We start from the raw sequence: 53,471 nt of genomic DNA on the forward strand, positions 1-53,471 counted from the left end.
CTCGTCGACCGCGCCCGTGGCGCTGACCACCAGGCGGTCGGCGGCGTAGAGCTGGGCGCGCCAGTCGGACAGGGCCTCGACCGTGGCGGCCTCGACCGTGGCGTCGCTGCCCAGGATCGGACGACCCAACGGGTGGTCGCCCCAGCTGGCGCTCTGGATCAGGTCGAAGACATAGTCGTCGGGCGCGTCGGCGGCCTCGGCGATCTCCTGGGCGACGACCTGCTTCTCGCGGGTCAGGTCGGCGGGATCGAGCGTCGGGCGGCGGACAAGGTCGGCGATGACGTCCATGCCGAGATCCAGACCGCCCTTCAGCGCCCGGACCTGAAAACTGGTGCGCTCATAGCCGGTCGCGGCGTTGACGGAACCGCCCTGGTTCTCGATGACCTCGACGATGTCGCGAGCCGAGCGTCCGCCCGCGCCCTTGAAGACCATGTGCTCCAGCAAGTGCGACCAGCCCGACCGCGCCGGATCCTCATAAGCGGCCCCGCGCCCCGCCACGACGGAAAGGGCCAGGGTTTCGAGGCCCGGCATCGGGTCACAGACGACGCGGACGCCATTGGGCAGGGTGCGGAGGATCGTGGTCATGAGCGGCGGTATCTAGGCGCTCGCGCGCCTAAACACTAGCCCAGCCTCAAGTATTGGCCGCGAAGGTCCGCACGAAGGCCTTGATGGACGCGCCGTCGGCCGGCAGGCGCTCGAACTTTTCCGGCTTCTTGGAGAGGTCCGGCGTGGCGCGCGGGGTCAGGGGCAGAAGGCCCGTGGCGGCCTGGACCGCTTCGGGGAACTTGGCCGGATGGGCGGTCGACAGCACCACCACCGGGACCGGGGCGGGGACGTCCACGCCCCGCGCGGCGGCCAGGCCGACGGCGGTGTGCGGGTCGATGACCTCGCCGGTCTCGTTCAGGGTCGAGAGCATGGTCTTGGCGGTGTCGGCTTCACTGACCGACGCGCCGCGGAAAAGCTCGCGCATCCAGGCGTGCGCGCCCGGCGGAATGTCCAGCAGACCGGTGTCGGCGAAGGCGCGGAAAGCCCGCCCGGTCTCGGTGCCGTCGCGGCGGACCGCTTCGAAATAGAGCCGCTCGAAGTTGCTGGCGACCTGGATGTCCATGGCCGGGCTCTGGGTCGCGGCCACGGCGCCGCGCGCATAGCGGCCGGTCTCGATGGCGCGCGCCAGGATGTCGTTGGAATTGGTGGCGGCGGTCACCGAGTGGATCGGCAGACCCAGCTTCCTGGCCACGAAGGCGGCGTAGGCGTCGCCGAAATTCCCCGTGGGCACCACGAAGGCGACCTCGCGGTTCGGAGCGCCCAGCGCGACGGCCGAGGTGAAGTAGTAGACGCTCTGGGCCGCGATCCGCGCCCAGTTGATCGAGTTGACGCCTGACAGATCGACCGCGTGGCGGAACTGGTCGTCCTGGAAGGCCTGCTTGACGATGGCCTGGCAGTCGTCGAACGAACCCAGCACCGAGATACAGGCCACGTTGGCGTCAACGGCCGTGGTCATGAACCGGCGCTGCACCTCGCTGATGCGGCCCTCCGGGAAGAGCGCGACGATGCGGGCGTTCTTGCGGCCCCGGAACGCCTCGACGGCCGCGCCGCCGGTGTCGCCCGAGGTGGCGCAGATGATGGTCATCTTCCGCGACTGCCGCTCGAGTACGTAGTCGTACAGCCGGCCCAGCAGCTGCATCGCGACGTCCTTGAACGCCAGGGTCGGGCCGTGGAACAGCTCCAGCAGGTAGCGGTTCGGGGTCAGCTGCTTCAGCGGCGTGACGGCGGTGTGGGCGAAGGTGGCGTAGGCCTCCTCGCACATGTTGAGCAGGTCCTCGGCTGGGATGTCGTCGCCGACGAACTTGCCGACCACGGCGGCGGCCACCTGGGCGTAGGGCTGGCCCGCGAAGCTCGCGATCTCGGCCGCCGAGAAGCTGGGCCACTCGTTGGGCACGTACAGGCCGCCGTCGGGGGCCAGGCCGGCCAGCACCGCATCCAGGAAGCCGATGGGCGCGGACTGGCCGCGGGTCGACACGTAGCGCATCAGGGTCTCACTCTCCGCCAGAGCATGGCGGCATAGATAAACAGCAGGGTTACGGCAAGACCGAACCACGTCAGGGCGTATTCCAGGTGCCGATTGGAAATTTCTGCCGGCAGCGGCGCGGGGGTGATTCCGGCCGGCGCGGGGGCCTCGCTCTCGGCCATCAACACCAGCGGCGCGGGTTGGCGGCCGGGAAAGCGCTTCAGGACCTCGGCCCGGTCACCGCCCAGCTGCTTGATCGGCATCAGCACGCCGACCACCCGACGCGGCGTGTCGAAGGACCGCGGCGGCGGCGCCACCTGCCCGGTCAGGGCGGGGACGACGCCACGGTCCACCAGGATCATGTTGTAGGGACCGGCCAGGACGGCGCAGGGGGCCTGGGCGCGCCAGACCACGTCGCCGTCGCGAACGCCATAGACCAGCGGCAGGGGCTGGCCGGCGACGTCGCCACAGTCGACGCTCACCCGGGTCCAGGCCAGGTCCTTGGCGCGGGCCTCGGCCGTCAGCACCTGGATCAGCGGCAAGGCCGGCGCCGTCTTCAAGACCTCGATCCGCGCCAGTATGCCTTGCTTCCAATGCAGGCGCTGGACCTGCCAGGCGCCCAGGCCGCAGAGGATGGCGAAGGCGATCCCCGTGGCGATCGTCAGGCCGATCGGGAAGCCGGACTTCCTGGCTGCGGACTCAGACATGGTCGCGACCAGCTTCCGAGGCCTTGTGGGCGACCTGGGCGGCGACCATCAGGCCCTTGGCCGGGCGCATGAGGCCCAGGCTGATGATCACGACCGCGGGCAACCAGACGACCAGCAGCGCCCAGATCGGCCAGTTCCAGGCGAACATCGAAAACAGCGCCCCGAAGGCGCAGACGGATCCGGCGATCAGGATGACGAAGGTCGCCGCCCCGTCGCCGGTCTCGAACTTGCTCAGGTCGAAGCCGCAGGCCTCGCAGGATGGCGCCAACTTGAGGAAGCCCTCGAACAGATGGCCCTCGCCGCAATTGGGGCAGAGGCCGCGCGCGCCGGCGGCGTAGGGATTGGTCTTGTGGGTGGAAGAAGCGGTCATGGGTGCGGGCCTCCGAAACGAAAAAGGCCCGGAACGCTGTATGCGCTCCGGGCCCCTCAGGATCTTGCGACCCCCGAGCGCGTCGCTGCGCTCAATCTTTGAGGCTAGAGCCCTCTAATGAGGGCTCTAGTGGGGCGAGGCCCCGAAGATCACGTAGATGAACGCGAACAGGAACAGCCAGACCACGTCCACGAAGTGCCAGTACCAGGCCGCCGCTTCGAAGCCGAAGTGCTGCTTGGGCGTGAAGGCGCCGTTCATCAGGCGGATCAGGCAGACGATCAGGAACAGGGTGCCGACGAACACGTGGAAGCCGTGGAAGCCGGTGGCCAGGAAGAAGGTCGAGCCATAGAGGCCCGAGTTCGCGGCGGCTTCCGAGTAGAACAGGTTCTCGTGGTTGATGTGGCTGTACTCGTAGATCTGGATGGTCGTGAACAGCACGCCCAGCAGGATGGTCAGGATCAGGCCCCACTTGGCGCCCTTGCGGTCGCCGACCTGCAGCGCGTGGTGCGCCCAGGTGACCGTGGTGCCCGAGAGCAGCAGGGTCAGGGTGTTGACCAGCGGCAGGTGCCAGGGCGAGACGGTCTCGACGCCGGCGGGCGGCCAAGTGGCCCAGGCGGTGCGAACTTCCTCGATCGCCGACAGGGTGCGGTGATGATGGAACAGCGCCATCTCGAAGAACATCCAGAACCACGCCACGAAGAACATCACTTCCGAGGCGATGAACAGGATCATGCCGTAGCGCAGGCCGATCGAGACGACCGGGGTGTGATCGCCGGCCTTGGCTTCCTTGGCCACGTCCGACCACCAGCCGAACATGGTGTAGAGTACGCCCGCGATGCCGGCGGCGAAGATGGCCCAGTTGCCCTTCTCGATGCCGAGGACGCCGCCCTTGATCCAGCCGATCAGGCCGATGGCCATGACGGTGGCTGCGGCCGAGCCCACGAAGGGCCACGGGCTGGGCGGAAGGATGTGGTAGTCGTGTTTGACGGCGCCGGCCATGTTGCTGCTAACCCTTATATCCCTCTGATCACGGTCGCTGGTCCCCCGCGCCGTGGTCGTTGTGAAACGCTATAGCCCTCTCGACGGTGCGCCGCCAAGGGGTTCCACGATGCGAGGCGTCGCCGCCGCCGCAACTTTGGTCTTCTTGCCGTCGTCGACGGCGGGGAAGAACGTGTAGCTGAGCGTGATCTCGTTCTTTCCGACGGTCTCGGGATCCTTCACGTATTGCGGATCCACGAAGTAGACGACCGGGAACTCCACCGTCTGGTGGGGCTGGATCGTCTGGCTGGTGAAGCAGAAGCACTCCAGCTTCTGGAAATACGGCCCCGCCGATTCCGGCACGACATTGTAGAGCGCCCGGCCGGTCATCGGCTTGTCGGTGGGGTTGGTGACCTTGAAGAAGGCCAGGCCCGTCTCGCCGATGCGCACGTCCTGGCTGGACTGCAGCGCCTGGAATTTCCAGGGCAGCTCGCGGATGTTGGCGTCGAAGCGGATGGTGACCTTGCGGTCGAGGATCTTGTCCGGCTTGGCCTCGGCCTTGCGGACAGTGCCGTCGAAGCCGGTCGCCTGGCAGAACAGCTTGTAAAGCGGGACGGCCGCATAGGCCGCGCCGACCATGCCGAAGAAGGCGGCGGCGCAGATCATCGCCACCTTGCCGTTGCGGCGCGCGGCCTGCTCTTGCGGGGTCAGGTCCGCCTTGGGGGTGCGTTTCTTAGGGGTGCGGGTGGGCGACATTGGCGCCGAGCCTCACGAGGGTGACAACGAACACCATGATGACGAAGGCCACGAGGCCCAGGCCGAGCGCGATGTTGCGCCCGTCCCGCGCCTTCTTGGCGGCGTCCCTGTTGGCTTGAGTGTCTAGAGGTTGATTCACTTGAGCAGCTCCAGGGCGCGCACGCCCGACACGGCTTCGCCCAGCAGGGCGGCGAACATCGCGAAAAGATAGAGGATCGAGAAGGCGAACAGGTTGCGGGCGGCTTTCGAGCCCTGCTCCCCCTTCGGGGCCTTCTCGTCCTCGGTGACCTCGTAGAGGGCGCGGTCGGTCACGCGCGGGTCGGCGGCGTCGCCGGCCTTGCTGGTGAAAACGCGCCAGGCGAGGATCAGGAACACCGCGCCGCCCAGACCGGCCACGGCCAGGTAGATCGGACCGCCCAGGCCGGTCAGCACCGGCGCCAGGCAGATCGGGATCAGGATCAGGCTGTAGATCAGGATCTGCTTGCGGGTTTCCTTGGCGCCCTTGACCACCGGCAGCATCGGCACCCCGGCCTTGGCGTAGTCCGTGGTGACGTACAGCGACAGCGCCCAGAAGTGCGGCGGGGTCCAGAAGAAGATGATGGCGACCATCAGCCAGGCGTTCAGCGGGGCCGAGCCCGTGGCCGCGGCCCAGCCGATGGCGGGCGGCAGGGCGCCGGCCAGACCGCCGATGACGATGTTCTGCGCCGTCCAGCGCTTGAGCCACATCGTGTAGACGACGGCGTAGAAGACGATGGTGAAGGCCAGCAGGGCGGCCGCGAACCAGTTGATCGCGAAACCCAGGAACATCACCGACAGGAGCGAGAGCACGACGCCCAGCGAGGCGGCCTCCTCGCCCTTGACCTTGCCGGCCGGGACCGGACGGCCGCGCGTGCGGCGCATCTGCTGGTCGATGTCGGCGTCGTACCACATGTTCAGCGCGCCAGAGGCGCCGGCCCCGACGGCGATGCACAGCACCGCGATGGCGCCCAGGACCGGATGGATCGGCGCGCGGGCGGCCAGCAGGCCCGTCAGGCCCGTGAACACCACCAGCGACATGACGCGCGGCTTCATCAGCTGGAAGTAGTCCTGCCAACGCGCGGCCTGAGACAGGTCTGGCTGCGACGTGTCGGGCTGAACGGTCTCCGGGGTCATGGCGAGGGTCTTCGACATCGGGGTGAACATATCGGTCTTGAATGGGCGAAGGGCGCGGCCCGGACCCTTAAGGATCCTGACCGCGCCCCTTTTTGCTTCAGGTCAAACCCGGAAGCCGGCCTTAGTGGTGGCCGTCTTCCTTGATCACCGGCGGTTCGCTGAACTGGTGGAACGGCGGCGGCGAGGACAGGGTCCATTCCAGCGTCGTGGCGCCTTCACCCCACGGGTTGGCTTCCGCCGGGCGGCGACGGATCGCGGCTTCCAGCAGCATGATCATGAAGATGCCGACGGCGACGACGGTGATCATGTAACCAACCGTCGAGACGTAGTTCCACTTCGTGAAGGCATCCGGATAGTCGACGTAGCGACGCGGCATGCCTTGCAGGCCGAGGAAGTGCTGCGGGAAGAAGATCAGGTTCACGCCGACGAACATCACCCAGAAGTGGGCGCAGCCGAGGAACTCGTTGTACTTCACGCCCCACATCTTCTCGAACCAGTAGTAGAAGCCCGCGAAGATGGCGAAGACGGCGCCCAGAGACAGCACGTAGTGGAAGTGGGCGACCACGTAGTAGGTGTCGTGCAGGCTGTAGTCGATGCCGGCGTTCGACAGGACCACGCCGGTCACGCCGCCGACGGTGAACAGGAAGATGAAGCCCATCGCCCACAGCATGGGCGTCTTGAAGTCCAGCGAGCCGCCCCACATCGTGGCGATCCAGCTGAAGATCTTCACGCCCGTCGGGACGGCGATGATCATCGTGGCGGCCACGAAATAGGCGCGCAGGTTGATGCTCATGCCGACCGTGTACATGTGGTGCGCCCACACGACGAAGCCGACGAAGCCGATGGCGACCATGGCGTAGGCCATCGCCAGGTAGCCGAAGACCGGCTTCTTGGAGAAGGTCGAGACGATGTGGCTGATGATGCCGAACCCGGGCAGGATCAGGATGTACACTTCCGGGTGACCGAAGAACCAGAACAGGTGCTGGAACATGACGGGGTCGCCGCCGGCGGCCGGGTCGAAGAAGTGGGTGCCGAAGTTACGGTCGGTCAGCAGCATGGTGATGGCGCCGGCCAGGACGGGCAGCGACAGCAGCAGCAGGAAGGCGGTGATCAGCACCGACCAGGCGAACAGCGGCATGCGGTGCAGGGTCATGCCCGGCGCGCGCATGTTGAAGATCGTGGTGATGAAGTTGATCGCGCCCAGGATCGACGAAGCGCCGGCCAGGTGGAGCGACAGGATCGCCAGGTCCATGGCCGGACCCTTGTGACCGATGGTCGAGAGCGGCGGATAGATCGTCCAGCCGCCGCCGAAGCCGTGGCCCGGACCGCCGTCGACGAACATCGAGGTGACCAGCAGGACCCAGGCGGCGACCAGCAGCCAGAACGAGATGTTGTTCATCCGCGGGAAGGCCATGTCCGGCGCGCCGATCATGATCGGGACGAACCAGTTGCCGAAGCCGCCGATCATGGCGGGCATGACCATGAAGAAGATCATGATCAGGGCGTGGGCGGTGACCACGGCGTTGTAGCCGTGCTTGCCCTTGAAGATGCCCATCTGCGCCAGCATGCCGGTGTCCGAGAACACCTGGATGCCCGGCTCCATCAGCTCCCAGCGGATCAGGCCCGACAGGGCCCCGCCGACGATGCCCGCCATGATGGCGAACAGGATGTACAGGGTGCCGATGTCCTTGTGGTTCGTCGAAAAGAACCAGCGGGCGATGAAGGGCGGCTTGTGGTCGGCGTCGTCATGACCGCCGTGCGCGTCGTGAGTGTCTGCGGCGTGAGCCATCGGACTTCTATCCTACGATCGTATCTTAGGCCGCCGGCGCGGCGGGAGCCGCGGCCGGAGCGGAAGCGGGGGCGGGAGCCGAAGCGGGGGTCACGGCGGCGTCGGCCGGCGCGACGGCCGGAGCCGGCGGAGCGACCTTCTCCTTGACCCAGGCGTCGAACTCGCCTTGCGAGACCACGCGGATCTCGATGGGCATGTTCGAGTGGTCGACGCCGCAGAGTTCCGAGCACTGGCCGTAGTAGACGCCGGTCTTCTCGGCCTTGAACCAGGTTTCGTTCAGGCGGCCCGGGATGGCGTCGATCTTCAGGCCGAAGGCCGGCAGGGCGAAGGCGTGGATCACGTCGGCGCCGGTGACCTGGACGCGGACGACCTGATTGACGGGAACCACCATCGCCTTGTCGGCGGCCAGCAGGTACGGGACCTTCTTGGCGTCGGCCTGTTCCTTGGTCAGCGGCAGCGACACGATCTCGCTGATCTTCTGGTCCGGGTACTCATAGCCCCAGTACCACTGATAGCCCGTGGCCTTCACGGTCATGTAGGGCTTGGGCATGTCGTTGTAGGCGAACAGCAGGCGGAACGAGAAGATGGCGATGACCATCAGGATCAGGACGGGGAACACCGTCCAGATGATCTCGATCGTGGTGTTGTGGCTGAACTTCGCCGGAACCGGGTTCGCCTTCTTATTGTAGCGAACGATGATCCAGATCAGCAGGCCCAGAACCAGCAGGGTGATGGCCGTGATGATCGGCATCAGCACCAGGTTGTGGAAGCGGATAGCGTCGTGCTTCAGGACCGAGGCGGCCGGCTGAAGGTCAATGGCCCCCGGCGTCGGCTGGCCCAGCAGATCCTCGGCGAGGGCGTTCCCCGCGAGCATCCCAGAAAACACCATTGCGGCGGCGAGGGCGGACGCGCCCGTCATGATCCGCCGAATCCCCGAAAATTGCGCCTTCATATCCCTCACGGCCCGTTTCAGCGGCGGTTTTTGAGCCCGATCAAGGCCGCGCCGCGCCGACTTGCATATTACAATCCCGGAGCGCTCCACAATCGACTTCGCGCTCGTAGAATCGCGCGTCGACGTCAGCCCGCCCCGAGGATCGGTCCGGAGGCTGCATACGCGCATCCCTAGCGGTTGCCAAGCGCCAGAGACCACGCGCGCGGCATGGGATTGCCCGTAATCCCGGCCTGGGGCCGCTCCAGTCAAGAACCATTCTCATCAAGCCCAAAAACCTCCGTCCGCATCATTACGTATCGTTCATGAGTAGGTACCTTGCACCACTCAGTACCTGGCGGTAGAAGAGAGCATCAACGGAGGCAAGGACGCCGTGCCGGAAACGATTGAAATCCAACTGAAGAAAGGCGTGCTGGCGCTGTGCGTGCTGGCCCTGCTCTCGCACGCCGACAGCTACGCCTACGAGATCGCCAGCAGGCTGACGAGGGACATCGATATGGGGGAAGGGACGATCTATCCGCTGATGCGCCGCATGCAGTCGGATGGCCTGGTCGAGACCTATCTGGTGGAAAGCCAGAGTGGTCCGCCGCGCAAATACTACCGCTTGACCACCACCGGGCGTCAGAGCCTGGAGCAGCAGAGGGCCGAATGGTCGGCGTTCTCGCGAGCGGTCAACGACATCGTGGGAGCCGCCGCATGAACCGCGCCGAGTTCATCACCCGTCTGCGACGGGGTCTCGCCGGCCTGCCGGTGACCACCATCGCCGACATCGTCGCCGATCACGAGGCGCACTTCGCCGACGCGCAAGCCGCCGGTCGCAGCGAGGCCGAGACGGCGGCGGCCCTCGGCGATCCCGACCGCCTGGCCCGCGAACTGCGCGCCGAGAACGGTCTCAAGCAGTGGGAGGAGAAGAAGAACCCCTCCAACGCCATGGCCGCCGTCCTGGCCCTGCTAGGCCTGGGGGCCCTGGACGTAATGTTCCTGCTGCCCCTGCTGATGGGCGTGCTGGGCGTCCTGTTCGGGATGCTGGTCGCGGTCGTGACCATCTTCATCGCGGGCGGCTTCGTCTTCGCCGCCGGCCCGCTCACCGGGCCGCCCGGGGGCCCGCTCACCGCCTTCCTGGCGGGGCTGGGCATGATGGGCGTGGCCACCTGCCTCGGCGCCCTGCTGACGCTGGCCACCGTCGGGGTCTTCAACGCGGTCGTCTGGTACGCCCGCCTTCACTTCCGGCTGCTGAAGCCGGCCATGGACCAAGCCTGAGCGGCATTAGGAGGGGACAATGTTGATCCGCAATACGCTCATCGTCGCCGGGGCCAGCTTCGTGCTCGCCGTCGGCTGCTTCGCCGGGGTGGCGGCTCTCGCCGGCCCCGACATTCTCAAGAACGGCTGGACCCTGCCGCTGGAGCATGACGAGACCATCGTCATCCGCGAGAACGGCAAGGTGGTCCGCACTGGACGGCACTTCGTCCAGGGCCGGCACGCCGAGCCCAGCGTCGACCGCACCTTCGCCTGGACGGGCAAGGACGAGTTGATCATCGACCTGCCGGTCGACGTGGTCTTCGTCCAGGGCGCCGAGGCCAAGATCGTCGCCTCGGGCCCCAGGAGCTATATCGACCGCCTGCGCGTCGAAGGCGGCCGCATCACCCTGGGCGACAACGACGGCGTCGACCATGACAGCATCACGATCAACGCGTTCGGCGTGCATGTCGAAAGCGACTCCGATCGGGTGAGGATCACGGTCATCGCCCCGGACGTCACCAAGTTCGACGTCCGCGGTTCGGGCGACCTGGAGGTCCGCAAGTACGACCACCCGGCCTTGGCCGTGTCGGTCAGCGGCAGCGGCGACGTCGAGGCCGCTGGTCGGGTCGAGACCATCGCGGTCGACAATTCGGGCTCGGGCTACGTCAACCTGACCGACCTGAAGGCCAAGGACGCGGTGTTCGACGTCTCCGGCAGCGGCGGCGGCGCCCTGTTCGCCACCAACAAGGCCAAGATCGACATCTCCGGCAGCGGCGACGTCGAGCTGCGCACCGAACCCAAGACGGTGACCAGCGAGATCAGCGGTTCGGGCGAGATCCGCCGCGAATACTGATCTTCGAGATATCCGATCTCCCCGGCGAAGGCCGGGGCCCAGATGCAAGAGCGCCCGCGTTCCGGACAGGATCGTGGGCGTTTTTTGCATGCGCCTCGCAGCCACAAGACCCGGATCCCGGCTCTCGCCGGGAAGATCGGAAGCTGGTGTGACGAAGGGGGCGGGGTGACGGACCCGCTCGGAAGTCCTACCTGTAGGGCCATGAACGCTCCGCTCTCCGCCTCTTCCTTGGCCGCCCCTTCCCTTCTGGACGCCGCTGGCGTCGATCGCGACCGCGCCCAGTCGATTCTCGGCGAAGCCCTCGCCGGCGCCGACGATGGCGAACTGTTTCTCGAACGCTCCGAGAGCGAAGCCTTCGTCTTCGACGACGGACGCCTGAAGAGCGCCTCCTATGACAGCGGCGAAGGCTTCGGCCTGCGCGTCGTGGCCGGCGAGACGGCGGGCTACGCCCATGCCGCCGAAATCTCCGAAGCCGCCATTCGCCGCGCCGCCGATTCGGCCAGCCTGGCCAAGCGTGGCTACAGTGGCGTCAGCGCCGAGGGTCCACGCTCGACCAACGAGCGCCTGTACGGCGAGGACGACCCCGTCAGCGCCCCCGATTTCTCAGACAAGGTCAGCCTGCTCCAGGAGATCGACGCCTTCGCCCGCGCCCGCGACCCGCGCGTCGTGCAGGTGATGGCCTCGCTGGCCGGCGAGCGCCGGGTGGTCGAGATCCTGCGCGCCGACGGCAAGCTGCTCCGCGACGTACGCCCCCTGGTGCGGGTCAATGTCCAGGTCACGGTCGAGAAGGACGGCAAGCGCGAGAGCGGCTCGTCCGGCGCCGGCGGCCGCGCCGGCTTCGCCGCCTGGATCTCGCCCGACAAGTGGCGGGACCAGGTCGACGAGGCCCTGCGCATGGCGCTGGTCAATCTGGACGCCGTCGCCTGCCCGGCCGGCGAGATGGACGTGGTGCTCGGCCCGGGCTGGAACGGCGTGCTGCTGCACGAGGCCGTCGGCCACGGCCTGGAAGGCGACTTCAACCGCAAGGGCATCAGCGCCTTCTCGGGCCGCATCGGCGAGCGCGTGGCCGCCAAGGGCGTCACGGTGTTCGACGACGGCTCGCTGCCCGGCCGCCGCGGCTCGCTGACCATCGACGACGAAGGCACGCCCACCGAGCGCACGATCCTCATCGAGGATGGCGTCCTCGTCGGCTACATGCACGACCGGATGAGCGCGCGCCTGATGGGCATGAAGGCCACCGGCAACGGCCGCCGCCAGTCCTACGCCCACATGCCTTTGCCGCGCATGACCAACACCGGCATGCTGGCCGGCAAGGACGATCCCCAGGAGATGATCGCCTCGCTGAAGCGCGGCCTCTACTGCGCCAATTTCGGCGGCGGCCAGGTCGACATCACCAATGGCAAGTTCGTCTTCCAGTGCACCGAGGCCTATCTGGTCGAGGACGGCAAGATCACCGCCCCGGTCAAGGGCGCGACCCTGATCGGCGACGGTCCGTCGGCCCTGACCCGCGTGACGATGATCGGCAACGACTTCGACTTCGACCCCGGCATCGGCGTGTGCGGCAAGTCCGGCCAGGGCGTGCCCGTGGGCGTGGGCCAGCCGAGCCTGAAGATCACGGGGCTGACGGTGGGCGGGACGGCGGTTTAACCCAAACTCCGATTTCCCGGCGAAAGCCGGGGCCCAGATGCAAGAGCGCCCGTGTTCCGGAGAGGATCGCGGGCGCTTCTGCATGCGCCTCACAGCCTTACGATCTGGGTCCCGGCTTTCGCCGGGAAGATCGGATTAAAGGGTGCGCTCCAGATAGGTCACCGTCTTCGTCCCACCGTGGATTTCCGCCGTCCCCACGGTCACGAACCCCAACGCGGCGTGGAACTTGTCCGAAGCCGGATTCGGCGGATCGGAATTGACCTCGCAGACGATCCGCTCGTGCCCCGCCGCCCTGGCCGCGGCGAACAGGTCGTCATAGAGCGCGCGCGCCAGGCCGTGTCCGCGCGCGGTGTCGGCCACCACCACCCGGTCGACATAGACGAAGGCCGGATAGCGCGCGCGGAACCACAGATAGTTGACGCTGTCGTAGTCGGCGGCCTGGTCGAAGGTCAGCAGCAGCGCGTCGGCCACACCCACCCGGCGCGCCACGAACGCCTCGGCGACCAGATGCGCCAGCCGCTCGGGCTCCAGCCAGGACAGCTCGACGGCGTGGTCGTTGTTCAGCGCCAGCAGGGCTTCGCCGTCCGGACCGGTCAGGTCGTCGGTCGTCAGCGGCTTAACAAGGTCGGTCATCGGGGCCCTCCGTCGGGCCACGGACCTATGGGCCAACGTCGGCCCGCGCAACCTTGCAAAGGTTTAATCCACCTGTCGGGCTTGTAACTTCCCTCGCGGCGCGGCGAGCGCCACCGTGGCGCCAGGTTTTACCACAGAGCTTCGGGTAGGAGCGGAAACGGACTTCGTGGTTTGAGCCACCGCGAAGGACGGTCCCACCTGGGGTCGAGGCGCAACCCCTCCGCGCCTCGTGAGAAGGGCCCCAGTCCATGCTGGGGCCCTTCGTTCCTTATTCAGTCTAGGCCCCCGAGGCGTCGGCGACCGTCGGGCCGGTGGTGTCGTCGGCGCCGTGTGACCACTTCTTGAGGACCGGCGAGAGCAGCAGGAAGCCGATCCCGATCACCACCGACACCAGGCCGATGACGTTGAACACCTTCAGCGAGGCGGCGAGCGCCGCGCCGGGGTCCAGCACCTGGCCGCCGACCGTCTCGGTGGCCGCCAGGCCGGCGATCTTGCCGCCGACCCACTGGGCGATGGCCACGGCCATGAACCAGACCGCCATCATGAACGACACCACCGAGGCGGGCGACAGCTTGGTCATCTGCGACAGGCCGACCGGCGACATGCACAGCTCGCCGGTGGTGTGCAGCATGTACATCAGCGCCAGGAAGATCAGCGGCAGCTTGAAGGCGCCGTCGGCGAAGGTGGAGCCCCACTGCAGCAGCAGGAAGCCGGCGCCGACCTGGATCAGGGCCAGGCCAAACTTGACGACCGGATTGGGATCCTTGCCGCGCGCGCCCAGGAAGGTCCAGAGCGCGGCCAGAACGGGCGCGAAGATCAGGATCCAGCCGGCGTTCAGGGCCTGGGTCTGCGGGGCGTTGAAGCTGGTGTTGACCCAGAAGGTCGAGGCCGCGTCGATGCCGGCCTTGGCCAGTTGCTCGGGCGTGGCCAGGACCACCGCGCCGTCGAACAGCCGGACGGGTTCGCGGACGAGATCCAGCTGGACGTTGGTCGCGGCGAACAGGCTCAGCGACGAGCCGGCCTGCTCGAACAGCGTCCAGAACACCACCGCGCCGAAGATCAGGAACACCGCCAAGGCCAGGCGCTCGCGCTCTTCCTTGCCGCATTTGCGGAACATGAACCAGCCGATGTAGCCCAGCGAGGCCAGGATGCCGATGTTCAGGGCGACGCCGACCACGGCGTTGAACTGCACGAGGAAGAAGATCCCGATCAGGCCCAGCAGGGAGACGGCGTAGATGGCCAGCTCGCGGTTGATGGGACCCAGGACCTTTTCCTTCAGGACCTTGGGCTGGGGCGGCTCGGCCTTGCCTTCCAGCCAGGGCTTGCCCAGCACGAAGACCACGAAGCCGGCCAGCATGCCGACGCCGGCCAGGCCGAAGCCCGCCCACCAGCCGACGTTCACGCCCAGCAGGCCGCAGAGGATCGAGGCCCAGAACGAGCCAAGGTTGATGCCGTAGTAGTAGAGGGTGAAACCCGGATCGCGGCGCGGATCGCCTTGCGGGTACAGCTGGCCGACGATGGTCGAGATGTTGGGCTTCAGGAAGCCGACGCCCAGGATGATCAGCGACAGCGAGAACCAGAAGATGTTCAGGTACAGCGGATCGCGCCCCGTCACGTCCAGCTTGTAGTCGGCCTTCGGGAGGACGGCGGGCAGCGGCGCGCCGGCCGGCAGATCCTTGATCTCGAAGTCGCCGGCCTTGGTGGCGGCCACGTCATAGGGCTTGCCCGCGATCACCAGCTTGGCCACGCGGTCCTGTCCCCGGCCCTCGGCCTGGAATTCGTAGGTCGCGCCCTGATAGGTCAGGGTCTGCACGGCGGGCTTGCCCTCGATCGCCATGGCCAAGTGGCCCGCGACCAGCAGGATCGCGCCGAACGCGACCGCCTTGCGCGTGCCCAGCCACTTGTCGGCCAGGAAGCCGCCAATCAGCGGCAGCAGATAGACCAGCGCGGTGTAGGAGCCATAGTGGCCGGACGCGACCTTCGGGGCGAACAGGAAATGCTGAGTCAGATAGAAGATCAGGATGGCGCGCATGCCGTAGTAGGAGAAGCGCTCCCACATCTCGGCCAGGAAGCAGATGATCAGGCCGCGCGGGTGGCCGCGCAGCAGCTGGACCAAGACGGGAATGCCGGTCACGAGCGTGACCAGGATCCCCGCGGCGATAACGATATTCATACGCTAGCCTTGAAACATGACGAGAGACGGGACCTGACCCCCAACGGCCTTCCGCGAGCGGAAGGCCGCCGTTGCGAGGTTTGTAGCGCGTCCGGCGGGCGAAACCGTATACACTTTCCCCCGACGCGCTCCGGTCAAATCATCCCCATCGACCCCAATTTGGCAGGGAGAAGATCACGCCGCTGGCGGTTTCACAAGCAACGGCTTGCCGCTGACGTAAACGGACCCATGTTCGCTTGGGAGCCTGGCGGTCGCCCCGCGCGTTTGGCTAGGCGAACCCTTTGCCACGACGGGAGCCCGCCATGAAGATCCCCGACGAAAGCCACCCCATCACCATCGAGCGCGCCCCGACGACCGTGCGCGTCCTGTTCGAAGGCCATGAGATCGCCGACAGCGACGACGTCCTGGTCCTGAAGGAAGCCAACTATCCGCCGGTCTATTACTTCGCGCGCGAGGACGTGCAGATGCTGTTCCTGCGAAGGACCGACAAGGTGACCCACTGCCCCTACAAGGGCGACGCCAACTACTTCACCATCTATCGCGACGCCAAGGTCATCGAGAACGCCGTCTGGTCCTACGAGGCTCCGTTCGCGGCGGTCAGCCAGATCGCCAATCGCGTGGCCTTCTATCCCGAGCACGTCGAGTTCCAGCTGGGCGAGCTTACGGCCGCCCGGACCGAAGCGGTCGATGTCGACGACGCGATCCGCCACACCGATAGCGGTTCGGGCCGCAGCCAGGCCGAGCACTGGCCGCCGAACGTCGACATGCCCGATCCCGAACAGGGCAAGCGCGACATCGACCAACCCTACAAGGGCGTCGGCGCCCCGTAGCGTGACGCCCGGCTTAAACCGGCCTTAACCCTTGGGAGCGTGACCATGCGGTTCAGCTCCCGTCAGAGGGGCGCGGAGGAAACCATGGCCTACGTCTCATATGATCGGGCTGTTCACGCGACCAATCCCGTTCGCCGCCTCGCCTGGGGTCGGCTCTTCACGCTCGCGGCCGCCATCGGCCTGTGGGTGGCGATCATCGCCGGAGTCCGCGCGATCTTCTAGAGCGCCGGGTCAGTGCGTGTGGCTGGCGGCGGCCGCGCCGCCTAGGCGCATGACCGTGATCCTGGCGACCATCCGCGCTGAACGGGCCGGACGCAGGTCGCCCTCCACGACGAGTTTGAAGGGGCCGTCCTTGGCCGCCAGCGGCGCGCCGTCGGCGCGGTCGGCCAGGATGATGCGGTTCGCGCGCGTCCCCGGATCCGCCTCGGCCAGGCCCAGCGCCACCGCGTAGCCGTCGTTCGCCTCGACCAGCACGACATCGGCCATCTCGGGCCCGCGCAGCGCCTTGCCCGTCGGCGCGCCGGCCTTGGCCAGCACATCGATCAGCAGCGGCCCCTCATAGACATGGCTTTCGCCGTGACCCGCGAAGGCGATGGTCTGGCGCGGCAGGGCGGCCAATTCGGCGGCGGTCAGGGTCACGGCCTGGCCGTCGGGCCCGACCAGGGCCAGGTTCTGGGCCAGCACAGGCGTCGCGAAGACAGTGAGCGCAACGGCGCCGAGCAGCAAGCGAAGCATTCGAAACCCTCGTTATGTAGTTAAGATGCATAACGAGATTTCACGCCACGCTCCACCTCGATCTCAGTACGCGCAGTCCGTGAACACCCGGCTGATGTCGCCCCGCCAAGCGCCGTTGTAGAGCGACAGCAGCCTTTCGGCCGGGGTGACGCCGCTGTCGGCGATCTGTTCCAGCTCGCCCAGATAGATGGTCTCGTCCAGGAAGCCGCCGTTCAGGTGGGCGCGGTTCTTCAGGCCCGACTTGGCGATGGCCACGAAGTCCTTGGCGACGTCCTGGGCCGTGCGGCCGGCGACGGTCGCCTTCAGGCCCAGCTTCGGCACATCGCGGCGCAGGCCCTCGCGGTCCTCCAGCGTCCAGTCCTTGCAAAGGTCCCAGGCGGCGGCCAGGGCCGCATCGTCATAGAACACGCCGGTCCAGAGGGCGGGCAGGGCGCACAGACGGCTCCACGGGCCGGCGTCGGCGCCGCGCATCTCCAGATAGGTCTTCAGGCGCACTTCCGGGAAGGCGGTCGTCGTGTGGTCGGCGAAGTCCTTGATCGTGGCGATCTCGCCCGGCAGCTCGGGCAGCTTGCCCTCGATGAAGTCGCGGAAGGATCGTCCGGCCACGTCGATATACTTGTCGCCGCGCTTGACGAAGTACATCGGCACGTCCAGCGCATAGCGGGCGTAGCGCTCGAAATCGAAGCCGTCCTCGAACACGAAATCCAAGAGCCCCGTGCGGTTAGGATCGGTGTCGGTCCAGACATTCGCCCGCGCGGAAAGGAAGCCGTTCGGCTTGCCTTCCGTGAACGGAGAATTGGCGAACAGCGCCGTGGCGATCGGCTGCAGGGCCAGGCTCATGCGGAACTTGGCGACCATGTCGGCTTCGCTGGAAAAGTCGAGATTGGCCTGCACCGTGCAGGTGCGCAGCATCATGTCGAGGCCCAGATTGCCGACCTTGGGCATGTAGTTTCGCATGATCACGTACCGGCCCTTGGGCATGACCGGCACCTGCTCGCGCGTCCACAGCGGCGAGAAGCCCACGCCCACGAAGCCCAGGCCCAGCTCGTCGGCGACGGTCTTGACCTCGTCCAGGTGCTGGCCGGTCTCGTCGCAGATATCGTGCATGGTCGCCAGGGGCGCGCCGCTGAGCTCGAACTGGCCGCCCGGCTCCAGGCTGACATTGGCCCCATTGCGCTCGAGGCCGATGACGACCTCGCCCTCCATGACCGGGGTCCAGCCGAAACGCCGCAGGCCGGTCAGCAGGGCGTGAATCCCCTTGTCGCCCTCGTATGGAACCGGCGCGTGCGATCCCAGATAGAAGCCGAACTTCTCGTGCTCGGCCCCCACGCGGAAAGCCTCCTTGGGCTTGCTGCCCGCGGCGAAATATTCGGTCAGATCGGCGAGCGTCAGTTGACGCTCTTGGACGTTAGCGGTGTCGGCCATGCAAGCCGTCCCTCCCCAGGGTGCGATGCTGCGGGAGGAGAGGGCCCATTCTCTCCGCCGACGGCGAACTTCAGTCTCGCCCAGTTGGGCGTTTTCTTTGCGAACCTCAAGGGGCGACCTTGAGCATATATTTTTACCGCCAATCCCCCGCGGCCGCCTGCCACAAGGTCATGGCCGAGATCGCGGCGGTGTCGGCCCGCAGGATGCGAGGGCCAAGCGACACCGGCGTGACGAAGGAAAGCCCCCGCAGCCGCTCGCGTTCCTCCGGCGCGAACCCGCCTTCCGGACCGATCAGGACGGCGGCCGGCGCGCCCGTTCCCGCCAGCGCTTCGATCGCCGGTTTCGCATCGCCGCCCTCGTCGCAGAACACCAGCCGCCGGGCCGGATCCCAGTCGTCGAGGATCTTGTCCAGTTTCTCCGGGTCGGCGACCTCGGGCACGTCCAGGCGGCCGGTCTGCTCGGCGGCCTCCATGGCGATGGCGTCCAGGCGCGCCAGCTTGACGAAGTCGACGTTCGTCCGTCGGGTGATGGTCAGCCGCACACGGCGCGCGCCCAGCTCGGCCGCCTTCTCGACGATGGTCTCGACCCGGCCGCGCTTGACCATGGCGATGATCAGGTCGAGGTCAGGCCCGATCTCCATCGGCCGGGCCTGTTCCTCGGCCTTCAGCAGGCAGCCGCGCTTGGTCGACTCGATGATGCTCGCGCGCCACTCGCCGTCGCGGCCGTTGAACAGCAGGACCTCCGCCCCGACACCCAGGCGCATCACCGATGTCAGATAGCGCGACTGGTCGACGGTGGGGACGACGCCGGCCCCGGCGGAGAGATCGTTGGGAACGAAAAGACGGATCATGCGGCTCTTCTAGCGCAACTCCTCTTTCCGGGGGTAGGCTCCGCGCATGAGCAAGCACGACGACTACGAGAACGAACTCGCCCAGCTGCAGCTGGCCCTGATCGCCATGCAGAAGAAGGCCATCAAGGATGGCTGGAAGATCCTGGCCGTCTTCGAGGGCCGCGACGCCGCCGGCAAGGACGGCACCATCGCGCGGATCACCGAGCACCTGTCCAAGCGCGACACCACGATCGCGGCCCTGCCCAAGCCGACCGACCGCGAGCGCAGCGAGTGGTATTTCCAACGCTATGTCGACTACCTGCCGGCCTGTGGCGAAGTGGTGATCTTCAACCGCTCCTGGTACAACCGGGCCGGGGTCGAGCGGGTGATGGACTTCTCCACGCCCGAGCAGCAGGAGCAGTTCCTGCGCGACGTGCCGGCCTTCGAGCGGATGCTGGTCGAGAACGGCCTACGCTACGTCAAGTTCTGGCTCGACATCGGCCGCGACGAACAGGCCAAGCGCCTGAAGGCGCGCCGCGAGGACCCGCTGAAAGCCTTCAAGACCAGCGACCTGGACAAGATCGCCGAGGAAAAGTGGGACGACTACACCAAGGCCCGCGACGAGATGTTCATGCGCACCCACAGCGATGTCGCGCCGTGGATCTGCGTGCGCGCCGACCACAAGAAGGAAGCCCGGCTCAACGTCATCCGCTGGCTGCTGCACGCGGCCGGCGACAAGAAACTGGCCAAGGGCGTGGCCAAGCCGGATCCCAGCGTGATCTTCTCGTTCGAGCCGACCGCGCTGAAGGATGGGCGGCTGGCGCGATGAGGCGAGTAGGCCTGGCGGCGCTGGTTCTGGCCCTCGTGGCCTCGCCCGCCTTCGCCGAGGCCTGCCGGCCCGCCCCGGAGCTGCAACGGCAGCTGGCCGAGGCGACGACCACGCCCTTCCTCGCGGTGATCCAGTCCGAGACCTCGGCGCCGGGCCGCGCCATCGGGGCCTCGGGCGGCTTCGAAGTTCCTGCCCAGGGCCTGGGTCAGGTGGATCGCCTGAACGGCCCCATGGGCGAGGCGCTGACGACCTGCGGCCATCGCCTGACCTTCAGAACGCATTGGGGTGGCCGCGGCGTCGAGTCCGCCGGACAGTTCAAGGTGGCGACCGAGGCGGCGCCCCACGCGCCTCGGTCGAGCCTGAAATATTTCGCGACGACGTTTCGCGTCACGCCCGATCACGCCAGCCAGACCGCCTGGCTGACCGTGACCGAAGGCCGGACCTCCGGGAACTACCTGCTGAACTTCCCCGCCACGGCGATCTCGACGACGCCCGGCCTGCATGGCGAAGGCCCGCGCCTGGAGCTGATTGGCCTGCGCGCGAACGGGGTGCTGACCTATGCCGAGTTCGGCGTCGGCGAGGCCCGCCGCTAGCGCTTCCGACGATTCGCGCGCTCGGCGGCGATCTCCAGGTTCTGGACGACGCGGAAGGCGACGATGTCGTGGATCAGGTCCGGCGGCAGCGGCGCGTCCGGCTGGAAGCGGATCGTGCCCTTGGCGGTCTCGAAGCCGGCCAGGCGGTCGGCGAACTGGCTGACCACCCCGCCTGGATAGAAGGCGCAATGCTTGGCGGCCGCGCCGAAATGCACGAGGTTGCCGTTCAGCTTGAAGGTGGGCAGGCCATAGCTGATCGTCTCCTGCGCCTGCGGGACCACCGCGCGGATCTGGCCGCGCAGGGTCTCCAGGGCTGTCCGCTGCTCGACCGGCAGCTTGGACAGATAGTCGTCGATGGACGCGGCGGGGGGCTTCATCATCGGGTGATCCTCGGTCGCTTGAATCCAGGCGTTTGAACCCAAGAACGTCCGGGACGGCCCCCCGCCGACATCGCTATCGCTATTTCCCGGCGTACAGCGCCATGACGTCCCGGCGGAACGCCGCGCCGCTGTCGGGGCGGCTGTAGAACATGTGCCCGCCCGGATAGTTGGACAGGGTCACGCGGCCGTTGGCCGTGGCCGGAATGGCGTCGACGATCAGGCGCGAGGCGAAGAACGGGCACGACAGGTCATTGTAGCCGTGGACGATCAGCACCTTCAGCTTCGGGTCGACCGAGACGACCTTGCGCAGATCGGAGACCGACTCGGTGTCGGTGCCGCGACCGCGATCCCACAGGCGGTTGACGTTGCCCGACAGGGCCTCGTAACGCGCCTCCGGCTTCCAGCCGACGATGCGGGTGGTGAAGTCGACGATGGCGCTGGTCGTCGGCGCGATGATCGCATCGAGGATCGGGTCGTTGACCTCCTGCTCCGGGGCATTGGGGAAGGGATCCAGCGAGGTGACGTTGCTGTCGTAGCGGCTGCCCAGGCGCCCCTTGTCACGGAACACCTCGCGCAGGAACGACTGGGTCTCCAGGCGGCCGCCGGCGCGACGGACATAGGTGGGATTCAGGCCGGTCATGGCCGAGACCTTGGTCGTCAGGCGGTCGAGCGCGGCGGGGTCCGAGCCCTTCATCAGGTCGACCATGTATTCGCCGCGCGTGTAGTCCTCGACGGCCTTGATGGTCTCGGGCGTCAGCTTGCCGTCGCGCTCCAGCTTGGCGGCGGCGATGGACGGCAGGGTCCACATGGCCGGCAGGGGCGAGACTTCCTGGCTGGCGCGGCCGGCGCTGGACAGCAGCGGCGAGACCAGCACGACACCCTTCACGGCGACGCCCAGATCCGTCTGCAGCTCATAGGCCAGGCGCGGACCGCGGAAGCCGCCGTAGCTTTCGCCGACCAGGTATTTGGGCGAGGCCAGGCGCTCGGTCTTGACCAGGTAGTCGAAGACGATGCGCGACAGGTAGTCGATGTCCTGCTTCACGCCATAGAAGCGCTTCTTGGTCTCGTCCTCGCCGACCAGCGAGCGCGAGAAGCCGGTGCCGACCGGGTCGATGAAGACGAGGTCGGTGAAGTCCAGCCAGCTGGCGGGGTTGTCCTCCAGCTTGCTGAACGACGAGGGACTGTCGCCCTCGGCGCCGAACTGAACGCGCTTGGGGCCCAGGGCGAAATTCAGATAGACCGAGGCCGCGCCGGGGCCGCCGTTGAAGGCGACCGTGATGGGGCGGTTGGGATCGCGCGGGCCGTCGACGATGTACGAGGTGTAGACCACCTCGGCGACCTTCTTGCCCTTCTCGTCCCGCACCGGCAGCACGCCGACCGTCGCGGTGTAGGAGACGACCTTGCCGCCGATCGTCGCCGTCTGCTTGACGGACTTGTCGGCCGGGAACGCCGGCAGGTCGGACTTGGCCTCGGCGGCGGGCTTGTCGCCGCCCTTTTCCTGCGCGAACGCCGTGGGCGCGCCGCCGATCGCCGCGACGACGAGGAGGGCCGCAACGCTGGCCCGGAAATACTGTTTCATACTCACCCCTCCAAAGAGGGTGAAATTGCTAAGCCAAGCGGGAAAGCTTCACAACCGCGCGCGGGCGTGATGCTGTGTCCGCAATGAGGGGAAACGCCGGATGAGCTCGACCGACATCTCGACGGTGCGCAAGGCGGCCGCGATCCGCCTGGCCATCGGCCTGGCCCAGGGCATCGCGCTGTTCCTGCTGCAGAAGGCCGACGAGTCCAAGGCCTGGCCGGCGACCGTACCGATGCTCTATGCGCCGCTGCTGGTCTGCGCCCTGATGGTCCCGCTGATCCCACTGGCCGCGCTCTCGGCCATGCGGCGCGCGGCGCTGATCGCCTGGACCGCCGTCGCGGCCGCCCTGACCGCGATCCTGGCCGTCCACGCCGCCTGGACCGGGGCCGAGCCCGAGCGCCTGGGGGCCGGCCCGCTGTCGCCTCCGATCTTCATCGCCGCGGCCGCCCTGCTGTTCATCGCCCATCACCTGGTCCAGCCGGCCGACGCCGTCCGCAAGCCCGTCGCGCCCTATGCGGACTATTTCGACCTGGCCTTCACCAACCTGATCCGCCTCTTCCTGTCGCTGGCCTTCACCGGCGCCTTCTGGCTGCTGCTGTTCCTGGCCGGGGCGCTGTTCAAGCTGATCGGCGTCGAGGCGATCCAGAAGCTGATCGGCGAGACCGCCTTCGCCTTCCCGGCCACCGGCCTGATGTTCGCCGCCGCCGTCCACATGGCCGTGCAATTGACCGAGGCTCGCGCCGGCCTGGTGCGCGGGGTGCGCACGGTCGGCCTGACCCTGCTGGCCTGGCTGTCGCCGCTGATGGTGGTGATCGCCGCCGGCTTCCTGGCCACCCTGCCCTTCACGGGCCTGGCGCCGCTGTGGGGCACCAAGGCCGCCACCGCCCTGCTGCTGGCCGCCGCCGCCGCCCTGATCATCCTGGTCAACGCCGCCTATCAGGACGGGGTCGAACCGCCCTCGACGATCCCACGCTGGGCGGCGCGGATCGCGGGGCTGCTGCTGATCCCGATCGTGATCCTGGCCGCCTACGCCCTGTGGCTTCGGGTGCACCAATATGGCCTGACGCCCGACCGGGTGTTCGCCGGCGCTTATCTGGTGGTCGCGATCGGCTTCACCATCGGCTACGCGGTCGCCGCCCTGAAGCCCGGCCCATGGATGAAAACACTGGAGCCGACCAACCTGATCATGGCCGCCGTCAGCGTGCTGCTGCTGATCGCCCTGTTCACCCCGATCGCCGACCCGGCGCGGCTGTCGGTGGCCAGCCAGGTGAAGCGACTGGAGCGTGGCAAGGTCGCGGCGGAGAAGTTCGACTTCCAGTTTCTGCGCTTCGACAGCGGTCGGTACGGGCGCGACGCGCTCGAGCGGCTGAAAGCCAGCCGTGTCCCCGAGATCGCCAAGCGAGCGCGCGAGACTAGCGCCGCCAAGGAGCGGACTTTCGCCGCCGCCAAGCGCGGCCCAGACTTCACCGCCATGGCCGTCTACCCGGCCGGCAAGGCCCTACCCGCCAGCTTCCGCGATCAGGATTGGAGCGACAGAGGCTCGGACTCGGTCTGCATCTTCGCCGGCATGCGCTGCTCGGCCCTCGTCATCGACGTCGATAGCGACGGAACCGACGAGGTGCTGTTGGCCAGCGGCTCGACCTTCGACGTCTTCAAGTCCACCGATCGCGGCTGGCAACGCGTCGCCATCGCCAGCGGGATCTGTGCGGACGCGAACATCGACGCCGCCCTGAAGGCGGGCTCCGCGCGGATGGCTGACCCGACGCCCCGTCGCGACATCCTCGTCGGTGATCAGCGAATGACGATGGTCCCGACCGGCGACGGCTGTAAGGGCGGGATCCCGATCGGTCCCGCCTGGTACAAGACCGGCATCATCAACGAGGACATCCGCTAAACCACCCCCGCGCTGATCGCGTTCAGCCGGGCATAGACCCCGCCCCCCGCCGCCAGCTCGGCGTGGCGGCCTTCCTCGACGACGCGGCCGCCCTGGAAGACCAGGATCCTGTCGGCGCCGCGCACGGTCGACAGGCGGTGGGCGATGACGATCGTGGTCCGGCCCTCCATCAGCGCGTCGGCGGCGGCCTGGACCTGGCCTTCGGTCTCGACGTCCAGCGACGAGGTCGCCTCGTCCAGGACAAGGATCGGCGCGTCGGTCAGGAAGGCGCGGGCGATGGCCACCCGCTGCCGCTCGCCGCCCGACAGCTTGACGCCCCGCTCGCCCACCAGGGTGTCGTAGCCCTTGGGCAGGCGCAGGATGAAGTCGTGGGCGCGGGCCTTCTTCGCCGCCGCCTCGACCTCCTCGCGGGTCGCGCCGGGCTTGCCGTAGGCGATGTTCTCGTAGAGCGAGCGGTGGAACAGGGCCGGATCCTGCGGCACCACCGCGATGGCGCGGCGCAAGGACGCCTGGGTCACCTTCGACACGTCCTGACCGTCGATCACCACCGCCCCGTCCTGCAGGTCATGCAGGCGCTGGACCAGCTTGACGAAGGTCGACTTGCCCGAGCCCGTCGGCCCGACCAACGCCACCCGCTCGCCGGGCGCGATCTTCAGCGAGAAGTGGTCGTACAGCGGCGCGCCCGCCGCCTTGTAGCGGAAGGTCACGTTCTTGAACTCGATGCCGCCCGCGCCCGGCTGAAAGTCCGGCGCGCCGGGCGCGTCGGCGATCTGCGGCTGCAGGCGCGTCCAGGCGGCGACGTCCTCGGTGTCGTCGATGCCCTTCTGCAGCATGCGGATGTTCTCGCCGAGGTTCCGCAGGTAGCCGCTCATCAGCATGAAGGCGGTGATGGCGAAGGCGACGTCGCCGGGCGTGGCCGTGCCGTGCGCCCAGGCCCAGACCATCGAGCCGGTCAGGCCCGCCTGCAGCAGCACCAGCAGCAGGTTCTGGCCCAGCCAGACGTCGGTGAAGCGGTGCCAGGTGACCATGACCGCGTCGCGCCAGGCGGCGGTGACCTCCGCCAGCCGCTCGGCCTCGCGGGTCTCGGCGCCGAAGCTCTTGACCGTGGGGTTCGAGGTCACGGCGTCGGCCAGGGCCCCGCCAATCTTGGAGTCCAGCGCGTTGGACTTCAGGTTGCTGGGCCGCACATAGCGCTCGGTGACCAGCAGGTTCACCGCCAGATAGGCGACCACGACGACTAGCGAGACCACGCCCGCCAGCGGCTGGCGGATCAGCATGGCGATCGACAGGCCGATCAACACGATGATCCCCGGCCCCAGCCAGATGGTCACCGCGTCGGTGACGCTGTCATAGCCCCACATAGCCCGGGTCAGCTTGCGCACCGTGGCGCCAGCGAAGCTGTCGGCATGCCAGTCCGACGAGAAGGCCTGCACCTTGGCGAAGCCCTCGTTGGTCATCTCCTCCATGTTGCGCGCGGCCAGCGGGATCCAGAACCGCATGGCGATGTTGCGGATCACCGAGAAGGCCAGATAGACGCCGACGAAGGCGCCCAGGGCGCGCCAGGCCTCGTGGTCGCCGCGCGGTCGGCTGGTCACCGTGTCGACCAGGTGGCCGGAGGCGTAGGGCAAGGCCAGGTCGAAGGCGATCGCCACCAGGGTCAGGCCGACGCCGAAGCCGAACAGCACCGGCCGCCGCTTCCAGAACCGGGCCACGAAGCCCAGCACCTGGCGGTTGGACAGCGCGCGCTTGCGGGCGCCGGTTTCGTCTTCATCCTCGAAAGCGTCGGTCATGGCGCGGAGATAGTGCTTTCCCGCCTGTTCGTCAGCCCCGCCGCTTGCGCCCGCCGCCGAACGGTCGCCAGCGCAGGAACCACAGGATCGCAGGTCCGACCACCGGTACGCGCAGCATCGGCCGCACGGCGTGGGGGCGGGTCTTCAGGAAGCACAGCACCGCGCCGATCCAGAACACCGTGGTCGGCATGCCCGGCGTGACGACGCCCACCGCCCCGGTCGCCAGCAGCGCCCCGCCCAGGCCGTCGAGCGCCCAGCGCTCGACGCGGCTCAGGCGGCGGCGCGGCTTGCGGGCGGGTTCAGGAGTCATGCGCCCAAGCTAACGCGTCGCGTTCGCGCTCGGAAGCCTTAGAACGCCTCCGCCACCCCGCCCACGCGGCGCGGCGGACGGCTGTTGAGGCCGCGCCGGATGCTCGGGCCGAACTTGGTGGCCGAGGTCAGACGCGCGACCATGCCGTGGTCGCCGGCCAAGGCGAACAGCCTACCGGCGGCGGTCCACAGGCGGGTGGTCACCGGGTGGGGCAGGACGATGCCGGCGCCGACGCCGGCCAGCAGCAGGCTCCAGCCGGAGAGACGGATTGCGGCGGTGGTCATAACTGTCGCTCCTGCGAATGACTTGCAAAAAGACCTTCGTCTCATCGCGCCCACAAATCCAATTGATTGTTTCTCTGGACGAGATCGATCTTCCCTATGGGATTCCTCGCGGTTTGCGCGGTAAGCCTCGCCGCATGACCGCCTCCACCCAAAGCCCCACGGGGATCCTCCCCGACGCCGTCGCCACCAACTGGGTCGATCGCCACGCGCCCGAGCGCCTGCGGCCCTGGCTGAAGCTGGGCCGGTTCGACCGGCCGGCGGGGATCTGGCTGCTGATGCTGCCCGGCTGGCAGGGCATCGCCCTGGCCGCCGCCGAGCAGGGCCGCTGGCCCAATCCGCTGCTGCTGCTGGCGGTGTTCATCGGCGCGGCCCTGATGCGGGCGGCCGGCTGCGCGTTCAACGACATCGTCGACCGCGACTTCGACGCCCAGGTCGCCCGCACCGCCATGCGGCCGATCCCGGCCGGGCTGATCACGGTCAAGCAGGCCTGGGCCTTCCTGATCGGCTGCTGCCTGGTCAGTTTCCTGATCCTGGTGTGCCTGGGCTGGCTGGCCATCGGCCTGGGCGTGCTGTCGCTGGGTCTGGTCGCCGCCTACCCGTTCATGAAGCGGATCACCTGGTGGCCGCAGGCCTGGCTAGGCCTGACCTTCAACTGGGGCGCCCTGCTGGGCTATGCCGCCGCCACCCATCACCTGTCGTGGTCCGCCGCCCTGCTCTACGCCTCGGGCATCTTCTGGACCCTGGGCTACGACACGATCTACGCGATCCAGGACATCGAGGACGACGCCCTGGCCGGCATCAAGTCCTCGACCCGCCGCCTGGGCGACCACGTGCAGATCGGCGTGGCGGGCTTCTACCTGGCCAGCTTCGTCTGCGTGGTCGCGGCCGGCTGGGTCGGCAATATCGGGCCGCTGTTCCTGCCGCTGGCGGCCTTGTTCGCCCTGCACCTGTCGCGCCAGGCGGCCGCCGTCCGCGTCGACGACGGCCCGGGCGCGCTGAAGCTTTTCAAGTCCAACGCCATCGCCGGCCTGATCGTCTTCGCGGGACTGGTGGCTGGGCTGTGGAAGCCGGGTGTGCGGTTCTAGCGCCAAATTTTCTTGTCATCCCGGCCGCAGCGAAGCGGAGAGCCGGGATGACAAGGGGAATGGACGTCTAGAACGGCCCTTGCTGGTACACCCGGTCCATGACCGTGTTCAGCTGCCGGATGCGGTTGTCGTAGCTGCGCGCCAGGCAGGCCCGGTTGCCGCCGCAGGCCTTGCGGGCCGCCAGCCACGCGCGCTGGTCATCCATGATCGCGCCGCGACCGCCCATCGGCACGAGGTGGCGGGTGATCCCGTACAGCTGGTCCATCCGCACGTCCTGGTCGTTGAGGTCGCGGTTGGCGCAGATCGCCTTCTCGTCCGCGGTGCGGGCCTTGCGGCAATCGAAGCTGGCGGCGGCGGCGGGCGTCGCGCCAATGGCGAAAACACCGGCGCAGACAGCGGTCAGAACGGAAGCGGGGATCAGTCGGCGCATGGGCGGCTCCAAATGTGACGTCGGGTCATCCTGTCAGGCCTAAGCTGAATGTGCGATGATCGTTCCATGGCCGTCGCCCCACGCGTCAAACCGCAGGATCTGTTCACGCCCGACGAATGGACGCGGATTTCCGCGCGCTCGTCCTGGCGCGGGATCTTCATGGTCGCCCACGCCTGGGCGGTGATCATCGCCGCCGGGGCGCTGTTCGTCTTCTTTCCCAACCCGCTGACCTACGTGCTGGCCGTGATGCTGATCGGCGCGCGGCAGCTGGGCCTCGCCATCCTGATGCACGAGGCCGCGCACGGCGGGCTGCATCCGAACCTCAAGGTCAACGACTGGCTTGGCGAGTGGCTGTGCGCCGCCCCGACCGGCGCGTCCCTGGCCAGCTATCGCCCCTACCACCTGACCCATCACAAATACGCCCAGCAGGCCGAGGATCCGGACCTGATCCTGTCGGCGCCCTTCCCGACCACGCGGGACTCCCTGCGCCGCAAGATCATCCGCGACCTGACCGGCCAGACCTTCTTCAAGCAGCGGTTCGGGCCGTTGCTAGGCAAGATGAAGGGCTCGAAAGCCGTCGGACAGCCCAAGGGCGCGATCTTCGCCGGCGAAGTCGCACGGCAGGGGCCTTTCCTGCTATGGAACCTCGGCATCCTGATCGTGCTGTCGGCGCTGGGCCTATGGTGGGCCTGGTTCGCCCTGTGGATCGTGCCGATGGCGACCTGGTTCCCGCTGGTCACCCGCCTGCGCAACATCGCCGAGCACGCCCTGGTGGCCAAGGACGAACCCGATCCGTTCCGCCATGCCCGCACCACCCACGCCAACTGGATCGAGCGGGCCCTGATCGCGCCCTATCACGTCAATTTCCACGCAGAGCATCACCTGTTCATGCACACCCCGTGCTGGAACCTGCCGATGGCGCACCGGCTGCTGGAGCAGAAGGGCCTGACCTCCGGCATGCTGACCGCCCCGGGCTACCTGACCGTGCTGAAGGCCGCCTCGAGCAAACCGGTCGCCGCCTGAGGCCCGCCCTCGCCCTTCGACAGGCTCAGGGTGAGGACTACTTTCGACGTCACGGTAGAAATCCTCATCCTGAGCCTGGCGAAGGACGAGGATTTCGGCTCCCCAGCCGAAGCCCTGGATGCTCTAAGCGCGCCATGATCGTCCAGACCCTGGAAGGCCGCCGGGCCTTCATCCGCGACAACACCCGCTTCCAGCCGACGCCACACGCGCCGGAACTGTCGCTTCACCTGGCCGACGAGATCACGCCGATCTGGAAGCTGACCGAGGAGGCGCTGGAAGAGATCGGCCTGCCGCCACCCTTCTGGGCCTTCGCCTGGGCGGGCGGCCAGGCCCTGGCGCGCTACATCCTCGACAACCCCGAGACCGTCGCCGGCAAGCGCGTGATCGACTTCGCCACCGGCTCGGGCATCGTCGCCATCGCGGCGATGAAGGCCGGCGCGGCCAGCGTGCTGGCCGCCGATATCGACGTCTTCTGCGAGGCCGCCGTCGGCCTGAACGCCGAGGCCAACGGGGTCGAGGTGGCCTTCACCGACGTCAACCTTCTCGATGCTCCGCCGCCGGCCTGCGACGTGCTGCTGGCCGGCGACATCTGCTACGAAAAGCCGATGGCCGAGGCGGTGATGGACTGGCTGCGGCAAGGCCGGGCCGCCGGCGCGGCGGTGTTCATCGGCGATCCGGGCCGCACCTACTTCCGCAAGGACGACCTGGTGAAGCTGGCCGAGTACCAGGTCGAGACCACCCGCGAGCTCGAGGATTTCGCCGTGAAGCGCACGAGCGTCTGGACTCTGCCTTAGCGGCGAACTAGAACATTTAGAGAACATCGTTTCGAGAGAGCACCCATGCGTGAGGACGGCAAGATCGACTATATCGAGTGGCCGGGCGGCGACCTGCCGGCGACCAAGAGCTTCTATTCGGCCGCCTTCGGCTGGAGCTTCGTCGACTACGGCCCCGACTATGTCGCCTTCGAGGGCCAGGGCGCCGATGGCGGCTTCGCCAAGCCGCAGGAGGGCGCGACCGACCGGCCGCTGGTCATCCTCTACGCCCACGACCTGGAAGCCATGCTGGACAAGGTGACGAAGGCCGGCGGCGTGATCACCGCCCCGATCTTCAGCTTCCCCGGCGGCCGCCGCTTCCATTTCACCGACCCGTCCGGCAATGAGCTGGGCGTCTGGAGCGCGACGGGGATCGAGTAGACCATGCGTCTGGTGAGCTTGAGCATCTTGCTGTTGGCGATGGCCGGAGCCGCCCGGGCGGAGGATCCGCCGCCCGCGCCCGTGCCGGCCGAGGTCGGCGCGCTGCAAGGCTGCTGGCGCGGCGCGGGCGAGGTCATGGGCAAGGCGGTCGAGATCACCCTCGCCGCCAAACCCGTCGCGCACGGGACGATGCTGACGGTGGACGCCGACAGCCGCGCCAAGGCCGATCCCAAGGATCGCTACGCCGCCCACCTGGTGTTTGGCGGTCGGGGCGCGGCGCCGAAGGGCAGTTCGCCGAGCGGCGTGTCCGGCTTCTGGTCCGACAGCTTCGGGGGCGACTTCACCGCCGTCGGTCAGGGCGCGGCCCAGCCGGGCGGATTCGACATCGCCTACGCCTATCCGGACGCCAGCTACGTCAACCGCTGGCGGCGCGACGGCGACCGGCTGACCTGGACCATCGTCGCCCAGAGCGGGGCCAAGGAAGCGCCGTTCGCGCGCTACGACCTGGCCCGGACGAACTGTCCGACTTAGCGCCACCCCATCAAACCGTCATACGGCGTCGCTACCGTCCGCCTCCTGACGATCAAGCTTACTTCAGGCAGGGGCGGATGGGCGACAAGAGCTGCGGCGACTGCGGCCTGTGCTGCAAGGTTCTGGCCATCGAGGCCCTGAACAAGGCCGACGGCGTCTGGTGCTCGCACTTCAGGAAGGGCGGCGGCTGCGGCCACTATGAACTGCGGCCCCAGGCGTGCCGGAGCTTCATGTGCCTGTGGATCACGTCCGAGAAGCTGGGGGACGCCTGGCGGCCCGGCAAGGCCGGCTTCGTCCTGTATTCCGACCGCGACGGCAAGCGCCTGAACGTGGTGGTCGACGCCGGCAAGCCCGCCAGCTGGAAGCGCGAGCCGTACTATTCCTACATCAAGAACATGTCGCGCCGGGCCCTGGACGGCTACGAGCTGGTGGTCTGCATCGGCGACCGCCGCATCGTGGTGTTCCCGACCGAGGAGATCGACCTGGGGGTCCTGCCGCCCGACCGCAAGCTGGTCAGCGGCTATGTCGAACGCGACGGCGGCCTGACGCCGTTCGCCATGGTGCTGGCCAACGCGGACTAGAATTAGGTGCGTTGGAAGTTGGGCCGGAACCTTCTCGGCGCCCACCCGAAATCCCGCATCGCCGCCGAGCTGTCGAAGGTCAGATCCTGGCCCATCCGCGCGCCCATGGCCACGGTCGCGCCCGGATAGAACGGCTTGGCCAGCCGCATGATCAGACCGAACAGCCAGGTCGGCATCGGCAGGCTGTGCGGAGTCTTGCCCAGGCCCTCGAAGATCCGGTCGACCATCAGGCGGTAGGTCACGGTCTCACCGCCCACCAGGTCGTAGGCCCGGTTCCTCGTCGCCGGCGCGTGGGCGGCGGCCAGCGCTCCAGCCGCCAGGTCCTCGGCATGGACCGGCTGGCGCAGGCCCGCGCCGTCGCCCGATAGCGGCATGACATGGAAGCGGCGGATCAGGCGGGCGATGCGGCTGACGTTCTCGTCGTGGCCCTCGTCATAGATCAGGGTCGGCCGCAGGATGGTCCAGGCGACGCCGTGCTCGGCGCACCAGGTTTCGACCGCCGCCTCGGCCTCCGCCAATGTCCGCGCCACCGCCCGCTCGCCCTCGTCCGGCGAGTCGACCTTGGTGAAGCGGCTGGTCGAGGAGAAGGCGATCAGCCGCTCCATGCCGCGCGCCTTCAGCGCCGGCAGCGCCGTCGGCAGCAGCCAGATCGGCGACAGCGCGAACACCGTCGCCGCCACCGGCAGCCGCTCGTCCAGATCGGCGTCCTTCAGGTCACCACCGATCCAGCAGGTCTCCTCGGTCGGCGGACGCCGGCTGAACGCCGTCGGATCCAGGTCCTCGGCCTTCAGCCGCGCCAGCAGGTGACCGCCGATCAGGCTGGTCGCGCCCAGCACCAGGACCGGCGTCTTCAGGGTGTTCTCAGCGTCCATACCGAACATATAGCCATGCATCTGGAGCATGGCAGCCGAAAGTGCGAGCAGCTTCGGCGCGTTCGCATCAAGGTGGCGCTCGGCCGCCCGGCCCCTATATCCGCCTGACGTCTTCCCAGGAGTTCTCCATGTCCAAGCTCGTTCCCGCCATCCGCTCGGGCGACGTCCTGATGCCCGCCCTCGGCTTCGGCACTTGGCAGCTGGAGAACGGCGCGGCCACGCCGCTGGTCGAGAAGGCCCTGGAGGTCGGCTATCGCCATATCGACACCGCTCAGATCTACGGCAACGAGCGCGATGTCGGCGCCGCCCTCAAGGCCAGCGGCGTCAAGCGCGACGAGATCTTCCTGACCACCAAGGTCTGGATCGACAAGTTCCACGACGGCGATCTCCAGCGCTCGGCCGAGAAGAGCCTGGAAAAGCTGGGTGTCGACCATGTCGACCTGCTGCTGCTGCACTGGCCCAAGCCCGACGTGCCGCTGGCCGAAACCCTGAAGGCCCTGAACGAGGTCCAGTCGCGCGGCCTGACTCGCGCCATCGGCCTTTCGAACTTCCCCTCGGCCCTGCTGGAGGAAGCCTCGAAGCTGTCGGAAGCCCCGATCGCCAACGACCAGGTCGAGTATCACCCCTATCTGTCGCTGAAGACCCTGAAAGCCAAGGCCGACGCGCTGGGCGTCTCGATCACCGCCTGGTCGCCCCTGGCCCAGGGCAAGGTCGCCCAGGACCCGGTGCTGGTCGAGATCGGCCGCGCCCACGGAAAGACCCCCGGCCAGGTCACCCTGCGCTGGATCATCCAGCAGGGGATCATCGCCATCCCCCGCACCAAGAACCCGGCGCGGATCGAGGAGAACTTCGACATCCTCGACTTCAACCTGTCCGATGACGAGATGACCCGGATCCACGCTCTGGCGCGACCGGATGGGCGGCTAGGGGACTGGCTGGACAAGGCCTACGCGTGGGATGTGGAGTAGAGGCTAGTCCGCGCCGCGGGGGCTTCGCCCTCGGGCGGCGGACGATCAGTCGTTCTTGTCGAGGGCGTCGATGTCTTTCTGCACGTCCTTGATCAAGCCCAGGCACCGTTCCTGGTCAGCCTTCGCGAGATCCGGATCCTTTCGGCCGGCGGCATAGGCCTTCGTCCATTCGCCGGCCAAGTACCGCTGCGCGGCCGTCTGCGCATCTCCATCGGCGCCCGTGAGCTTTGAGACAAGGCTGTCAGCGGTCTCCTTAGGAAAATAGCGCTCGCAGCCGCCTACCATGTAAGCCATCTCGCCGAGCAGAACCGCTCGCTTCTTAAATTGTTCGGGCGTCTCGGCCGCTACAGCGCCGGCGAATAGAGACACGGCGATGGCGATCGTCCAGGCAGTGCGCACGTTCCCCTCCTAGGTACATTCAACCCTGGCTAACGCCTCCTGATATCAAAGTCGACAGCGCAACGCCGGGGCGGCCGCCAGGGAAACTCCGTCCGTTTTCAGACGATGACGGTTTCATCCTGCCCTGAAAGCGCCTAGGTAAGCCTCAACCTGAGCATAACTGACCAGGGCCATCAGGATTAGGATGGGGACGATGGACGACGCGGGCGCCGGCTTGCAGGCGACGATGGCGGGGATGGGCCGGACGGCCCGCGAGGGCGCGCATGCGCTCCGCCTCGCCGCGCCAGAGCAGCGCACCGCCGCCATCCAGGCCATGGCCGCCGCGATCCGGCAGGACGCCGTCGCCATCCTGACCGCCAACGCCAAGGACCTGGGCCGCGCCGAGGCCAACGGCGTCTCAGGTCCGATGCTGGATCGCCTGGCCCTGGACGAGGCGCGGCTGGAAGAGGTCGCCGCCGGGGTCGAGGCCGTGGCCGCCATCCCCGATCCGGTCGGCGTCGCCACCGCCCGCTGGACCCGGCCCAATGGCCTGGACATCAGCCGCGTGCGCACACCGATCGGCGTCATCGCCATGATCTATGAAAGCCGTCCGAACGTGACCGCCGACGCCGCGGCGTTGTGCGTGCGCTCGGGCAATGCGGTGATCCTGCGCGGCGGGTCGGAGTGCATCCACTCCAACCTGGCGCTTCACGCTTCGATAGAACGCGGTTTGAAGGCCGCTGGCCTTCCCGCCGCCGCCGTCCAGATCGTCAAGACCCCCGACCGCGCCGCCGTCGGCGCCCTCCTCTCGGGCCTGGACAAGGCCATCGACCTGATCATCCCACGCGGCGGCAAGAGCCTGGTCGCCCGCGTCCAGGCCGAAGCCCGCGCCCCGGTGCTGGGCCACCTGGAAGGTCTCAACCACGTCTTCGTCCACGCGGCCGCCGACGTGAAGAAGGCCGTCGACATCGTCGTCAACGCCAAGCTGCGGCGGGTGTCGGTCTGCGGCTCGGCCGAAACCCTGCTGGTCGACAAGGCCGCCGCCGAAAAGCTTCTCCCGCCGATCGCCGACGCCCTGATCCGGGCCGGTTGCGAGCTGCGCGGCGACGCCGCCGCCCGCGCCATCGAGCCCACGATGAAGAAGGCGACCACCGAGGACTGGACCACCGAATACCTGGCCCCGATCCTGGCCGTGGCCGTGGTCGACGGCGTGGCCGGCGCGGCCAGGCACATCGCGGCCTACGGCTCGGGCCACACCGACGCGATCGTCACCGAGGACGCCGGCGCCGCTGACGCCTTCGTGGTCGAGGTCGACAGCGCCATCGTGCTGGTCAACGCCTCGACCCAGTTCGCCGACGGCGGCGAGTTCGGCTTCGGGGCCGAGATCGGCATCGCCACCGACAAGCTTCATGCCCGCGGCCCGGTTGGGGCCGAGCAACTGACGACGTTCAAATATGTGGTTCGCGGGACCGGCCAGACTCGTCCCTGAGGCCGGCCGGCCCAACGCTCAGCGTCTTGGCTTCCACCTGGAGCCGGGCATGCGCGTCGGCCTGTTCGGCGGCAGCTTCAACCCGGCGCACGAGGGCCATGCCCACGTAGCCGAGACCGCCATGCGCCGCCTGGAGCTGGACCGCGTCATCTGGCTGGTGTCGCCGCAGAACCCGCTCAAGTCCTCGCACGAGACCCGTCCCGTCGCCGAACGGATGGCCAATGCCCGCCGCTGGGCGCGCGGCTCGGGCATGATCGTCTCGGACGCCGAGACGCGCCTGGGGTCGCGGTACACGATCGACACCCTGCGGGTGCTGCGGGCGCGCTATCCCGGCGTGAAGTTTGTCTGGGTGATGGGCGCCGACAGCCTGGCCACCTTCCATCGCTGGCGCGGCTGGACCCAGATCATGCGCGAGGTTCCGGTCGCCGTGATCTCCCGCCCCTGGATCGCGCTGAAGGCCCGCACCTCGCCGGCCGCCCGCCGCTTCGCCTTCGCCCGCTGGCCCGCCAGCGCCGCCGCCAGACTGCCCGACGCCAAGTCGCCGGCCTGGGTCTACCTGACCGGACCGCTGAACTTCGCCTCTTCCACGGCTATGCGGTCACGGCAAAAGGGCTGAAAGCCAAGCTTTCGGGCGTTGCGTGAACGCCTCAGGGGCGCCGACGAATCGGCGTTCGGCCATCACCCCCTCACTTCCGGCTCAATTCCGTGCTATGGAAGATATCCACAGCGAACCCATAAGGAGCAATCCGCTGCGTAGCGACCCCGCGCTTAGTGCGCACGAAGGCCTGGCCGGCGCCGAGTCATCGACTGAATCCCCGGGCCTGAGTCTGCCCCTCGATCTCAAGGCGCTGGAGCGCCTGATCCTGGAACGTCTGGATGACGACAAGGCCCAGGACATCGTCCACATCGACTTGGCGGACAAGAGCTCGGTCGCCGACAGCCTGATCGTGGCGTCGGGCCGTTCGCACCGTCACGTCGGCGCGCTGGCGGACCACCTGCTGCGGGCGCTGAAGGAAAACGGCTACGGCAAGGCGCGGGTCGAAGGCCTGCCGCATTGCGACTGGGTGCTGATCGACGCCGGCGACGTCGTCATCCACCTGTTCCGTCCCGAAGTGCGCAGCTTCTACAATATCGAGAAGATCTGGGCGGTCGACGCCCCGCACCGCACCGCGGCGAACTGATAGCGCCAGGCGACCTCGCCCTTCGACAAGCTCAGGGTGAGGTCTATTGATGCGCGTTCTTGAGATCCTCGCCCTGAGCCTGTCGAAGGGCGGGGATCTCAACGCACTCCCCCGATGAAGATCACCATCCTCACCGTCGGAAAGCTCGGCCGCATGGTCGAGGCGCAACTGGCCGTGGACTATGCGTCCCGCGCCACGGCGTCCGGCCGCGCCCTGGCCCTGGGACCGGTCGAGATCTTCGAGGTCGAGGCCCGCAAGCCCGGCAAGGCGGCCGAGGCCGAGGTGCTGCGCCCGCACCTGGAGGGCGCGCACGTCATCGCCTGCGACGAGCACGGCAAGGTCCGGCCCAGCCGCGCCTTCGCCGACCACCTGGCCCGTCTGCGCGACGACGGGACGCGGCGGGTGGTGTTCCTGATCGGCGGGGCCGACGGCCTGGATCCCTCGATCCTGGCGAACGCCAACGAGACCATGGCCTTCGGCCCCCAGACCTGGCCGCACGCCCTGGCCAGGGCCATGCTGGCCGAGCAGGTCTATCGCGCCGCCACCATCCTGTCGGGCTCGCCCTATCACCGCGACTAGGGCTAAAGGTTGGGCGATGTCCCGCTCGCGACTCGTCATCGCCGTTTGCGCCCTGATCCTCGCCGTCCCGACGGCCGTGGTCGGCTGGCAGCGCGCTGACCGCATCGTCGAGGACCAGCGGGCCAGGGATCGCCAGACCGCCATCGACACCCGTCGCGAGATCGAGGATCTGCGCGCCGAGCTGGACCGCCTGGACCACGCCCGCATCGCCGCCGGCGGCGACGTCGACGCCAAGCGGGCCCGGCTGGAAGCCTTGAACGCCCGCGAGAACGCCATCCTGGCCGACCTGGGCGCCAACCGGCAGCGGCTGTCGCTGCTGCTGTCGGCCCTGCAGCTGTTCCGCCGCGATCCGCCGCCGGCGCTGCTGGTGACGCCGAACGATGCGCGCGATGCGGTGCGGGCCGCGATCCTGATCCGCGCCATGACGCCCGAGCTGCAGAAGCGCGCCGAGGCCTATGGCCGCCAGGCCGTGGCGGTCGGGACACTGCGCCGCGAGGCCGCCGCCGCCTCGGCCGAACTGTTCACCGCCGAGAGCGCGGTCGCCGATCGCAAGGGCGAGATCGAGCGACTGATCATCGAGAAGACCCAGCTGGAGCGGGCCTATGCCCAGGAGGCCCTGACCCAGCAGAACGAGCTGCGCACCCTGGGCGCCCTGACCGACGGCCTATACGCGCCAGGAGGGGGTAGGGTCGAGGCCACCGGGCCGCTGGTGCTGCGACGTCCCGCCGCCGGCGAGATCGTCCGCCGTTTCGGCCAGGAGATGCCGGCCGGCGGCAAGTCGCCCGGCCTGACCGTGCGCACGGAGAAGGGCCTGACCGTCACCGCTCCCGTCGCCGGAACCGTCGAATACGCCGGCGCGCTGAGCGGCTGGGGCGCGGTGCTGATCCTTCGCGCCCAGGGCGCCTATCACGTGGTCGTGGCCGGCCTCGACCAGATAACGGCCTCACCCGGACAATCTGTCGCGGTCGGCGCCCCCATCGGGAAGATGCCGGATCATGTATCTTCCGAGCCGGAACTCTATCTAGAGGTCCGGGAGAACGGCGCCCCGGCCGATCCGGAGCGTTGGCTCAAACAGGAGTCGCGGTAGACGGCTTTTTCAGTAATGGTGGCCGTAATTATACCTCCGATCCCTGACAGGGTTGGATGGAGCTAAATTCGGTTGCGGCGCCGCGCGTCGCGTAGGGAGCCTTCCGGGCCTTAATGCGCAAGTACCTGCTCATCGGCGTTTCCGCCTTCGTCCTCGGCGCGGGGGCCATGGCTTATGTCAGTCCCATCGCCCAGGCCAACAACGCGCCTAAGACCAAGACCTACAAGATGCTTGAGCTGTTCGGCGACGTGCTGGGCACGGTCGAGGACCAGTACGTCACCGAGGTCGACGACAAGAAGCTGATCGAAGCGGCCCTGGACGGCATGCTGACCAGCCTCGACCCGCACTCGGGCTATCTGGCGCCCGACGCCTACGAAGACATGCAGGACACCACCCGCGGCGAGTACGGCGGTCTCGGCCTGGAAGTGACCAGCGAGGACGGCGTCGTGAAGGTGATCTCGCCGATGGACGGCACCCCGGCCTCGCGCGCCGGCGTCCAGGCGGGCGACTACATCACCGCCGTCAATGGCCAGAGCGTGCTGGGCCTGACCGTCAACGAGGCGGTCAAGCAGATGCGCGGCCAGCCCGGCGAAGGCGTCACCCTGACCATCGCCCGCGACAAGACCGATCCGTTCGACGTCAAGCTGGTCCGCGAGGTGATCAAGCCCAAGGCCGCCATCGCCCGCATGGAAGGCGACTATGGCTACGTCCGCCTGCCCGGTTTCAACGAGAAGGCCACAGACGCCCTGGTCGCCTCGATCAATGACCTGAAGGCCAAGAACCCGAAGATGAAGGGCCTGATCCTCGATCTCCGGAACAATCCGGGCGGCCTGCTGGACCAGGCGGTCGGCGTGGCCGACGTGTTCCTGGACGGCGGCGAGGTGGTCAGCCAGCGCGGCCGCGATCCGCGCAACATCCAGCGCTACAACGCCCGCCCGGGCGATCTGCTGAACGGCATGAAGATGGTCGTGCTGATCAATCAGGGCTCGGCCTCGGCCGCTGAGATCGTCGCCGGCGCCCTGCAGGACCGTCACCGCGCCGAACTGGTCGGCCTGACCAGCTTCGGCAAGGGTTCGGTGCAGACCGTGATCCCGCTGCGCGGCGGGGCCGACGGCGCCCTGAAGCTGACCACGGCCAAGTACTTCACGCCGTCGGGCCGCTCGATCCAGAAGACCGGCATCGCCCCGGACCTCGAGGTTGCCCAGACCCGTGACCAGGCCCAGGACATCGCCAACCGCGTCTGGTTCAGCGAGGCCAGCTTCAAGAACGCGCTGAACGCCGACGAGGGCAAGAGCCGCGTGGGCGTCCACACCCCGGCCGAAGCCCCACCGACCGCTTTCGACGACAAGAAGGGCGACTTCCAGCTGCAGCGCGCCATCGCCGTGCTAAACGCCGGCGGCGTCGCCAATACGCCGAAGCTGCCAAAGCCGGCGGCCAAGGTCGCCGAGGTCACCGCCAAGGCGGCCGCCGCGGCGAGCGGCAAGCCGGTCAGCGAGAACAAGTAGGGTTTCGCCTTCCTCGATCCGATCAGCGCCGCTCCGGGCAACCAGGGCGGCGCTTTTCGTTGGTCCTTACGCCGCCTTGGCCGCCTCGGCCGCGCGCAGCAGCCTCAGGACGTTGCCGCCCCAGATCTTGGCCAGGTCGTCGCGGGTGTAGCCCTCGGCCAGCAGGCGCTCGCTGATCTTCCAGTAGTCCGAGGCGTCGTTCAGACCGGTCACCCCGCCGCCGCCGTCGAAGTCGATGCCGATCCCGACGTGGTCGACGCCGGCCACCTTCAGCGCGTGGTTCAGGTGGTTCATGAAGTCCTCGAAGGTCGCCTTCGGGACGGGGTATTTGGCGTCGATCGCCTTCATCTCGGCCATGAAGCCCGCGCGCTCGGTCTCGGTCATCTTGGCCCGCGCGCCCGCCTTGGCCCGTAGCGCCGCCATGGCCGCGTCGCGCTCGGCGTTCTTGGGCGTCTCGATCAGATAGCTGGAATAGGCGTCGACCTGGATCACGCCGCCGCTGGCCGCCAGGGCCTTGATGCGGGCGTCGTCGACATTGCGCGGGTGGTTGAACACCGCCTTGCAGCCCGAGTGGGTCAGGATCACCGGCGTCTTGGACAGGGTGATCAGCTGATCCAGCACCTCGTCGGACGAGTGCGAGCCGTCCAGCACCACGCCCAGGCGGTTGGCCTCGGCGACGAACTGTTTGCCCAGCGGCGACAGGCCATGCCACTCGGGCGTGTCGGTCGAGCTGTCGGCCATGTCGTTGTTCTTGAAGTGCGCCAGGCCCGAGATACGGACACCCAGCGCATAGAAGGTCGAGAGCAGGGTGACGTCGCCATCCATCGGATAGCTGTTCTCGACGCTGACGAAGACCACGCGCCTGCCCTGGGCGGCGATGCGCTCGGCGTCGTCGGCCTTCAGGGCCAGGGCGAACTTGTCGCCGTGCTTGGCGACCATTTCGCGGATCTCGACGCCGCGGATGATCGCCGCGTCGCGGGCGGCGCGCGTGGCCTCGGGCGTGCGCGGTCCCTGGTTGGTGAAGATGGCGAAGAAGCCGCCGTCCAGCCCGCCCTCGACCATGCGGGGATAGTCGATCTGTGAGCCGTCCTTGTCGACGGAATGGCGATCGAGAATGTCCCAGCCCGGCCGGCCGAAATTGGCGGGGGTGTCCAGGTGGGTGTCGAGGGTCAGCAGGCCCTCGTGCAGCTTGCGCGCGGCGGCCGGATCGGCGGCCCAGGCCGTCATGGGCGCGGCGCCGGCGACCAGGGCCAGGGCGGCGCTCGTGGCGAGGAGGAAACGGGTCATGAGTACGCTCGAAAAGGGTCCGGCCGGCCTTTGCAGAGGCCGACCGGAGGGCGGGGACTAGAAGTCGGCGGAGATCGTGAACTGGATCGTGCGCGGCGGGGCCGGACGGAAGCTGGCGGGCGTGTTCACCGTGGTGTTGATCGTGCCCAGATAGTCCTTGTCGAACAGGTTATCGATGTTGACCCGCGCCTTGACCTGGCTGAACGGTCCGGCCGCGAAGCCGTCGCCGATATCGATATAGGCGTTGACGATGGTGTACGCGCCGACCATCTCGCTGTTGACGAAGTTGGTGAAGCGGCTCTCCAGGTGGCGGGCCGAGACGTTCATCAGCAGGCCGTCGAACGGCTCCAGCGTCACGCCGCCCTGGAACACCCAGTCAGGGAAGTCCGGCACCTTCTTGCCGGCGACGGCCAGGGTGGTCGGCGCGGCCGTGGTGCTGGCGCGATAGTTCAGGACGTCGTCCTGGAACTTGGCGTCGTTGTACGAGACGTTGGCGTTGAAATAGGCCTTGCCGGCGAAGATCTCCGGCTTCCACTGGCCGCTGAACTCGACGCCCTTGGCCTTCACCGCCCCGACGTTCTGATAGAAGGTCTCGGTCGTGCCGCCGCCGCCGGGCACCAGCGAGGCGAAGGCCTGCAGGCGGTTCTTGAACTCGGTCTGGTAGGCCACGATCGAGGCGTTGAACGTCTTGTGGTTGGCGCGGTAGCCCAGCTCCCAGTTGGTCGAGGTCTCGGGATCGGGGCCAGCGACGGTCGGGCTGGCGGCCGAGAAGATGTCGTCGGCGCCGCGCGGCAGGGCCATGTTCTCCGAGTACGAGGCGAACACCTGGTCGCGGCCGGTCACGCTGTAGACCGCGCCGACCTGGGGCAGGAAGCTGTCCTTCCAGTTGTCCTTCAGGATCGGGTGGCGGCCGGCGATGTAGTCGGCCGGATTGCGATAGCCGGCGATCTTGTAGTCGATGTCGGTGGCCTTGAAGCCCAGCTCCAGCTTCAGCTTGGCGTCCAGCAGGGTGACGGTGTCCTTGACGAAGAACTGCTTGGTCTCGCGCAGCGACTTGTAGTCGCGCTGGGCGTGGACCCGCTCGTTGAACAGCGGCTTGCCGTCGGGATTGCCGTTCTCGACGTTGTAGCGGTTCTGGGTGCGGTGATAGTCGTCGTTCTCCAGCCAGAGGCCGGCCTCGATCTTGTTGAAGCCGAGGCGCCAGGCGACCTTGGCGGTGACGCCCTTGCGGATGCCGTCGATGCCGGAGAGGCCGTACTGGATGCCGCGCGGGGCGACGATGCCGGCCACCTTGCCGACCTCGGCGTCATAGCTGGACTTAGAGGTCGAATAGGCCTCGGGGGAGACGCCGTAGCCGCCCTTGTCCTCGTAATAGGCCGTGGTGGTCAGGTCGACATTGTCGGTGATCGGCGTGTTCAGCGTCAGGCCGTAGAGGTGATCCTTCCGCTTGTTGACCGCGAACTTGTAGTACTGGGCGTAGTTGGCGTTGGAGTACGGAACCCCCGCCTCGGTCTCGGGCAGGCTGCCCGTCGGGGTCGACAGCGGCGTGCCAAACGGAACAGAGGTCGGCACCGAGCCCAGGTACGAGAAGTAGCGCCCCTTGCGGCCGAAAATGTCGCCCGCCGTCCCGGCATATTGGGCCTTGGTGATCGACGGGCTGTCATAGTCGAAATAGTCGTTGTGGACGGTCTGGAAGCTGATGTCGCCGCCGTTGGGCAGGTCGTACTTCAACTTGCCCTCATAGTGCTTGCGATCGATCGTGCCCGGGCCGCGCCACAGGTCGCCCTTGATCCAAGAACCGCTGACATAGCCCGACAGCGGACCCACCTTGCCGGACTCCAGGCGCAGGAAGGTGCGGCGAAGGTTGTCGCTGCCGAAGGTCTGGCTGATCGCGCCGCCCGCCTCTTGCGACGGCGCCTGGGTGAAGTAGTCGACGATGGGGCCCAGCGAGGCATAGCTGGGCAGGGCGACGTCGCCGGCCCCGGCCGAAGCGGTCACCCGCAGCAGGTTCTCGTTGTCGACATAGCGATAGATCGGGCTGCCGCCGAACTGGTCGCTGCGGCCCATCGGGATGCCGTCCAGCAGGAAGCCGATCTGCTGGAAGTTGAAGGCCCGCACCGAGACCGAGTTGCCGAACTCATACATGCCCAGGGCGTCGTTGGCCTGGACGTTGAAGCCCGGCAGGCTCTCCAGCATCTTCAGGCCGGTGATCCCCGCCGGCGCGGACAACAGAGCCTCGCGGGTGATCGAAACGGTGGCCGTGGCGTGGTCGGTGCCGATGGCGACGCTGGCTTCCGACAGGCGCTTGCCGGTCACCACGACGGTTTCCAGTTCGGCCGCCTTGTCGGCTTCCTGGGCCAGGACCGGCGTGGCGCTTCCCAGAACCGAGGCGGCGAGCAGCAGCGCCCTAAGACGAACGGCGGCGTGTGCAGGTATGCGAGTGGTCATGACTATCCCCGATCATTTTTACCAGGGCAGCGTCATCAACAGCTCATCGCAGGTAAACTAAGAATTTCTCGGATCGTATTCACATAATCACAAAGTGGAAACGTTACGCATCCATGTTCGATTTATGAACACTTCGAATATGTTCATTTTATATACCTAACAGATATCTCACGAAAGTCGTACACGACGATCGCGTTCATTACATTTGGCTATATCGATATGGAAATGCCTAGATCTGCATTGGCGCACGCGTGGGTCTGAGCGGGCCGGGACGGCTCGCCTTCGCACCCCCGCTGTCCTTGGGCCTGAGAGATTCAGCGCCCCGTCTCCGATGGACGGGCGGTCGCCTTGCTCCTTCGGCGAGGGCGTTACGCGCCCTGCTTTCCAGCGTTCAACATCTCGCGCGGTCCTTCTGCTTGAGCGTTTCCGGGGCGGTTTCGCCTTCAGCGCCGGGCCGGGGCCCGATCTCTCCCGCGAGAGGACTCCAGGGAAAGAGCCGGGGCCGCGCCCGTCAACCGATCAGACCGTCCGCGACCACTCTCATTGGTCAGCGCCTGCGGCGATTGCAGAAAACGCCAATTTCAGCGGCGCCCGCGTCGCCGCGCCGCGGCCAAAAGGTCGTCAGAACGCCATCCGGCCATATCTCGTTAACCATATGTTCGAAGCTTGCCCGCTAGCCTTAAGAGGTCATGGCCGTCTCCTTTTCGCGTAAGCCCGCCTATGCCGCCGCCGCGCCCGCTCCGGGCGGGTCCGGCGACCTGCGCGCCAAGCTGATGGCCGCGGTCAGCAATCCCTTCATCGGCGCCAGCGGCGCGGCCTGCCTGTTCCTGGCTTCGCTGGCGACGCTGGTCCTGATCACCAGCGACCCGCACGCCGGCTCGCCGGTGATTCGCCTGGAGCTGACCAAGATCGGCGCCACCAAGAACGCGCCTGAGGGCTGGCGCGAGGGCTTGGGCGGCGAGGATCCGCACGGGGCCGAGCTGGCGCCCGGCCAGTTGGGCCTGTCGGCCAATCCCTTCGCCCCGGCGAAGCCCGAAGAAGACAAGGCGCCGGCCGCCGAGGGCCTGCAGAACCTGCCGCCGATCCAGCAGGGCCCGGGCCTGGCCCAGGCGCCGATCGCCGGCCTGACCGCGCCGGGCCCCGGCGGCGGTCCTCTGCCGATCATCGGCGCCGACGGCCGCACCGCGGCCGAGGCCTATGCTCGCCCCTTCACGCCCAACGGCCGCCCCAAGGTGTCGATGGTCATCGGAGGGCTCGGCCTCAACGCCCAGACCACCCGCGCGGCGATCGAGACCCTGCCGGGCGAGATCACCCTGTCCTTCGCGCCCTATGCCGAGGGCCTGCAGGGCTGGATCGACCTGGCCCGCGCCCATGGCCACGAGGTGCTGCTCGAGACCCCGATGGAGCCGGCCGACTATCCGGCCAACGATCCGGGTCCCTATACCCTGATCGCCGCCAACCGGCCCGAAGACACCGTGCGCAAGCTGGAATGGCTGATGTCGCGCGCCACCGGCTATTTCGGCCTGTCGAACTATCTGGGCGCCCGCTTCGTCGATAACGACCAGGCGATGGCCACCTTCAACGGCGTGCTCAAGTCGCGGGGCCTGGCCTTCGTCGACGACGGCCTGGCCGCCCGCCGCGCGGGCCCGATCCCGCGCGCCTCGGCCGACCGGGTGATCGACGACGAGCTCTCGGCCGGAGCCATCGACACCCAGCTCAAGGCGCTGGAGACGGGCGCGGCCGGTCGCGGACAGGCGCTGGGCTCGGGCTTCGCCTATCCGGTGACGATCAACCAGGTGCGTATCTGGGCCGCCGGCCTGCAGGCGCGCGGCATGCAGCTGGCCCCGGCGTCAGCCCTGGCGCACCGCTAGAACTCGTGGAAAAAGGCTCGGCATGACCGAGCTCGACCATCCCAAGCACCGACCGAACGTCGGCGTCGTCCTGTTCCATCCGGACGGCCGCGTCTGGCTGGGTCGTCGCCACAAACAGCCCCCGCCCTACAATTGGCAGTTCCCGCAAGGCGGGGTCGACGAAGGCGAGGACCTGGAGGCCGCCGCGCGCCGCGAGCTGGCCGAGGAGACCGGCGTCAGCTCCGTCGAACTTCTGGGCCGCACCGAAGGCTGGATCACGTACGACTTTCCGCCCGAGGTGCTGGCCAACGAGAAACGCTCGCGCGGCTGGCTGGGGCAGAAGCAGGTCTGGTTCGCCTATCGCTTCATCGGCGACGAGGCCGAGATCGATCTGGAAGCGGACGCGCACGTCGAGTTCGACGCCTGGAAATGGGGCAGGCTCGACGAAGCACCCGAACTGATCGTACCCTTCAAGCGCGGGGTCTACGAAGCTGTGGTCGCCGCGTTCCAGGAGTTCGCGCGCGGCGGCTGATCTCCCGCGCTGGGGAGTATCGAATGGCGAATACGGTCCTGCTGATTCACGGCTATGGCTGCGCGGGGGACGTCTGGGGTCCCGTCGCCGCGCGGCTGAAGGCCGAAGGCTATCGCGTGGAGGCGCCGACCATCCGATCTGCGGTGCGCACGGTCGAAGGTCCGCGCGCGGGTCTGGTCGGCCTCTCCCTGGCCGACTATGTCGCCGAGATGAGCGCCCTGGCCCAGACCCTGGCCAAGGAGACCGGCAAGAAGCCGCTGGTCTTCGGCCATTCGATGGGCGGGCTGATCGCCCAGAAGGTCGCCGAGGCCGGCCATGCGTCTGCGCTGGTGCTGTTCGCCCCGGCCTCGCCGGCCGATGCGCGCGGCAAGCCGAAGCTCTCTCCGGTCTTCACCTTCCTGAACATGGCCCTCCGATCCAAACCCGAGACTCGGGCGGGCAAGATGTGGAAGACCGGCTTCAAGTTCGGCGTCATGAACGCCGTGCCGGCCGAACGTCACGACGCGCTCTACGCCACAATGGTCTATGACAGCGGCCAGGCGCTAGCCGACCTGGCGTGGCCGCACAAGGACGTCCACAAGACGGCCTATGTCGACGAAGCCAAGGTGACCGTGCCGATCCTGATCAATGCCGGCGCCCTGGACCGCACCACGCCGCTGGACGACGTCCAGCGCCTCGGCCGCAAGTACCCGCAGGCCGACCTCAAGATCTATCCCAACAACGCCCATTATCTCATAGACGAGCCCAACACGATGAAGATCCTCGACGACGTGATCGCCTGGCTGACGGGCAAGAAGCAAACCCCGGCCACGACGGCGGCTCCGGCCCCCGCGCCCGCCCCGGCTCCGGCTCCGGCCAAGCCGCCCGAACCCGCGCCGACGCCCGCGCCCGTGAAGGCGGCGGAACCGACACCGGCTCCGGCTCCGGCGCCCGCGCCGACCCCGGTGGCGGCGGTTCCCGCTCCGGCGGCCGAGAAGCCCGCGCCGAAGAAGGCGGCGGCTCCCAAGGCCGCCGCCAAGCCGAAGGCCGAGGCGAAGCCCAAGCCGCCGGCGAAGGCCGCGCCCGCCAAGGCCGAGGCCGCGCCGAAGCCGGCCGCGAAGGCTCCAACCGCCAAGGCTCCGGCCAAGGCCGCCGCCGCGCCGAAGCCCGCCGCCAAGGCTGCACAGGCCCCGAAGGCCGCTCCGGCCGCCAAGCCCAAGGCCCCCGCCAAGCCGAAGGCCGAGGCCGCTCCGGCTCCCGCCAAGGCCGCCGCGCCGAAGGCCGCTCCGAAGGCCGCGGCCGCGAAACCGGTCGCCGCCAAGGCCGCGCCCAAGGCTGCCGCTCCCAAGGCCGCCGCCGCCCCGAAGGCCGCGGCTCCGAAAGCAGCCGCCGCGCCCAAGGCCGCCGCCAAGGCCCCTGCGACAAAGACGGCCGCCAAAACCTCGCCCAAGGCGAAGTAGAGCGTGTAGGCTGCTCCCCGCCGGCTGCTTCGTCGGCGGGGTTTCTTTAGGGCGTTCATGCGCGCACCCGTGATCATGGTCCACGGCGCCTTCTGCGGCGGCTGGACCTTCGACGCCTTCCGCGCGCCGTTCGAGGCGGCGGGTCATCGCGTGCTGACGCCCGACCTGATCGGTCATGACGGCCAGAGCAGCGCCGCCGGTGTCTCGATGAGCGACTACGCGCGCCAGATCGCGCGCCAGATCGAGACCTGCGAGACGCCGCCGATCCTGATCGGCCACTCGATGGGCGGCCTGGTCGCCCAGATGGCCGCCAGCCGCGCCAAGGCCTCCAAGCTGATCCTGCTGGCCCCCTCCGCGCCCTGGGGCGTCTCGGGCGCGAGCCTGGAGGAGGCGGTCTCGGCCGTCAGCCTCTACACCCTCGGCCCCTACTGGCTGCAGGCCATCGCGCCGGACTATGGCGTGGTGCGGCGCTACAGCGTCGACCGCCTGCAGCGCCCCGAGCGAAAGGCGATCTTCGCCCGCATGACGGCCGAGAGCGGCCGGGCCCTCTGGGAAACGCTCAATTGGTGGCTGGACCCGTTCATGACCACCTCGGTCTCGGCGCCGGGCTGTTCCGTGCTGGCGATCGCCGGCGGCCAGGACGTCATCCATCCGCCCGCCACGGTCCGCCAGACAGCCGCGCGCCTGGGCGGCGGCGTCGAGGTGTTCCCCGAGATGAGCCACTGGCTTCCGGGCGAGCCCGGCTGGGAGGCGGTGGCGGAACGGTGCCTGGCGTTTATCGCTGACGAAGGCCGGGCAGCCGCTTAAGCCGTCGGCGAGAACACCTTCAGCCCCAGGATCCCGGCCACGATCAGGCCCAGGCAGACGAGCCGGGCGGCCGTCGCCGGCTCCTTGAACAGCACGATGCCGACGATGGCCGTGCCGACGGCGCCGACGCCGGTCCAGACGGCGTAGGCCGTGCCCAGAGGCAGGGTCTTCACCGCCCAGCCCAGCAGCCCCATGGACAGCACCAGGCTGATCGCCGTCAGCGCGATCGGGATCGGCTTGGTAAAGCCCTCCGTGAACTTCAGGCCCACGGCCCAGCCCACTTCGAAGACGCCGGCGATGAGGAGAATGATCCAGGCCACGACGAGCCCCTTTCCTGAAAAGGTGGGGTCGTCCCCGGACAATCGGCTTTCGCGAAAAGCAAAAGGCGCGGGGGTCGTCCCCCGCGCCTCGCCTAGATAGATCGCGCCGCCCCGAAGGGCAACCAACGGGCCTTAGCGGCTGGTGGTGCTGTACAGGATCTGGGCGCGTTCGAAGTTCTTGCCGACCGAGGTTTCGTCGGTCTTCTTCAGGCGCATGAACACCAGACCGGCGTGGCCGCCGGCCCAGGCGTCGTCCCACGACACGGTGAAGCGGCGGAAGTCGCTGCCGACCGTCTGGTCGTTGCGGATCAGGCGCAGCTGCGGGCTGTTTTCCCAGGTGGCGTAGTCGTGCAGGGCGTTGGCCAGTTCCTGGGCCTGCTCGGGGGTCTGCGCGTAGTCGATGGTGATCGTGCAGACGTTCTTGTTCGAGCCCGGGTTATCCAGGGTGATGTTGTAGGGCTTCTCGAGCGCGAAGACCCACTGTTCCTTCTTCTTCTTGAAGCCGTAGTCCTTGACCAGCTGGGCGAAGTCGCCGCCGGCGACCGACGGCTTGCAGACCCTGTCCAGCACGTCCATCAGGCGGACCGACAGCGGGTCGGTGGTGCGCGGACCACGAACCGGAGCGGTATAGGTTTCGGCCGGAGCGGCGCCGGCCGCCGGCGCGGGCACCGGCGGAGCGGCTTGTCCATCAGCCGGGGCGGCGGCGGGCGGCGCGGCTTGATCAGCCGGAGCGGCGGCCGGAGCGGCCTGATCGGCCGGAGCAGGCGCGGCGGCCGGAGCCGGAGCGGGCATGGCGGCGGGAGCGGTGGTTTGCTCCTGGGCGACGGCGGCGGTCGAGACCGCGCCCATTCCTAGAAGGGCGGGTGCGATCAGGCTGGCGAGCGCAAGGCGCATAGGCTGGATATCCCCAACAAGACGAGAGGTCGGCATTAAAACCGACGGGCGGTCCCTCGCAACCCTTATGGCTGCGGATTAAGACCAAGATTAGGCCACAAGTGTAATTTTCTCACTCATGACGCGACGGATGGTCGCTCCGCACGCGAAAACGCCCCCGATCACGAGGACCGAGGGCGTTTCAGAACACGTAGCAAACCTGAATCAGGCCGCTTCGACGGCGTGCTCGGCCAGGATCGTCAGGCCTTCCGGACCGACGTCGGCGAAGCCGCCCTGGATGTCGAACACCTTGGTCGTCGCGCCGTCCTTCACGGTCACCTTGCCTTCGCGCAGGGTGGTCATGAACGGAGCGTGGTTGGCCAGGACGCCGAAGTCGCCTTCCGCGCCGGGAGCCTGGACCATGTCCACGTCGCCGGAGAACAGTTCGCGCTCGGGCGCGACCAGGGAAAAATGCAGCTTGGCCATCAGTTGAAGGTCTCCTCGACACCGCCCAGGGCGGCCTCGATGTCTTCGTCGGTCTGGATTTCGGTCCCGCAGAACGGGCAGAAGTGGATCGTGGCCAGCATCAAGCCGGTCTCGCCCTCTTCTTCCCGCTCACCGAGGTTCAGCAGGATCAGGCCGCTGTCATGCTCGATGAGACCGGCGTTGGTGTCCGGAGACACCGCCTCCGCCAGCTCCTCGCAGCAGAAACCGGCCAGTTCCGTGTCTTCGGTCATCAGGCTTCAGCCGCCATCTTTTCGGCCTTGGCCACGGCTTCCTCGATCGCGCCGACCATGTAGAAGGCGCCTTCCGGCAGGTGGTCGTATTCGCCGTCCACGATGCCCTTGAACGAGCGGATCGTGTCCTTCAGCTGGACGAAGGCGCCCGGCGTGTTGGTGAACTGCTCGGCGACGTGGAACGGCTGCGACAGGAAGCGCGAGATCTTGCGGGCGCGCGAGACGACCAGCTTGTCCTCTTCCGACAGCTCGTCCATGCCCAGGATGGCGATGATGTCCTTCAGGGCCTTGTACTGCTGCAGCACTTCCTGGACCGAGCGGGCCACGTTGTAGTGCTCTTCGCCGATGACCAGCGGGTCCATGATCCGCGAGGTCGAGTCCAGCGGATCGACGGCCGGGAAGATGGCCTGGGCGGCGATGTCGCGGCTCAGAACGGTGGTGGCGTCCAAGTGGGCGAACGAGGCGGCCGGGGCCGGGTCGGTCAAGTCGTCGGCGGGCACGTAGATGGCCTGGACCGAGGTGATCGAACCCTTGTTCGTCGAGGTGATACGCTCCTGCAGGTTGCCCATCTCGGTGGCCAGGGTGGGCTGATAGCCCACGGCCGAGGGGATGCGGCCCAGCAGAGCCGACACTTCAGCGCCGGCCTGGGTGAAGCGGAAGATGTTGTCGACGAACAGCAGCACGTCCTTGCCTTCTTCGTCACGGAAGTATTCCGCGATCGACAGGCCGGTCAGGGCGACGCGGGCGCGGGCGCCCGGGGGTTCGTTCATCTGGCCGTAGACCAGGGCGCAGCGCGAGCCTTCGGTCGAGCCGTTGTTGGCCTTCGGGTCGACGTTGACGTTCGACTCGATCATCTCGTGATAGAGGTCGTTGCCTTCGCGGGTGCGCTCACCCACGCCGGCCAGAACCGAATAACCGCCGTAAGCCTTGGCGATGTTGTTGATCAGTTCCTGCATCGTCACGGTCTTGCCGACGCCGGCGCCGCCGAACAGGCCGATCTTGCCGCCCTTGGTGTAGGGGCACATCAGGTCGATGACCTTGATGCCCGTGACCAGCACTTCAGCGGTGTTGGTCTGCTCGGCGAAGGTCGGGGCGTCGCGGTGGATCGTGCGGTAGATGTCCGACTTGATCGGGCCCTGCTCGTCGATCGGCTCGCCGATGACGTTCATGATGCGGCCCAGGGTGCCCGGACCGACCGGAACGCGGATCGACTCGCCGGTGTCGCGCACGGGCTGGCCGCGAACGAGGCCTTCGGTGGCGTCCATGGCGATGGCGCGGACGGTGTTCTGACCCAGGTGCTGAGCGACTTCGAACACCAGGCGCTGGCCGGTGGCGGTGTTGACGGTCTCGACGGCGTTCAGGATCGCCGGCAGCTCGCCGGTGAACTCGATGTCGACGACGGCGCCGATGATCTGCACCAGGCGACCGGTGGCGCCATCCAGGTTGACGGCGGCGTTGGCCGAGGCGGCGGCGGCGGCCTTCGGGGCGGCCGGCTTCCTGGCGGCCGGAGCCTTAGCGGCGGCGGGAGCCTTCGCGACAGCGGCCTTCGGCGCCGCGGCGGCCTTGGGGGCGGCGGGCTTCTTGGCGGCGGCGGCCGGCGTTTCGGTGGCGGGAGCCTTAGTCGGGGTCTTGGCCATGGCTTGCGGTCTTTCGGTCTCTGCGTGCTTGTGTCGTTAGGCTTGGATCAGACGGCTTCGGCGCCGGAGATGATCTCGATCAGCTCCTTGGTGATCTGGGCCTGGCGGGAGCGGTTATATTCGAGGGTGTAGCGCTTGATCATGTCGCCGGCGTTGCGCGTGGCGTTGTCCATGGCGGTCATCTGGCTGGCGTAGAAGCCGGCCATGTTGTCCAGCAGGGCCGACAGGATCTGGACCGTCAGGTTGCGCGGCAGCAGGGTCTCGAGAATGGCCTCTTCCGAGGGCTCGTACTCGTAGACCGCCGAAGCTCCGGTCGCCGGAGCCGCGGCGGCGTCGACCACGGCCGGGATCAGCTGCAGCGCCGTCGGGGTCTGGACGACGACCGACTTGAACTGGCTGTAGAACAGCGTGACCACGTCGATGTCGCCGGCTTCATAGAGGCGCGTGACGACGTCGGCGATCGGCTGGGCGACCGACAGGGTGAACTGGCGATAGGCCGACAGGTCGAAGTTCTCGACCACCTTGGCGCCGTAGGGGCGCTTCAGCTGGGCGGTGACCTTCTTGCCGACGCAGACGATCTTCACGTCCTTGCCCTGGGCGATCAGGCTGTCGATCCGCTGGCGCGCGGCCCGCACGATCGACGACGTGAAGCCGCCGGCCAGGCCGCGATCGGCCGCGGCGACGATGATCAGGTGACGATCGTCGCGCCCCGTGCCGGTCAGCAGGGCCGGAGCCCCGTCGCCCGACACGCCGGCGGCCAGGTTGGCGATCACCGAAGCCAGGCGCCGGGCGTACGGACGGGCGGCTTCCGCCGCGTCCTGGCTCCGGCGCAGCTTCGCCGCCGCCACCATCTGCATCGCCTTCGTGATCTTCTGCGTCGCCTTGACGCTCGAGATCCGATTGCGCATTTCCTTTAGGCTTGCCATCCGCCTATCAGACCTTCCTAAACAGCCACCAGGTGGTGTCGTCCATCACGGTCGTTCTTCTCCAGAAGAACCCGTAATCAACCAGCACCAGATCCGGGAACAGATCCAAATAGAGCGAGCCGAAATCGTTCTTGAACAGAAGATCCGTCTCGCCTCGGTACGTAATCGTTTCCGCCTTCGGCGAAAAATACTCGGCGCAGAGGACGTACTTGGCGGACACGCGATGAATCTCGCGCATCGTCGCCTCGAGCTGGGTCGGATCCACATGGATCAGAACGCCCGAGGTGAACGCCAGGTCGACCGCGCCATCCGCCAGCGGAATGCTGTGCCCGAAGCCCTCGAACAGACGCTCGGGCGGCAGGACGCCGTCCTCGAGGATCTGCTTGCGGGCCGCGCCGTTGGGCTCGATGCCCCACAGCTCGGCGTCGGTGATCGCCTGGAGACCCCGCAGGTTCAGCCCGACGTTCGGACCGACTTCCAGGATGCTCTTGGGCGGATCGCCGACCAGACGCGGCAGCACCTGCCCCCAAGCCTTCGTCCGGCCGCGCACGGCGTCGACGGTCACGGCGTTCCGCTCGGTATAGCGGTCGCCGAAATCGCCGGACCAGGCGTCCAGGGTCTTGGGGGCGTCAGCCATCTGCCTCGCCTTAGGCGAAGGTCGCCGAGAAGCTGTCGAGCGCGCTCTTCAGCGTGTTCTCCAGATCCTTGTCGAGGGCCTTCTTGGTGCGGATGCCGTCCAGCAGGTCCTTGTGGGCGCTGTGGAGGCGAGCCAGCAGCTCGGTCTCGAAGCGACGGACCGACGAGGTCGGGATCTTGTCCAGATAACCGCGCGTGCCGGCATAGATCACGCAGACCTGCTCTTCGACCGACTGCGGCGCGTACTGGGGCTGCTTCAGCAGCTCGGTCAGGCGCTCGCCGCGGGCCAGCATCTTCTGGGTCGAGGCGTCCAGGTCCGAGCCGAACTTCGCGAAGGCGGCCATT

At 67.9% G+C, this 53,471-nt stretch carries 59 protein-coding genes, 1 pseudogene and 1 riboswitch (2 of these 61 only partly in view); of the genes and pseudogenes, 26 read left to right on the plus strand and 34 right to left on the minus strand.

The genetic code is table 11. The annotated features are described in order from the left end of the window. The 10 genes from AC1RJ9_RS13710 to coxB form a co-directional block, all read right to left on the minus strand. Nucleotides 1–585, minus strand: the 5' portion of a protein-coding gene (locus AC1RJ9_RS13710; RefSeq protein WP_492837449.1) for a M16 family metallopeptidase. 684 nt of this gene lie to the left of the window's left edge; 585 of the gene's 1,269 nt are visible here — the first part of the coding sequence; it begins with the start codon at nt 583–585; its stop codon lies beyond the left edge, outside the window. Between the two features lie 46 nt (nt 586–631). Continuing rightward, nucleotides 632–2,029, minus strand: a complete 1,398-nt coding sequence (gene thrC, locus AC1RJ9_RS13715; protein WP_492837450.1) for a threonine synthase — start codon at nt 2,027–2,029, stop codon at nt 632–634. Next, nucleotides 2,029–2,715, minus strand: a complete 687-nt coding sequence (locus tag AC1RJ9_RS13720) for an SURF1 family protein (RefSeq protein ID WP_492837451.1) — start codon at nt 2,713–2,715, stop codon at nt 2,029–2,031. Before AC1RJ9_RS13720 ends, thrC begins: the two co-directional genes overlap by 1 nt. Then, entirely contained in the window at nt 2,708–3,085 is a 378-nt protein-coding gene (locus AC1RJ9_RS13725; RefSeq protein ID WP_492837452.1) for a DUF983 domain-containing protein, read from the minus strand. Before AC1RJ9_RS13725 ends, AC1RJ9_RS13720 begins: the two co-directional genes overlap by 8 nt. A 126-nt stretch (nt 3,086–3,211) precedes the next feature. Continuing rightward, complete coding sequence (locus AC1RJ9_RS13730) at nt 3,212–4,084, minus strand: cytochrome c oxidase subunit 3 (RefSeq protein WP_492837453.1); 873 nt, start codon at nt 4,082–4,084, stop codon at nt 3,212–3,214. 69 nt (nt 4,085–4,153) lie between these two features. Continuing rightward, on the minus strand, nt 4,154–4,819 hold the full coding sequence (locus tag AC1RJ9_RS13735; RefSeq protein ID WP_492837454.1) for a cytochrome c oxidase assembly protein: 666 nt from the start codon (nt 4,817–4,819) through the stop codon (nt 4,154–4,156). Further along, on the minus strand, nt 4,797–4,958 hold the full coding sequence (locus AC1RJ9_RS13740; protein WP_099575476.1) for a cytochrome c oxidase system small membrane protein: 162 nt from the start codon (nt 4,956–4,958) through the stop codon (nt 4,797–4,799). Before AC1RJ9_RS13740 ends, AC1RJ9_RS13735 begins: the two co-directional genes overlap by 23 nt. After that, entirely contained in the window at nt 4,955–5,989 is a 1,035-nt protein-coding gene (cyoE, locus tag AC1RJ9_RS13745) for a heme o synthase (protein ID WP_492837580.1), read from the minus strand. Before cyoE ends, AC1RJ9_RS13740 begins: the two co-directional genes overlap by 4 nt. A 103-nt stretch (nt 5,990–6,092) precedes the next feature. Next, nucleotides 6,093–7,760, minus strand: a complete 1,668-nt coding sequence (gene ctaD / locus AC1RJ9_RS13750; RefSeq protein WP_125155030.1) for a cytochrome c oxidase subunit I — start codon at nt 7,758–7,760, stop codon at nt 6,093–6,095. Nucleotides 7,761–7,785: 25 nt separating this feature from the next. After that, nucleotides 7,786–8,712 carry a cytochrome c oxidase subunit II gene (gene coxB / locus AC1RJ9_RS13755; protein WP_492837455.1) on the minus strand — a complete coding sequence of 309 codons (927 nt, stop codon included), beginning with the start codon at nt 8,710–8,712 and terminating at the stop codon, nt 7,786–7,788. 370 nt (nt 8,713–9,082) lie between these two features. On the opposite strand from coxB, the gene AC1RJ9_RS13760 reads away from it, so the two are divergent. The 4 genes from AC1RJ9_RS13760 (at nt 9,083) to tldD (ending at nt 12,448) form a co-directional block, all read left to right on the plus strand. Continuing rightward, entirely contained in the window at nt 9,083–9,409 is a 327-nt protein-coding gene (locus AC1RJ9_RS13760; RefSeq protein WP_492837456.1) for a PadR family transcriptional regulator, read from the plus strand. Continuing rightward, nucleotides 9,406–9,969, plus strand: a complete 564-nt coding sequence (locus AC1RJ9_RS13765) for a DUF1700 domain-containing protein (protein WP_492837457.1) — start codon at nt 9,406–9,408, stop codon at nt 9,967–9,969. The genes AC1RJ9_RS13760 and AC1RJ9_RS13765 overlap by 4 nt, the downstream gene beginning before the upstream one ends. 19 nt (nt 9,970–9,988) lie before the next feature. Next, nucleotides 9,989–10,801: a GIN domain-containing protein gene (locus AC1RJ9_RS13770; protein ID WP_492837458.1), complete on the plus strand. Its 813-nt coding sequence runs from the start codon at nt 9,989–9,991 to the stop codon at nt 10,799–10,801. Between the two features lie 201 nt (nt 10,802–11,002). Further along, nucleotides 11,003–12,448, plus strand: a complete 1,446-nt coding sequence (gene tldD, locus AC1RJ9_RS13775; RefSeq protein ID WP_492837459.1) for a metalloprotease TldD — start codon at nt 11,003–11,005, stop codon at nt 12,446–12,448. Nucleotides 12,449–12,583: 135 nt separating this feature from the next. On the opposite strand, the gene AC1RJ9_RS13780 is transcribed toward tldD, so the two are convergent. Further along, complete coding sequence (locus AC1RJ9_RS13780) at nt 12,584–13,081, minus strand: GNAT family N-acetyltransferase (RefSeq protein WP_492837460.1); 498 nt, start codon at nt 13,079–13,081, stop codon at nt 12,584–12,586. Between the two features lie 277 nt (nt 13,082–13,358). Then, nucleotides 13,359–15,254: a peptide MFS transporter gene (locus tag AC1RJ9_RS13785; RefSeq protein ID WP_492837461.1), complete on the minus strand. Its 1,896-nt coding sequence runs from the start codon at nt 15,252–15,254 to the stop codon at nt 13,359–13,361. A gap of 302 nt (nt 15,255–15,556) precedes the next feature. Between AC1RJ9_RS13785 and AC1RJ9_RS13790 the strand changes: the two genes are divergently transcribed. Together AC1RJ9_RS13790 and AC1RJ9_RS13795 are read left to right on the plus strand one after the other, a co-directional pair. After that, on the plus strand, nt 15,557–16,084 hold the full coding sequence (locus AC1RJ9_RS13790) for a DUF427 domain-containing protein (RefSeq protein ID WP_492837462.1): 528 nt from the start codon (nt 15,557–15,559) through the stop codon (nt 16,082–16,084). A gap of 84 nt (nt 16,085–16,168) precedes the next feature. Further along, nucleotides 16,169–16,306, plus strand: a complete 138-nt coding sequence (locus tag AC1RJ9_RS13795; RefSeq protein WP_492837463.1) for a hypothetical protein — start codon at nt 16,169–16,171, stop codon at nt 16,304–16,306. A 9-nt stretch (nt 16,307–16,315) separates the two neighbouring features. On the opposite strand, the gene AC1RJ9_RS13800 is transcribed toward AC1RJ9_RS13795, so the two are convergent. The 3 genes from AC1RJ9_RS13800 to AC1RJ9_RS13810 form a co-directional block, all read right to left on the minus strand. Beyond that, entirely contained in the window at nt 16,316–16,819 is a 504-nt protein-coding gene (locus AC1RJ9_RS13800) for a molybdopterin-dependent oxidoreductase (RefSeq protein ID WP_492837464.1), read from the minus strand. Between the two features lie 63 nt (nt 16,820–16,882). Further along, the gene (locus AC1RJ9_RS13805) at nt 16,883–18,244 is read right to left on the minus strand and encodes a glutamate--cysteine ligase (protein WP_492837465.1); all 1,362 of its coding nucleotides are present in this window, start codon (nt 18,242–18,244) and stop codon (nt 16,883–16,885) included. Between the two features lie 133 nt (nt 18,245–18,377). Further along, nucleotides 18,378–19,094: a 16S rRNA (uracil(1498)-N(3))-methyltransferase gene (locus tag AC1RJ9_RS13810; RefSeq protein ID WP_492837466.1), complete on the minus strand. Its 717-nt coding sequence runs from the start codon at nt 19,092–19,094 to the stop codon at nt 18,378–18,380. 46 nt (nt 19,095–19,140) lie between these two features. On the opposite strand from AC1RJ9_RS13810, the gene ppk2 reads away from it, so the two are divergent. Together ppk2 and AC1RJ9_RS13820 are read left to right on the plus strand one after the other, a co-directional pair. Beyond that, on the plus strand, nt 19,141–19,902 hold the full coding sequence (ppk2, locus tag AC1RJ9_RS13815) for a polyphosphate kinase 2 (RefSeq protein WP_492837467.1): 762 nt from the start codon (nt 19,141–19,143) through the stop codon (nt 19,900–19,902). After that, entirely contained in the window at nt 19,899–20,495 is a 597-nt protein-coding gene (locus tag AC1RJ9_RS13820) for a hypothetical protein (protein WP_492837469.1), read from the plus strand. Before ppk2 ends, AC1RJ9_RS13820 begins: the two co-directional genes overlap by 4 nt. Here AC1RJ9_RS13820 and AC1RJ9_RS13825 read toward each other — a convergent pair. Together AC1RJ9_RS13825 and AC1RJ9_RS13830 are read right to left on the minus strand one after the other, a co-directional pair. Further along, a complete protein-coding gene (locus AC1RJ9_RS13825; protein ID WP_492837470.1) occupies nt 20,492–20,875 on the minus strand; it encodes an iron chaperone in 384 nt (127 codons plus the stop codon). The genes AC1RJ9_RS13820 and AC1RJ9_RS13825 overlap by 4 nt on opposite strands. 79 nt (nt 20,876–20,954) lie before the next feature. Beyond that, nucleotides 20,955–22,454 carry a S10 family peptidase gene (locus tag AC1RJ9_RS13830; protein ID WP_492837471.1) on the minus strand — a complete coding sequence of 500 codons (1,500 nt, stop codon included), beginning with the start codon at nt 22,452–22,454 and terminating at the stop codon, nt 20,955–20,957. 100 nt (nt 22,455–22,554) lie between these two features. Here AC1RJ9_RS13830 and AC1RJ9_RS13835 point away from each other — a divergent pair, with 100 nt between their 5' ends. Next, on the plus strand, nt 22,555–24,348 hold the full coding sequence (locus tag AC1RJ9_RS13835; RefSeq protein WP_492837472.1) for a DUF4153 domain-containing protein: 1,794 nt from the start codon (nt 22,555–22,557) through the stop codon (nt 24,346–24,348). On the opposite strand, the gene AC1RJ9_RS13840 is transcribed toward AC1RJ9_RS13835, so the two are convergent. Genes AC1RJ9_RS13840 through AC1RJ9_RS13850 form a run of 3 tightly spaced genes read right to left on the minus strand, consistent with a single transcriptional unit; the run spans nt 24,345 to nt 26,732 of the window. Then, nucleotides 24,345–26,138: an ABC transporter ATP-binding protein gene (locus AC1RJ9_RS13840; protein ID WP_492837473.1), complete on the minus strand. Its 1,794-nt coding sequence runs from the start codon at nt 26,136–26,138 to the stop codon at nt 24,345–24,347. The genes AC1RJ9_RS13835 and AC1RJ9_RS13840 overlap by 4 nt on opposite strands. A 31-nt stretch (nt 26,139–26,169) precedes the next feature. Beyond that, complete coding sequence (locus tag AC1RJ9_RS13845; protein WP_492837474.1) at nt 26,170–26,448, minus strand: DUF454 family protein; 279 nt, start codon at nt 26,446–26,448, stop codon at nt 26,170–26,172. 38 nt (nt 26,449–26,486) lie between these two features. Then, nucleotides 26,487–26,732, minus strand: coding sequence for a hypothetical protein (locus AC1RJ9_RS13850; RefSeq protein WP_492837475.1), 246 nt, complete (start codon nt 26,730–26,732; stop codon nt 26,487–26,489). A gap of 134 nt (nt 26,733–26,866) precedes the next feature. Between AC1RJ9_RS13850 and ubiA the strand changes: the two genes are divergently transcribed. Then, complete coding sequence (gene ubiA, locus AC1RJ9_RS13855) at nt 26,867–27,817, plus strand: 4-hydroxybenzoate octaprenyltransferase (RefSeq protein ID WP_492837476.1); 951 nt, start codon at nt 26,867–26,869, stop codon at nt 27,815–27,817. Between the two features lie 67 nt (nt 27,818–27,884). Here the strand turns inward: ubiA and AC1RJ9_RS13860 are convergent, their stop codons facing one another. Beyond that, the gene (locus AC1RJ9_RS13860) at nt 27,885–28,247 is read right to left on the minus strand and encodes a lysozyme inhibitor LprI family protein (protein ID WP_492837477.1); all 363 of its coding nucleotides are present in this window, start codon (nt 28,245–28,247) and stop codon (nt 27,885–27,887) included. Nucleotides 28,248–28,313: 66 nt separating this feature from the next. On the opposite strand from AC1RJ9_RS13860, the gene AC1RJ9_RS13865 reads away from it, so the two are divergent. The 5 genes from AC1RJ9_RS13865 (at nt 28,314) to AC1RJ9_RS13885 (ending at nt 31,575) form a co-directional block, all read left to right on the plus strand. Beyond that, complete coding sequence (locus AC1RJ9_RS13865) at nt 28,314–29,270, plus strand: fatty acid desaturase family protein (RefSeq protein WP_492837478.1); 957 nt, start codon at nt 28,314–28,316, stop codon at nt 29,268–29,270. 134 nt (nt 29,271–29,404) lie between these two features. After that, complete coding sequence (locus AC1RJ9_RS13870; RefSeq protein WP_492837479.1) at nt 29,405–30,064, plus strand: class I SAM-dependent methyltransferase; 660 nt, start codon at nt 29,405–29,407, stop codon at nt 30,062–30,064. 45 nt (nt 30,065–30,109) lie between these two features. After that, on the plus strand, nt 30,110–30,463 hold the full coding sequence (locus AC1RJ9_RS13875) for a VOC family protein (RefSeq protein ID WP_492837481.1): 354 nt from the start codon (nt 30,110–30,112) through the stop codon (nt 30,461–30,463). Between the two features lie 3 nt (nt 30,464–30,466). Beyond that, nucleotides 30,467–30,994 (plus strand): hypothetical protein, encoded by a 528-nt coding sequence (locus AC1RJ9_RS13880; RefSeq protein ID WP_492837483.1) that lies wholly within the window; start codon nt 30,467–30,469, stop codon nt 30,992–30,994. Nucleotides 30,995–31,071: 77 nt separating this feature from the next. Then, a complete protein-coding gene (locus AC1RJ9_RS13885) occupies nt 31,072–31,575 on the plus strand; it encodes a YkgJ family cysteine cluster protein (RefSeq protein ID WP_492837484.1) in 504 nt (167 codons plus the stop codon). 2 nt (nt 31,576–31,577) lie between these two features. Here the strand turns inward: AC1RJ9_RS13885 and AC1RJ9_RS13890 are convergent, their stop codons facing one another. Then, the gene (locus tag AC1RJ9_RS13890; RefSeq protein WP_492837581.1) at nt 31,578–32,447 is read right to left on the minus strand and encodes an NAD-dependent epimerase/dehydratase family protein; all 870 of its coding nucleotides are present in this window, start codon (nt 32,445–32,447) and stop codon (nt 31,578–31,580) included. Nucleotides 32,448–32,575: 128 nt separating this feature from the next. Here AC1RJ9_RS13890 and AC1RJ9_RS13895 point away from each other — a divergent pair, with 128 nt between their 5' ends. Next, nucleotides 32,576–33,415, plus strand: a complete 840-nt coding sequence (locus tag AC1RJ9_RS13895) for an aldo/keto reductase (protein ID WP_492837485.1) — start codon at nt 32,576–32,578, stop codon at nt 33,413–33,415. Between the two features lie 45 nt (nt 33,416–33,460). Here AC1RJ9_RS13895 and AC1RJ9_RS13900 read toward each other — a convergent pair whose 3' ends face one another. Continuing rightward, nucleotides 33,461–33,814 carry a hypothetical protein gene (locus AC1RJ9_RS13900; protein WP_492837486.1) on the minus strand — a complete coding sequence of 118 codons (354 nt, stop codon included), beginning with the start codon at nt 33,812–33,814 and terminating at the stop codon, nt 33,461–33,463. 193 nt (nt 33,815–34,007) lie between these two features. On the opposite strand from AC1RJ9_RS13900, the gene AC1RJ9_RS13905 reads away from it, so the two are divergent. The 3 genes from AC1RJ9_RS13905 to rsfS all read left to right on the plus strand — a co-directional run bounded on the left by AC1RJ9_RS13905 (nt 34,008) and on the right by rsfS (nt 36,463). Beyond that, on the plus strand, nt 34,008–35,282 hold the full coding sequence (locus AC1RJ9_RS13905; protein ID WP_492837487.1) for a glutamate-5-semialdehyde dehydrogenase: 1,275 nt from the start codon (nt 34,008–34,010) through the stop codon (nt 35,280–35,282). After that, entirely contained in the window at nt 35,248–35,898 is a 651-nt protein-coding gene (locus AC1RJ9_RS13910) for a nicotinate-nucleotide adenylyltransferase (RefSeq protein WP_492837488.1), read from the plus strand. The genes AC1RJ9_RS13905 and AC1RJ9_RS13910 overlap by 35 nt, the downstream gene beginning before the upstream one ends. Before the next feature lie 133 nt (nt 35,899–36,031). Beyond that, nucleotides 36,032–36,463 carry a ribosome silencing factor gene (gene rsfS, locus AC1RJ9_RS13915; protein WP_492837582.1) on the plus strand — a complete coding sequence of 144 codons (432 nt, stop codon included), beginning with the start codon at nt 36,032–36,034 and terminating at the stop codon, nt 36,461–36,463. 6 nt (nt 36,464–36,469) lie between these two features. Here rsfS and AC1RJ9_RS13920 read toward each other — a convergent pair. Next, nucleotides 36,470–36,560 (minus strand): annotated as a pseudogene (locus AC1RJ9_RS13920) (hypothetical protein); the annotation flags it as partial. 17 nt (nt 36,561–36,577) lie between these two features. Here AC1RJ9_RS13920 and rlmH point away from each other — a divergent pair. The 3 genes from rlmH to AC1RJ9_RS13935 all read left to right on the plus strand — a co-directional run bounded on the left by rlmH (nt 36,578) and on the right by AC1RJ9_RS13935 (nt 39,634). Further along, on the plus strand, nt 36,578–37,042 hold the full coding sequence (rlmH, locus tag AC1RJ9_RS13925) for a 23S rRNA (pseudouridine(1915)-N(3))-methyltransferase RlmH (RefSeq protein ID WP_492837489.1): 465 nt from the start codon (nt 36,578–36,580) through the stop codon (nt 37,040–37,042). A gap of 16 nt (nt 37,043–37,058) precedes the next feature. Further along, nucleotides 37,059–38,129 (plus strand): murein hydrolase activator EnvC family protein, encoded by a 1,071-nt coding sequence (locus tag AC1RJ9_RS13930; protein ID WP_492837490.1) that lies wholly within the window; start codon nt 37,059–37,061, stop codon nt 38,127–38,129. A gap of 113 nt (nt 38,130–38,242) precedes the next feature. Then, nucleotides 38,243–39,634 carry a S41 family peptidase gene (locus tag AC1RJ9_RS13935; RefSeq protein WP_492837492.1) on the plus strand — a complete coding sequence of 464 codons (1,392 nt, stop codon included), beginning with the start codon at nt 38,243–38,245 and terminating at the stop codon, nt 39,632–39,634. A 66-nt stretch (nt 39,635–39,700) separates the two neighbouring features. Here AC1RJ9_RS13935 and AC1RJ9_RS13940 read toward each other — a convergent pair whose 3' ends face one another. Both AC1RJ9_RS13940 and AC1RJ9_RS13945 read right to left on the minus strand, forming a co-directional pair. After that, nucleotides 39,701–40,921, minus strand: a complete 1,221-nt coding sequence (locus AC1RJ9_RS13940; RefSeq protein WP_492837493.1) for a dipeptidase — start codon at nt 40,919–40,921, stop codon at nt 39,701–39,703. A gap of 57 nt (nt 40,922–40,978) precedes the next feature. Continuing rightward, on the minus strand, nt 40,979–43,369 hold the full coding sequence (locus AC1RJ9_RS13945; protein WP_492837494.1) for a TonB-dependent receptor: 2,391 nt from the start codon (nt 43,367–43,369) through the stop codon (nt 40,979–40,981). A gap of 283 nt (nt 43,370–43,652) precedes the next feature. Further along, nucleotides 43,653–43,767: riboswitch (glycine riboswitch) on the minus strand. A gap of 291 nt (nt 43,768–44,058) precedes the next feature. Between AC1RJ9_RS13945 and AC1RJ9_RS13950 the strand changes: the two genes are divergently transcribed. Genes AC1RJ9_RS13950 through AC1RJ9_RS13965 form a run of 4 tightly spaced genes read left to right on the plus strand, consistent with a single transcriptional unit; the run spans nt 44,059 to nt 47,997 of the window. Further along, a complete protein-coding gene (locus tag AC1RJ9_RS13950; RefSeq protein WP_492837495.1) occupies nt 44,059–45,240 on the plus strand; it encodes a divergent polysaccharide deacetylase family protein in 1,182 nt (393 codons plus the stop codon). A 22-nt stretch (nt 45,241–45,262) separates the two neighbouring features. After that, nucleotides 45,263–45,751 carry an RNA pyrophosphohydrolase gene (locus AC1RJ9_RS13955; RefSeq protein ID WP_492837496.1) on the plus strand — a complete coding sequence of 163 codons (489 nt, stop codon included), beginning with the start codon at nt 45,263–45,265 and terminating at the stop codon, nt 45,749–45,751. A 23-nt stretch (nt 45,752–45,774) separates the two neighbouring features. Beyond that, complete coding sequence (locus AC1RJ9_RS13960; protein WP_492837497.1) at nt 45,775–47,190, plus strand: alpha/beta hydrolase; 1,416 nt, start codon at nt 45,775–45,777, stop codon at nt 47,188–47,190. 57 nt (nt 47,191–47,247) lie between these two features. Beyond that, on the plus strand, nt 47,248–47,997 hold the full coding sequence (locus AC1RJ9_RS13965) for an alpha/beta fold hydrolase (RefSeq protein ID WP_492837498.1): 750 nt from the start codon (nt 47,248–47,250) through the stop codon (nt 47,995–47,997). Here AC1RJ9_RS13965 and sugE read toward each other — a convergent pair. The 8 genes from sugE to atpA form a co-directional block, all read right to left on the minus strand. Then, a complete protein-coding gene (gene sugE / locus AC1RJ9_RS13970; RefSeq protein ID WP_492837499.1) occupies nt 47,994–48,317 on the minus strand; it encodes a quaternary ammonium compound efflux SMR transporter SugE in 324 nt (107 codons plus the stop codon). The genes AC1RJ9_RS13965 and sugE overlap by 4 nt on opposite strands. A gap of 132 nt (nt 48,318–48,449) precedes the next feature. Then, nucleotides 48,450–49,247, minus strand: a complete 798-nt coding sequence (locus AC1RJ9_RS13975; RefSeq protein WP_492837500.1) for a hypothetical protein — start codon at nt 49,245–49,247, stop codon at nt 48,450–48,452. 168 nt (nt 49,248–49,415) lie between these two features. After that, nucleotides 49,416–49,676, minus strand: a complete 261-nt coding sequence (locus AC1RJ9_RS13980) for an ATP synthase F1 subunit epsilon (protein ID WP_066686484.1) — start codon at nt 49,674–49,676, stop codon at nt 49,416–49,418. Further along, a complete protein-coding gene (locus AC1RJ9_RS13985; protein WP_492102718.1) occupies nt 49,676–49,927 on the minus strand; it encodes a hypothetical protein in 252 nt (83 codons plus the stop codon). The genes AC1RJ9_RS13980 and AC1RJ9_RS13985 overlap by 1 nt, the downstream gene beginning before the upstream one ends. After that, complete coding sequence (gene atpD / locus AC1RJ9_RS13990; RefSeq protein WP_492837501.1) at nt 49,927–51,564, minus strand: F0F1 ATP synthase subunit beta; 1,638 nt, start codon at nt 51,562–51,564, stop codon at nt 49,927–49,929. The genes AC1RJ9_RS13985 and atpD overlap by 1 nt, the downstream gene beginning before the upstream one ends. A 47-nt stretch (nt 51,565–51,611) precedes the next feature. Beyond that, a complete protein-coding gene (locus AC1RJ9_RS13995) occupies nt 51,612–52,490 on the minus strand; it encodes a F0F1 ATP synthase subunit gamma (RefSeq protein WP_492837502.1) in 879 nt (292 codons plus the stop codon). Nucleotides 52,491–52,497: 7 nt separating this feature from the next. Then, nucleotides 52,498–53,127 (minus strand): pseudaminic acid biosynthesis-associated methylase, encoded by a 630-nt coding sequence (locus AC1RJ9_RS14000; RefSeq protein ID WP_492837503.1) that lies wholly within the window; start codon nt 53,125–53,127, stop codon nt 52,498–52,500. Nucleotides 53,128–53,137: 10 nt separating this feature from the next. Continuing rightward, nucleotides 53,138–53,471 carry the 3' end of a F0F1 ATP synthase subunit alpha gene (atpA, locus tag AC1RJ9_RS14005; RefSeq protein WP_492837504.1) on the minus strand. Its footprint extends 1,199 nt past the window's final position, so 334 of the gene's 1,533 nt are visible here — the last part of the coding sequence; the start codon falls outside the window, past its right edge — the gene reads right to left on this strand; its stop codon occupies nt 53,138–53,140.

The organism is Caulobacter sp. GW822-FHT07D08 (assembly GCF_058798735.1).

Coding starts and splice junctions, on each gene's coding strand:
- thrC (WP_492837450.1), bottom strand. CDS start 2,029: ATGCGCTACGTGTCGACCCGCGGCCAGTCCGCGCCCATCGGCTTCCTG.
- AC1RJ9_RS13720 (WP_492837451.1), bottom strand. CDS start 2,715: ATGTCTGAGTCCGCAGCCAGGAAGTCCGGCTTCCCGATCGGCCTGACG.
- AC1RJ9_RS13725 (WP_492837452.1), bottom strand. CDS start 3,085: ATGACCGCTTCTTCCACCCACAAGACCAATCCCTACGCCGCCGGCGCG.
- AC1RJ9_RS13730 (WP_492837453.1), bottom strand. CDS start 4,084: ATGGCCGGCGCCGTCAAACACGACTACCACATCCTTCCGCCCAGCCCG.
- AC1RJ9_RS13735 (WP_492837454.1), bottom strand. CDS start 4,819: ATGTCGCCCACCCGCACCCCTAAGAAACGCACCCCCAAGGCGGACCTG.
- cyoE (WP_492837580.1), bottom strand. CDS start 5,989: ATGTCGAAGACCCTCGCCATGACCCCGGAGACCGTTCAGCCCGACACG.
- ctaD (WP_125155030.1), bottom strand. CDS start 7,760: ATGGCTCACGCCGCAGACACTCACGACGCGCACGGCGGTCATGACGAC.
- coxB (WP_492837455.1), bottom strand. CDS start 8,712: ATGAAGGCGCAATTTTCGGGGATTCGGCGGATCATGACGGGCGCGTCC.
- AC1RJ9_RS13765 (WP_492837457.1), top strand. CDS start 9,406: ATGAACCGCGCCGAGTTCATCACCCGTCTGCGACGGGGTCTCGCCGGC.
- AC1RJ9_RS13770 (WP_492837458.1), top strand. CDS start 9,989: ATGTTGATCCGCAATACGCTCATCGTCGCCGGGGCCAGCTTCGTGCTC.
- tldD (WP_492837459.1), top strand. CDS start 11,003: ATGAACGCTCCGCTCTCCGCCTCTTCCTTGGCCGCCCCTTCCCTTCTG.
- AC1RJ9_RS13780 (WP_492837460.1), bottom strand. CDS start 13,081: ATGACCGACCTTGTTAAGCCGCTGACGACCGACGACCTGACCGGTCCG.
- AC1RJ9_RS13785 (WP_492837461.1), bottom strand. CDS start 15,254: ATGAATATCGTTATCGCCGCGGGGATCCTGGTCACGCTCGTGACCGGC.
- AC1RJ9_RS13790 (WP_492837462.1), top strand. CDS start 15,557: ATGAAGATCCCCGACGAAAGCCACCCCATCACCATCGAGCGCGCCCCG.
- AC1RJ9_RS13795 (WP_492837463.1), top strand. CDS start 16,169: ATGGCCTACGTCTCATATGATCGGGCTGTTCACGCGACCAATCCCGTT.
- AC1RJ9_RS13800 (WP_492837464.1), bottom strand. CDS start 16,819: ATGCTTCGCTTGCTGCTCGGCGCCGTTGCGCTCACTGTCTTCGCGACG.
- AC1RJ9_RS13805 (WP_492837465.1), bottom strand. CDS start 18,244: ATGGCCGACACCGCTAACGTCCAAGAGCGTCAACTGACGCTCGCCGAT.
- AC1RJ9_RS13810 (WP_492837466.1), bottom strand. CDS start 19,094: ATGATCCGTCTTTTCGTTCCCAACGATCTCTCCGCCGGGGCCGGCGTC.
- ppk2 (WP_492837467.1), top strand. CDS start 19,141: ATGAGCAAGCACGACGACTACGAGAACGAACTCGCCCAGCTGCAGCTG.
- AC1RJ9_RS13820 (WP_492837469.1), top strand. CDS start 19,899: ATGAGGCGAGTAGGCCTGGCGGCGCTGGTTCTGGCCCTCGTGGCCTCG.
- AC1RJ9_RS13825 (WP_492837470.1), bottom strand. CDS start 20,875: ATGATGAAGCCCCCCGCCGCGTCCATCGACGACTATCTGTCCAAGCTG.
- AC1RJ9_RS13830 (WP_492837471.1), bottom strand. CDS start 22,454: ATGAAACAGTATTTCCGGGCCAGCGTTGCGGCCCTCCTCGTCGTCGCG.
- AC1RJ9_RS13835 (WP_492837472.1), top strand. CDS start 22,555: ATGAGCTCGACCGACATCTCGACGGTGCGCAAGGCGGCCGCGATCCGC.
- AC1RJ9_RS13840 (WP_492837473.1), bottom strand. CDS start 26,138: ATGACCGACGCTTTCGAGGATGAAGACGAAACCGGCGCCCGCAAGCGC.
- AC1RJ9_RS13845 (WP_492837474.1), bottom strand. CDS start 26,448: ATGACTCCTGAACCCGCCCGCAAGCCGCGCCGCCGCCTGAGCCGCGTC.
- AC1RJ9_RS13850 (WP_492837475.1), bottom strand. CDS start 26,732: ATGACCACCGCCGCAATCCGTCTCTCCGGCTGGAGCCTGCTGCTGGCC.
- ubiA (WP_492837476.1), top strand. CDS start 26,867: ATGACCGCCTCCACCCAAAGCCCCACGGGGATCCTCCCCGACGCCGTC.
- AC1RJ9_RS13860 (WP_492837477.1), bottom strand. CDS start 28,247: ATGCGCCGACTGATCCCCGCTTCCGTTCTGACCGCTGTCTGCGCCGGT.
- AC1RJ9_RS13865 (WP_492837478.1), top strand. CDS start 28,314: ATGGCCGTCGCCCCACGCGTCAAACCGCAGGATCTGTTCACGCCCGAC.
- AC1RJ9_RS13870 (WP_492837479.1), top strand. CDS start 29,405: ATGATCGTCCAGACCCTGGAAGGCCGCCGGGCCTTCATCCGCGACAAC.
- AC1RJ9_RS13875 (WP_492837481.1), top strand. CDS start 30,110: ATGCGTGAGGACGGCAAGATCGACTATATCGAGTGGCCGGGCGGCGAC.
- AC1RJ9_RS13880 (WP_492837483.1), top strand. CDS start 30,467: ATGCGTCTGGTGAGCTTGAGCATCTTGCTGTTGGCGATGGCCGGAGCC.
- AC1RJ9_RS13885 (WP_492837484.1), top strand. CDS start 31,072: ATGGGCGACAAGAGCTGCGGCGACTGCGGCCTGTGCTGCAAGGTTCTG.
- AC1RJ9_RS13890 (WP_492837581.1), bottom strand. CDS start 32,447: ATGGACGCTGAGAACACCCTGAAGACGCCGGTCCTGGTGCTGGGCGCG.
- AC1RJ9_RS13895 (WP_492837485.1), top strand. CDS start 32,576: ATGTCCAAGCTCGTTCCCGCCATCCGCTCGGGCGACGTCCTGATGCCC.
- AC1RJ9_RS13905 (WP_492837487.1), top strand. CDS start 34,008: ATGGACGACGCGGGCGCCGGCTTGCAGGCGACGATGGCGGGGATGGGC.
- AC1RJ9_RS13910 (WP_492837488.1), top strand. CDS start 35,248: ATGTGGTTCGCGGGACCGGCCAGACTCGTCCCTGAGGCCGGCCGGCCC.
- rlmH (WP_492837489.1), top strand. CDS start 36,578: ATGAAGATCACCATCCTCACCGTCGGAAAGCTCGGCCGCATGGTCGAG.
- AC1RJ9_RS13930 (WP_492837490.1), top strand. CDS start 37,059: ATGTCCCGCTCGCGACTCGTCATCGCCGTTTGCGCCCTGATCCTCGCC.
- AC1RJ9_RS13935 (WP_492837492.1), top strand. CDS start 38,243: ATGCGCAAGTACCTGCTCATCGGCGTTTCCGCCTTCGTCCTCGGCGCG.
- AC1RJ9_RS13940 (WP_492837493.1), bottom strand. CDS start 40,921: ATGACCCGTTTCCTCCTCGCCACGAGCGCCGCCCTGGCCCTGGTCGCC.
- AC1RJ9_RS13945 (WP_492837494.1), bottom strand. CDS start 43,369: ATGACCACTCGCATACCTGCACACGCCGCCGTTCGTCTTAGGGCGCTG.
- AC1RJ9_RS13950 (WP_492837495.1), top strand. CDS start 44,059: ATGGCCGTCTCCTTTTCGCGTAAGCCCGCCTATGCCGCCGCCGCGCCC.
- AC1RJ9_RS13955 (WP_492837496.1), top strand. CDS start 45,263: ATGACCGAGCTCGACCATCCCAAGCACCGACCGAACGTCGGCGTCGTC.
- AC1RJ9_RS13960 (WP_492837497.1), top strand. CDS start 45,775: ATGGCGAATACGGTCCTGCTGATTCACGGCTATGGCTGCGCGGGGGAC.
- AC1RJ9_RS13965 (WP_492837498.1), top strand. CDS start 47,248: ATGCGCGCACCCGTGATCATGGTCCACGGCGCCTTCTGCGGCGGCTGG.
- AC1RJ9_RS13975 (WP_492837500.1), bottom strand. CDS start 49,247: ATGCCGACCTCTCGTCTTGTTGGGGATATCCAGCCTATGCGCCTTGCG.
- AC1RJ9_RS13980 (WP_066686484.1), bottom strand. CDS start 49,676: ATGGCCAAGCTGCATTTTTCCCTGGTCGCGCCCGAGCGCGAACTGTTC.
- AC1RJ9_RS13985 (WP_492102718.1), bottom strand. CDS start 49,927: ATGACCGAAGACACGGAACTGGCCGGTTTCTGCTGCGAGGAGCTGGCG.
- atpD (WP_492837501.1), bottom strand. CDS start 51,564: ATGGCCAAGACCCCGACTAAGGCTCCCGCCACCGAAACGCCGGCCGCC.
- AC1RJ9_RS13995 (WP_492837502.1), bottom strand. CDS start 52,490: ATGGCAAGCCTAAAGGAAATGCGCAATCGGATCTCGAGCGTCAAGGCG.
- AC1RJ9_RS14000 (WP_492837503.1), bottom strand. CDS start 53,127: ATGGCTGACGCCCCCAAGACCCTGGACGCCTGGTCCGGCGATTTCGGC.